Annotated in this window: 56 protein-coding genes (2 of these 56 running past the window's edge); 27 read left to right on the top strand and 29 right to left on the bottom strand. The window is 64.7% G+C overall.

Going from position 1 to position 55661, the window contains the following annotated elements; all coding sequences use genetic code 11:
* On the top strand, positions 1 to 2602 hold the 3' portion of the coding sequence (gene acnA / locus B9A23_RS12280) for an aconitate hydratase AcnA (RefSeq protein WP_084279357.1). 71 nt of this gene lie to the left of the window's left edge; 2602 of the gene's 2673 nt are visible here — the last part of the coding sequence; its start codon lies beyond the left edge, outside the window; its stop codon occupies positions 2600 to 2602.
* A gap of 77 nt (positions 2603 to 2679) precedes the next feature.
* On the opposite strand, the gene B9A23_RS12275 is transcribed toward acnA, so the two are convergent.
* The 7 genes from B9A23_RS12275 to B9A23_RS12245 form a co-directional block, all read right to left on the bottom strand.
* A complete protein-coding gene (locus tag B9A23_RS12275; protein ID WP_084279356.1) occupies positions 2680 to 3447 on the bottom strand; it encodes a HesA/MoeB/ThiF family protein in 768 nt (255 codons plus the stop codon).
* Positions 3448 to 3510: 63 nt separating this feature from the next.
* On the bottom strand, positions 3511 to 4893 hold the full coding sequence (dnaA, locus tag B9A23_RS12270) for a chromosomal replication initiator protein DnaA (protein WP_139797464.1): 1383 nt from the start codon (positions 4891 to 4893) through the stop codon (positions 3511 to 3513).
* Between the two features lie 563 nt (positions 4894 to 5456).
* Positions 5457 to 5717: a 30S ribosomal protein S20 gene (rpsT, locus tag B9A23_RS12265; protein ID WP_084279354.1), complete on the bottom strand. Its 261-nt coding sequence runs from the start codon at positions 5715 to 5717 to the stop codon at positions 5457 to 5459.
* 112 nt (positions 5718 to 5829) lie between these two features.
* Positions 5830 to 7224, bottom strand: a complete 1395-nt coding sequence (locus tag B9A23_RS12260) for a cytochrome P450 (protein ID WP_084279353.1) — start codon at positions 7222 to 7224, stop codon at positions 5830 to 5832.
* A 67-nt stretch (positions 7225 to 7291) separates the two neighbouring features.
* Positions 7292 to 8305, bottom strand: a complete 1014-nt coding sequence (gene hemH, locus B9A23_RS12255) for a ferrochelatase (RefSeq protein WP_084279352.1) — start codon at positions 8303 to 8305, stop codon at positions 7292 to 7294.
* 32 nt (positions 8306 to 8337) lie between these two features.
* Positions 8338 to 10632: a xanthine dehydrogenase family protein molybdopterin-binding subunit gene (locus tag B9A23_RS12250; protein ID WP_084279351.1), complete on the bottom strand. Its 2295-nt coding sequence runs from the start codon at positions 10630 to 10632 to the stop codon at positions 8338 to 8340.
* 5 nt (positions 10633 to 10637) lie between these two features.
* Complete coding sequence (locus tag B9A23_RS12245) at positions 10638 to 11570, bottom strand: Mrp/NBP35 family ATP-binding protein (RefSeq protein WP_303245900.1); 933 nt, start codon at positions 11568 to 11570, stop codon at positions 10638 to 10640.
* A gap of 198 nt (positions 11571 to 11768) precedes the next feature.
* On the opposite strand from B9A23_RS12245, the gene hflK reads away from it, so the two are divergent.
* From hflK to B9A23_RS12230, 3 genes are all read left to right on the top strand, one after another.
* Positions 11769 to 12875, top strand: coding sequence for an FtsH protease activity modulator HflK (hflK, locus tag B9A23_RS12240; RefSeq protein WP_084279562.1), 1107 nt, complete (start codon positions 11769 to 11771; stop codon positions 12873 to 12875).
* 5 nt (positions 12876 to 12880) lie between these two features.
* Positions 12881 to 13723 carry a protease modulator HflC gene (gene hflC, locus B9A23_RS12235; protein WP_084279561.1) on the top strand — a complete coding sequence of 281 codons (843 nt, stop codon included), beginning with the start codon at positions 12881 to 12883 and terminating at the stop codon, positions 13721 to 13723.
* A gap of 139 nt (positions 13724 to 13862) precedes the next feature.
* Positions 13863 to 15407 (top strand): Do family serine endopeptidase, encoded by a 1545-nt coding sequence (locus B9A23_RS12230; RefSeq protein ID WP_176217978.1) that lies wholly within the window; start codon positions 13863 to 13865, stop codon positions 15405 to 15407.
* Between the two features lie 72 nt (positions 15408 to 15479).
* Here B9A23_RS12230 and B9A23_RS12225 read toward each other — a convergent pair whose 3' ends face one another.
* The 5 genes from B9A23_RS12225 to B9A23_RS12205 all read right to left on the bottom strand — a co-directional run bounded on the left by B9A23_RS12225 (position 15480) and on the right by B9A23_RS12205 (position 19779).
* Positions 15480 to 15719, bottom strand: coding sequence for a hypothetical protein (locus B9A23_RS12225; RefSeq protein ID WP_084279349.1), 240 nt, complete (start codon positions 15717 to 15719; stop codon positions 15480 to 15482).
* A gap of 129 nt (positions 15720 to 15848) precedes the next feature.
* On the bottom strand, positions 15849 to 17987 hold the full coding sequence (locus tag B9A23_RS12220) for a transglycosylase domain-containing protein (protein ID WP_084279348.1): 2139 nt from the start codon (positions 17985 to 17987) through the stop codon (positions 15849 to 15851).
* A gap of 155 nt (positions 17988 to 18142) precedes the next feature.
* Entirely contained in the window at positions 18143 to 18541 is a 399-nt protein-coding gene (gene msrB / locus B9A23_RS12215) for a peptide-methionine (R)-S-oxide reductase MsrB (RefSeq protein WP_084279347.1), read from the bottom strand.
* 45 nt (positions 18542 to 18586) lie between these two features.
* Positions 18587 to 19252 (bottom strand): hypothetical protein, encoded by a 666-nt coding sequence (locus tag B9A23_RS12210; protein ID WP_176217977.1) that lies wholly within the window; start codon positions 19250 to 19252, stop codon positions 18587 to 18589.
* Between the two features lie 170 nt (positions 19253 to 19422).
* A complete protein-coding gene (locus tag B9A23_RS12205) occupies positions 19423 to 19779 on the bottom strand; it encodes a CC_3452 family protein (RefSeq protein WP_254895092.1) in 357 nt (118 codons plus the stop codon).
* Between the two features lie 168 nt (positions 19780 to 19947).
* Here B9A23_RS12205 and B9A23_RS12200 point away from each other — a divergent pair, with 168 nt between their 5' ends.
* Complete coding sequence (locus tag B9A23_RS12200) at positions 19948 to 20442, top strand: winged helix-turn-helix transcriptional regulator (protein WP_176217986.1); 495 nt, start codon at positions 19948 to 19950, stop codon at positions 20440 to 20442.
* Between the two features lie 92 nt (positions 20443 to 20534).
* Here the strand turns inward: B9A23_RS12200 and B9A23_RS12195 are convergent, their stop codons facing one another.
* Positions 20535 to 20831: a UrcA family protein gene (locus B9A23_RS12195; RefSeq protein WP_176217976.1), complete on the bottom strand. Its 297-nt coding sequence runs from the start codon at positions 20829 to 20831 to the stop codon at positions 20535 to 20537.
* Positions 20832 to 21105: 274 nt separating this feature from the next.
* Between B9A23_RS12195 and B9A23_RS12190 the strand changes: the two genes are divergently transcribed.
* Genes B9A23_RS12190 through B9A23_RS12180 form a run of 3 tightly spaced genes read left to right on the top strand, consistent with a single transcriptional unit; the run spans position 21106 to position 23156 of the window.
* On the top strand, positions 21106 to 21372 hold the full coding sequence (locus tag B9A23_RS12190) for a hypothetical protein (protein ID WP_084279344.1): 267 nt from the start codon (positions 21106 to 21108) through the stop codon (positions 21370 to 21372).
* A 55-nt stretch (positions 21373 to 21427) separates the two neighbouring features.
* A complete protein-coding gene (locus B9A23_RS12185) occupies positions 21428 to 22273 on the top strand; it encodes a diacylglycerol/lipid kinase family protein (RefSeq protein WP_084279343.1) in 846 nt (281 codons plus the stop codon).
* A gap of 34 nt (positions 22274 to 22307) precedes the next feature.
* Positions 22308 to 23156 (top strand): metallophosphoesterase family protein, encoded by an 849-nt coding sequence (locus tag B9A23_RS12180; protein ID WP_084279342.1) that lies wholly within the window; start codon positions 22308 to 22310, stop codon positions 23154 to 23156.
* Here B9A23_RS12180 and B9A23_RS12175 read toward each other — a convergent pair.
* Together B9A23_RS12175 and panC are read right to left on the bottom strand one after the other, a co-directional pair.
* On the bottom strand, positions 23150 to 23509 hold the full coding sequence (locus B9A23_RS12175) for a DUF2322 family protein (RefSeq protein WP_254895091.1): 360 nt from the start codon (positions 23507 to 23509) through the stop codon (positions 23150 to 23152). The genes B9A23_RS12180 and B9A23_RS12175 overlap by 7 nt on opposite strands.
* Entirely contained in the window at positions 23506 to 24366 is an 861-nt protein-coding gene (panC, locus tag B9A23_RS12170) for a pantoate--beta-alanine ligase (protein WP_084279556.1), read from the bottom strand. The genes B9A23_RS12175 and panC overlap by 4 nt, the downstream gene beginning before the upstream one ends.
* A 98-nt stretch (positions 24367 to 24464) precedes the next feature.
* Here panC and B9A23_RS12165 point away from each other — a divergent pair, with 98 nt between their 5' ends.
* Genes B9A23_RS12165 through pgmG form a run of 3 tightly spaced genes read left to right on the top strand, consistent with a single transcriptional unit; the run spans position 24465 to position 27018 of the window.
* A complete protein-coding gene (locus tag B9A23_RS12165) occupies positions 24465 to 25295 on the top strand; it encodes a division plane positioning ATPase MipZ (protein WP_084279341.1) in 831 nt (276 codons plus the stop codon).
* Complete coding sequence (locus B9A23_RS12160) at positions 25295 to 25591, top strand: J domain-containing protein (protein WP_176217975.1); 297 nt, start codon at positions 25295 to 25297, stop codon at positions 25589 to 25591. Before B9A23_RS12165 ends, B9A23_RS12160 begins: the two co-directional genes overlap by 1 nt.
* A gap of 8 nt (positions 25592 to 25599) precedes the next feature.
* A complete protein-coding gene (gene pgmG, locus B9A23_RS12155) occupies positions 25600 to 27018 on the top strand; it encodes a phosphoglucomutase/phosphomannomutase PgmG (RefSeq protein WP_084279339.1) in 1419 nt (472 codons plus the stop codon).
* Here the strand turns inward: pgmG and B9A23_RS12150 are convergent.
* Complete coding sequence (locus B9A23_RS12150) at positions 27015 to 27977, bottom strand: BON domain-containing protein (protein WP_254895090.1); 963 nt, start codon at positions 27975 to 27977, stop codon at positions 27015 to 27017. The two genes, pgmG and B9A23_RS12150, sit on opposite strands and share 4 nt — an antisense overlap.
* A gap of 161 nt (positions 27978 to 28138) precedes the next feature.
* Between B9A23_RS12150 and B9A23_RS12145 the strand changes: the two genes are divergently transcribed.
* From B9A23_RS12145 to B9A23_RS12135, 3 genes are read left to right on the top strand one after another with little or no spacing between them, the layout of a single operon-like run.
* Complete coding sequence (locus tag B9A23_RS12145) at positions 28139 to 29878, top strand: Hsp70 family protein (RefSeq protein WP_254895089.1); 1740 nt, start codon at positions 28139 to 28141, stop codon at positions 29876 to 29878.
* Between the two features lie 10 nt (positions 29879 to 29888).
* Complete coding sequence (locus B9A23_RS23065) at positions 29889 to 31697, top strand: hypothetical protein (RefSeq protein WP_084279337.1); 1809 nt, start codon at positions 29889 to 29891, stop codon at positions 31695 to 31697.
* A 22-nt stretch (positions 31698 to 31719) separates the two neighbouring features.
* Positions 31720 to 34134, top strand: coding sequence for a ligase-associated DNA damage response DEXH box helicase (locus B9A23_RS12135; protein ID WP_139797444.1), 2415 nt, complete (start codon positions 31720 to 31722; stop codon positions 34132 to 34134).
* Positions 34135 to 34138: 4 nt separating this feature from the next.
* Here the strand turns inward: B9A23_RS12135 and B9A23_RS12130 are convergent, their stop codons facing one another.
* Entirely contained in the window at positions 34139 to 34390 is a 252-nt protein-coding gene (locus tag B9A23_RS12130) for a hypothetical protein (RefSeq protein WP_084279335.1), read from the bottom strand.
* A gap of 55 nt (positions 34391 to 34445) precedes the next feature.
* Positions 34446 to 36950, bottom strand: a complete 2505-nt coding sequence (gene gyrB / locus B9A23_RS12125; protein ID WP_084279554.1) for a DNA topoisomerase (ATP-hydrolyzing) subunit B — start codon at positions 36948 to 36950, stop codon at positions 34446 to 34448.
* A gap of 183 nt (positions 36951 to 37133) precedes the next feature.
* On the opposite strand from gyrB, the gene B9A23_RS12120 reads away from it, so the two are divergent.
* Together B9A23_RS12120 and B9A23_RS12115 are read left to right on the top strand one after the other, a co-directional pair.
* The gene (locus tag B9A23_RS12120; protein WP_084279553.1) at positions 37134 to 38549 is read left to right on the top strand and encodes a M20/M25/M40 family metallo-hydrolase; all 1416 of its coding nucleotides are present in this window, start codon (positions 37134 to 37136) and stop codon (positions 38547 to 38549) included.
* Between the two features lie 244 nt (positions 38550 to 38793).
* On the top strand, positions 38794 to 39351 hold the full coding sequence (locus B9A23_RS12115) for an HNH endonuclease (protein WP_084279552.1): 558 nt from the start codon (positions 38794 to 38796) through the stop codon (positions 39349 to 39351).
* Here the strand turns inward: B9A23_RS12115 and B9A23_RS12110 are convergent.
* Entirely contained in the window at positions 39324 to 40571 is a 1248-nt protein-coding gene (locus B9A23_RS12110; protein WP_084279334.1) for an MFS transporter, read from the bottom strand. The genes B9A23_RS12115 and B9A23_RS12110 overlap by 28 nt on opposite strands.
* A gap of 4 nt (positions 40572 to 40575) precedes the next feature.
* The gene (locus tag B9A23_RS12105) at positions 40576 to 41586 is read right to left on the bottom strand and encodes an NAD(P)H-dependent flavin oxidoreductase (protein ID WP_084279333.1); all 1011 of its coding nucleotides are present in this window, start codon (positions 41584 to 41586) and stop codon (positions 40576 to 40578) included.
* A gap of 305 nt (positions 41587 to 41891) precedes the next feature.
* On the opposite strand from B9A23_RS12105, the gene B9A23_RS12100 reads away from it, so the two are divergent.
* Positions 41892 to 42566 (top strand): pentapeptide repeat-containing protein, encoded by a 675-nt coding sequence (locus B9A23_RS12100; protein WP_084279332.1) that lies wholly within the window; start codon positions 41892 to 41894, stop codon positions 42564 to 42566.
* 27 nt (positions 42567 to 42593) lie between these two features.
* Here the strand turns inward: B9A23_RS12100 and B9A23_RS12095 are convergent, their stop codons facing one another.
* Positions 42594 to 43835, bottom strand: a complete 1242-nt coding sequence (locus B9A23_RS12095) for an aspartate kinase (RefSeq protein WP_176217984.1) — start codon at positions 43833 to 43835, stop codon at positions 42594 to 42596.
* A gap of 99 nt (positions 43836 to 43934) precedes the next feature.
* Here B9A23_RS12095 and ubiG point away from each other — a divergent pair, with 99 nt between their 5' ends.
* Together ubiG and B9A23_RS12085 are read left to right on the top strand one after the other, a co-directional pair.
* Entirely contained in the window at positions 43935 to 44687 is a 753-nt protein-coding gene (gene ubiG, locus B9A23_RS12090) for a bifunctional 2-polyprenyl-6-hydroxyphenol methylase/3-demethylubiquinol 3-O-methyltransferase UbiG (protein ID WP_084279331.1), read from the top strand.
* 3 nt (positions 44688 to 44690) lie between these two features.
* Positions 44691 to 44873, top strand: a complete 183-nt coding sequence (locus tag B9A23_RS12085) for a hypothetical protein (RefSeq protein WP_084279330.1) — start codon at positions 44691 to 44693, stop codon at positions 44871 to 44873.
* 3 nt (positions 44874 to 44876) lie between these two features.
* Here the strand turns inward: B9A23_RS12085 and B9A23_RS12080 are convergent, their stop codons facing one another.
* Both B9A23_RS12080 and B9A23_RS12075 read right to left on the bottom strand, forming a co-directional pair.
* Positions 44877 to 45281, bottom strand: coding sequence for an acyl-CoA thioesterase (locus B9A23_RS12080; RefSeq protein ID WP_176217974.1), 405 nt, complete (start codon positions 45279 to 45281; stop codon positions 44877 to 44879).
* A gap of 70 nt (positions 45282 to 45351) precedes the next feature.
* The gene (locus tag B9A23_RS12075; protein WP_084279549.1) at positions 45352 to 46065 is read right to left on the bottom strand and encodes an NAD-dependent deacylase; all 714 of its coding nucleotides are present in this window, start codon (positions 46063 to 46065) and stop codon (positions 45352 to 45354) included.
* Between the two features lie 35 nt (positions 46066 to 46100).
* On the opposite strand from B9A23_RS12075, the gene dapB reads away from it, so the two are divergent.
* The 3 genes from dapB to B9A23_RS12060 are packed head-to-tail and all read left to right on the top strand — an operon-like array spanning position 46101 to position 47957.
* A complete protein-coding gene (gene dapB / locus B9A23_RS12070) occupies positions 46101 to 46829 on the top strand; it encodes a 4-hydroxy-tetrahydrodipicolinate reductase (RefSeq protein WP_084279329.1) in 729 nt (242 codons plus the stop codon).
* A gap of 16 nt (positions 46830 to 46845) precedes the next feature.
* Positions 46846 to 47556 carry an endonuclease III gene (nth, locus tag B9A23_RS12065; RefSeq protein WP_084279328.1) on the top strand — a complete coding sequence of 237 codons (711 nt, stop codon included), beginning with the start codon at positions 46846 to 46848 and terminating at the stop codon, positions 47554 to 47556.
* Entirely contained in the window at positions 47553 to 47957 is a 405-nt protein-coding gene (locus B9A23_RS12060; RefSeq protein ID WP_084279327.1) for a hypothetical protein, read from the top strand. The genes nth and B9A23_RS12060 overlap by 4 nt, the downstream gene beginning before the upstream one ends.
* Positions 47958 to 47960: 3 nt before the next feature.
* Here the strand turns inward: B9A23_RS12060 and B9A23_RS12055 are convergent, their stop codons facing one another.
* Together B9A23_RS12055 and aroC are read right to left on the bottom strand one after the other, a co-directional pair.
* Positions 47961 to 49280, bottom strand: a complete 1320-nt coding sequence (locus tag B9A23_RS12055) for a dicarboxylate/amino acid:cation symporter (RefSeq protein WP_084279326.1) — start codon at positions 49278 to 49280, stop codon at positions 47961 to 47963.
* 88 nt (positions 49281 to 49368) lie between these two features.
* Complete coding sequence (aroC, locus tag B9A23_RS12050; protein ID WP_084279325.1) at positions 49369 to 50451, bottom strand: chorismate synthase; 1083 nt, start codon at positions 50449 to 50451, stop codon at positions 49369 to 49371.
* A gap of 75 nt (positions 50452 to 50526) precedes the next feature.
* On the opposite strand from aroC, the gene B9A23_RS12045 reads away from it, so the two are divergent.
* Genes B9A23_RS12045 through B9A23_RS12030 form a run of 4 tightly spaced genes read left to right on the top strand, consistent with a single transcriptional unit; the run spans position 50527 to position 52268 of the window.
* Positions 50527 to 50835: an antibiotic biosynthesis monooxygenase family protein gene (locus B9A23_RS12045; protein ID WP_084279324.1), complete on the top strand. Its 309-nt coding sequence runs from the start codon at positions 50527 to 50529 to the stop codon at positions 50833 to 50835.
* A complete protein-coding gene (locus B9A23_RS12040) occupies positions 50835 to 51182 on the top strand; it encodes an arsenate reductase (RefSeq protein ID WP_084279323.1) in 348 nt (115 codons plus the stop codon). The genes B9A23_RS12045 and B9A23_RS12040 overlap by 1 nt, the downstream gene beginning before the upstream one ends.
* A 16-nt stretch (positions 51183 to 51198) precedes the next feature.
* Positions 51199 to 51753, top strand: coding sequence for a nicotinamide riboside transporter PnuC (gene pnuC / locus B9A23_RS12035; protein ID WP_084279322.1), 555 nt, complete (start codon positions 51199 to 51201; stop codon positions 51751 to 51753).
* Positions 51753 to 52268, top strand: coding sequence for an AAA family ATPase (locus B9A23_RS12030; RefSeq protein WP_084279548.1), 516 nt, complete (start codon positions 51753 to 51755; stop codon positions 52266 to 52268). Before pnuC ends, B9A23_RS12030 begins: the two co-directional genes overlap by 1 nt.
* 66 nt (positions 52269 to 52334) lie before the next feature.
* Here B9A23_RS12030 and B9A23_RS12025 read toward each other — a convergent pair whose 3' ends face one another.
* The 4 genes from B9A23_RS12025 to B9A23_RS12010 all read right to left on the bottom strand — a co-directional run bounded on the left by B9A23_RS12025 (position 52335) and on the right by B9A23_RS12010 (position 54971).
* A complete protein-coding gene (locus B9A23_RS12025) occupies positions 52335 to 52775 on the bottom strand; it encodes an ExbD/TolR family protein (RefSeq protein ID WP_084279321.1) in 441 nt (146 codons plus the stop codon).
* 42 nt (positions 52776 to 52817) lie between these two features.
* Complete coding sequence (locus tag B9A23_RS12020; RefSeq protein WP_176217973.1) at positions 52818 to 53348, bottom strand: ExbD/TolR family protein; 531 nt, start codon at positions 53346 to 53348, stop codon at positions 52818 to 52820.
* A gap of 124 nt (positions 53349 to 53472) precedes the next feature.
* Positions 53473 to 54222, bottom strand: coding sequence for a MotA/TolQ/ExbB proton channel family protein (locus B9A23_RS12015; RefSeq protein WP_084279319.1), 750 nt, complete (start codon positions 54220 to 54222; stop codon positions 53473 to 53475).
* 83 nt (positions 54223 to 54305) lie between these two features.
* Positions 54306 to 54971, bottom strand: coding sequence for an energy transducer TonB (locus B9A23_RS12010; RefSeq protein WP_084279318.1), 666 nt, complete (start codon positions 54969 to 54971; stop codon positions 54306 to 54308).
* Positions 54972 to 55316: 345 nt separating this feature from the next.
* On the opposite strand from B9A23_RS12010, the gene B9A23_RS12005 reads away from it, so the two are divergent.
* Positions 55317 to 55661, top strand: partial view of a hypothetical protein gene (locus B9A23_RS12005; protein ID WP_084279547.1) — the start only. 549 nt of this gene lie beyond the right edge of the window; only the first 345 of its 894 coding nucleotides appear in the window; the start codon lies at positions 55317 to 55319; its stop codon lies off the right edge, out of view.

The following is a 55661-nucleotide window of genomic DNA, read 5'->3' as shown; positions in this document are numbered from 1 at the left end:
TTACTCGCTCAAGAAGGCTTCCGAGAAGTTCGGCGACGTTTCGCGCCTGCCCTTCTCGATGAAGGTCCTTCTCGAAAATCTCCTGCGCTTCGAGGACGGCGGCTTCACCGTCTCCGCCGATGACGTGAAGGCGATCGTCGACTGGCAGAAGAGCCCCACCGAATCCAACAGCGAGATCCAGTACCGCCCGGCGCGCGTGCTGCTGCAAGATTTCACCGGCGTGCCCTGCGTGGTCGACCTTGCCGCGATGCGCGATGCCATCGCCACCCTCGGCGGTGACACCAGCAAGATCAATCCGCTGGTCCCCGTGAACCTCGTCATCGACCACTCGGTCATGGTTGACGAGTTCGGCCACCCCAAGGCGGCCGAACAGAACGTGGAAATCGAATACCAGCGCAACATGGAGCGCTACGACTTCCTCAAGTGGGGATCGAAGAGCCTCAACAACTTCTACGCCGTGCCCCCGGGCACCGGCATCTGCCACCAGGTCAACCTCGAGAACATCGCCCAGGCCGTGTGGACCTCGACCGACCAGAACGGCGTCACGGTCGCCTACCCTGACACCTGCGTCGGCACCGACAGCCACACCACCATGGTCAATGGCCTCGGCGTGCTGGGCTGGGGCGTTGGCGGCATCGAGGCTGAAGCCGCGATGCTCGGCCAGCCGGTTTCGATGCTCATCCCCGAAGTCGTCGGTTTCAAGTTCACCGGCGAACTCAAGGAAGGCGTGACCGCCACCGACCTCGTGCTGACCTGCACCAACATGCTGCGCAAGCATGGCGTGGTCGGCCGCTTCGTCGAATACTACGGCCCCGGCCTTGCCGCGCTCAGCCTCGCTGACCGCGCGACGCTCGCCAACATGGCTCCGGAATACGGCGCAACCTGCGGCTTCTTCGGCATCGACGACAAGACGCTCGACTACATGCGCCTGACCGGCCGCGAGGAAGCGCAGATCGCGCTCGTCGAGGCCTACGCCAAGGAGCAGGGCTTCTGGATCGACCCGGCGGTCGAGCCGATCTTCTCCTCGACGCTGGAGCTCGACCTCGGCACTGTCGTGCCCTCGCTCGCCGGCCCCAAGCGCCCGCAGGACCGCGTCTCGCTCCCCGAAGTCGACGACGTGTTCAACGCCGACATGGCCAACACCTACAAGAAGACCCCGGCCCGCGTGCCCGTCGAAGGCAAGGACTTCGACATCGGCGACGGTGACGTGACCATCGCCGCGATCACCTCGTGCACAAACACCTCGAACCCGGGCGTGCTGGTTGCTGCAGGCCTTGTCGCCAAGAAGGCCAACGAACTCGGTCTCAAGCCCAAGCCTTGGGTCAAGACCTCGCTGGCTCCCGGTTCGCAGGTCGTTACCGACTACCTCAACAAGGCCGGGCTGCAGGAGCACCTCGATGCGGTTGGCTTCAACCTCGTCGGCTATGGCTGCACCACCTGCATCGGCAACTCGGGTCCGCTCGCCGAACCGATCAGCAAGGCGATCAACGACAACGGCCTTGTTGCCGCGGCCGTGATCTCGGGCAACCGCAACTTCGAAGGCCGCGTCAGCCCCGATGTGCGCGCGAACTTCCTCGCCTCGCCGCCGCTGGTCGTCGCCTATGCGCTCAAGGGCACCGTGGTCGAAGATTTCACCACCACCCCGATCGGCAAGGGCAACAACGGCCAAGACGTCTACCTCAAGGACATCTGGCCCACGAACAGCGAAGTCGCCACCACCATGGCCGGCTGCATGGATCGCGCCATGTTCCAGGCTCGCTATGCTGACGTCTACAAGGGCGATGCGCACTGGCAGGCGATCAACGTAACCGGTTCGGAAACCTACTCGTGGCGCGCCGGGTCGACCTATGTCGCCAACCCGCCGTACTTCGAAGGCATGTCGATGACGCCGGCTTCGGTCAGCGACATCATCGAAGCCAAGCCGCTGCTTATCCTGGGCGATTCGATCACCACCGACCACATCAGCCCCGCCGGCTCGATCAAGGCTGACAGCCCCGCCGGCCAGTGGCTGATGGAGCACCAGGTCTCGAAGGCGGATTTCAACTCCTACGGCGCGCGCCGTGGTCACCACGAAGTCATGATGCGCGGCACCTTCGCCAACATCCGCATCAAGAACGAGATGGTACCCGGCGTCGAAGGCGGCTTCTCGCGCTTCGGCGACGAGGTCGGCTCGGTCTACGACGTTGCCATGAAGCACAAGGCCGCCGGCACGCCGACGGTCGTGATCGCGGGCAAGGAATACGGCACCGGTTCCTCGCGTGACTGGGCAGCCAAGGGCACCAACCTGCTCGGCGTCCGCGCCGTGATCGTCGAAAGCTTCGAGCGCATCCACCGCTCGAACCTCGTCGGCATGGGCGTGCTGCCGCTGCAGTTCAAGGAAGGCCAGAACCGCCATTCGCTGGCGCTCTCGGGCGACGACACCTTCACGATCAAGGGCGTTGCGAACCTTCAGCCACGCCAGGACGTGGAAGTGGAAGTCACGCGCAAGGACGGCACCAAGCTGACCTTCACCGCACTGTGCCGCATCGATACCGCCAACGAAGTCGAGTACTTCATGAACGGTGGCATCCTGCACTACGTGCTGCGCAAGCTCGCTTCGTAAGGAGCGGCTTCAGGCCAGACAGAAAGGGCGCGAGGACTTCGGTCCCCGCGCCCTTTTCTTTTGCCTCGGGCACGCTCTCAGAGAGTTGGGCCACACCCATTGCACTCGGGGTCACGCGCAATGCGCATCGCACGCAGAGAGGGCTTCAGGCCGTCCAGAACGTGCAACTGGCCCCACTGTGGATCCCCCAGCGTCGAAACGCCTTCCAGCAGCACCCGCATCGCTGCCATCGCCCCGAAAGCCCCGACCATGCCGACCATTGCGCCCAACACGCCAAGATCGGCGCAGGTATCGCAATCCTCGGCATCGAAGGCATCGCCCACGAAGCAGCGGTAACAGGCCTCGCCTTCGCGGTGCCCGGCAAAGTTTGCCACCTGCCCCTGAAACCGCCCCAGCGCTGCGCTGGTCAACGGCACGCCCGCTTTCACGCAGGCGTCAGATACGGCGAGCCGCGTCGCGAAATTGTCGCAACCATCGAGCACGACATCTGCATCGGCGATAAGATCAGCGGCGTTGTCGCGCGCTATGCGGGTAACATGGGCGATGACGGCCAAGGCAGGATCGAAAGCCCGCACCCACGCGGCTGCCGCCTCGGCCTTTGCCTTGCCGATGTCGGCTTCGGTATAGATGGTCTGCCGCTGCAGGTTGCTCGCCTCGACGACGTCGTCGTCGATCAGGGTCAGCCGGCTGACCCCGGCCCCGGCAAGATACTGTAGCGCGGGCGAGCCGATGCCGCCCATGCCGATCAGTACGACGTGCGATGCTGCAAGCCGCGCCTGCCCCATCGCCCCCACTTCGGGCAGGACAATATGGCGAGCGAAACGATCGAGGCGGTCTGGCGTCATGCGACGCAGTTAGGGAAGAAGAAGCAGAAATACGAGGGGCTAACCCCTCGCATCCCTTGCCTCTTAGTCTTCCAGCTGACGCAGCAAGGTGCGAACGTCGCCGTCCATGTCGGCATCGCGCGTGCGCAGTTCCTCGATCAGGCGCACAGCGTGAATCACCGTCGAGTGATCCCGACCGCCAAACTTGCGGCCGATCTCCGGGTAGGAGCGCGGAGTCAGCACCTTGGCGAGGTACATCGCCACCTGACGCGGGCGCACCACGGCGCGGGCGCGACGCTTGGATGCCATTTCGGTGCGGTCGACCCGGTAGAACTGGCATACCGTGCGCTGGATCTCGTCGATCGTGATGCGGCGGCGGTTGGCAGAGAGGATGTCGGTCAGCTGCTCTTCGGCCAGCTGCAGCGAGACCGGCTGGCCGGTCAGCTGCGCATAGGCGATCAGCTTGTTGAGGCCGCCCACCAGCTCGCGCACGTTGCGGTTGATCGTGCGGGCGAGGAACTCGATCACATCAGCCGGCACCTGCGTATTGCCGAAGCGGTTGAGGCGATGCTCGAGGATCTTGCGGCGCAGCTCGATGTCGGCGGGCTGGATGTCGGCGACGAGGCCCATCGACAGTCGCGACAGCAGGCGCTGCTCGACACCGTCCAGCGCCTGCGGCGCGCGGTCAGCAGCGACGACAAGACGCTTGCCTGCGCTCATCAGCGCATCGATCGTGTGAAGGAATTCCTCCTGCGTGCTGGCCTTGCCGATGATGAACTGGATATCGTCGACCAGCAGCATGTCGAAGCCGCGCAGGCGCGCCTTGAACTCGATCATCTCGTTCGAGCGCATGGCCTGGACGAACTCGATCATGAACCGCTCGGCCGAGCAGTAGAAGATGCGCGCGCCAGGCTTGTTGGCGGCAAAGGCATGACCGATGGCGTGGAGCAGGTGCGTCTTGCCCTGGCCGGTCGAGCCCTTGAGATAGAGCGGCGAGAACTGCGGCGTTTCGACAGCAGCCATGCGCTGCGCGGCGTTGACCGCCAGCACATTGGCCGAACCCGACACGAATTCGGCAAAAGTCAGTGAAGGATCGAGGCCCGACAGCGCGGTATCGATCATCGCCGGTGTGGCCGGCGCGCGCACCGGTACTGGCGCTTCGGCGCCAACGCGCAGTTCGGGCATCGAACGGCGGCGTGGGTGCACGGTGATGCGCACCTGGCGCACTTCCGAACGTGCGATCTTCCATGCCAGGCTAAGGCGATCGGCAAAGCGATCGGCCACCCAGTTGGCGGAGAATTCGGTCGGCAGGAACAGGTCGAGCGTTCCGGTTTCCTTGCAGAACGCGCCCAACTGGATCGGCTTGATCCACTGTGCGTGCAACTGCGGCCCCAGATCCTTCTTCAGACCCTGGCTGATGTCGGCCCAGTCTGCTGCCAGATCCAGCGCTTCCTGGTCCTCGATCATCGTGTTGTCGCGTCCCTTCCGGCTTGTTGTGTTGCGATCGAAGTTGATCGCTGCGCTGCCCGCGCTTCCCCCTGCGAAATCGTCAATCTTCACGCTTCGCTGCCCCGACTGTCTAGACCTGCGTACACCCCCGTACGCAGGCACGAATGATCCCTGCCCTGCCTCACCACGTGTGACAGGCCTTGGTCGAAAGATTTCAAGTGACACCGGTTTGCAGTGATTCCCGCTCCCGGTTCGCATTGTCTATTGGCGCAAGGGCCCTTCGCGCAAGCGGGGTAAGGGCAAAAAAACTGAAATAAATGCCCTTGACTCACCCTAACCCGCAGAGATGCATCAAGTATTTGTTTTTCAAGCACTTTTACTTATTCAGCAAGTAAATGCCATGCGAATCGCGTAGATTCCGTGACTTGTTGCGCCTGCACACTGTAACAATGCGGAGAGGGATTTTCCGTATGCGACACAAATGAAAATGGCCGGCGATATTCATCGCCGACCATGTTCTTTATTTGTGCCGTCGGAGCAATCCGATCCGCCGCTATCTGCGGCGAATCGCCTTCACCGAATCAGAGCGCGGCGACACGCTTCGACAGGCGCGACATCTTGCGCGCCACGGTGTTCTTGTGAAGCACGCCACGGGCAACGCCACGCGCCAGCTCGGGCTGGGCTTCCTTGAGCGCCGCAGCAGCAGCCGTCTTGTCGCCACCGGCCAGGGCATTCTCGACCTTCTTCACGAAAGTGCGGATGCGCGAAAGGCGGTTGCCGTTGATTTCGGCGCGACGTTCATTGCGACGGATACGCTTGCGGGCTTGCGGCGTGTTGGCCATGGTTTCCTGTTTCTCGTCCTCTTGCGGGCGCAAGAAGCGGCCGCGTGAATCTCATCAAATGGCGGGAAGTCCCGCCGGAAAGCGCGCCCCTTAACCGTGGGCGCCCGAATCGTCAACAGATTCGGCGCATCTCCACCTTCAACCCGTCGCGCGGCTTCGGAATGGGCCAGGCCTGCCACTGCGGCTCGGCGCCCGGGGCCATGCGCACCTCGAAGCGGGTGAGGATGTGACTGGCCAGCAGCTTGACCTGCATATAGGCGAAATGCAGCCCGAGGCACATGTGCGCGCCCCCGCCGAACGGCACCCAGGCATACTTGTGCCGCGCAGCCACCTTGTCCGCGGTGAATCGCAGCGGGTCGAAGAGTTCGGGCCGCTCCCAATGCGCCGGATCGGCATGGACCGCAGCCGGGCTGATGCCGACCGGGGTGCCGGCCGGAATGTCAAAACCACCGTAGCGGAAGTCGCGCAGCGCCCGGCGCGGCATGTTCGGCACCGGCGGCATGAAGCGCAGGGCTTCCTTGAACGCCATCTCGGTCAGGTCCATGCGGCCCAGGTCTTCATAGGCCAAGGGCAACCCATCACCGCCCGTCACCGCACGCGCCTCGGCCCGCAGCCTGTCCTGCCAGCCGGGATTCTTGGCGAGCTGCCAGAACAGCACTGTCGCCGAAGAGGTTATCGTGTCGTGCGCGGCCATCATCAGGAAGATCATGTGATCGACCACGACGTCCTCGGGCAAGAGCGAGCCATCATCACGCGTGGCAAGCGCGAACTGGCTGAACATGTCCTGCCCGGGATTGGCTCGCCGCTCGCGCACCAGCCGCCCGAAGTATTCGACCATCAGCCGCCGTCCGGCCACGCCCCTGCCCATCTTGGTGAAGGGCAGCGGCTTGCGCACAACGCCGACGGAGGCCTGCACCATATCGACGAAGGCCTTGTTCAGCCGGTCCGCCTCCGGCCCCAGCGGAAGGCCCAGGAAGCTCGAGGCCGCCGTGTCGAGCGTCAGCGCCTTGATCGCATCGTAGAAGCGCATCGAGCCGCCCCACCGCTCCACCGCCGAGGCGATGCCGGTGTTGAGCACGGAGCAATAAGCCCGCATCGGCTCGGGCTTGAACGCGATCGACAAGGCACGCCGGTCAAGCCGGTGCGCCTCGAAGTCCATCAGCATCAGGCCACGCGGAAACAGCAGGTTGAGCACCGGCCCCCAGCCCTGCTCGTTCGAGAACAGCTTGTCGCGGTCGAACAGCACCAGCTCGTTGGCATCCGCCCCGATCAGGTTGACCCCGCGCCGCCCGAAACTGCGCGTGCGAAACACCGGGCCGTAAGTATCGACCATGCGCTTCTGGAAACCCAGCGGATCGGCCAGCTGCATCAGCGTGGTACCGAGAACCGGCCAGCCGTCTTCACCCGGAATGTGATCAAGCTTGTGATCGCCGCCCAGCCGCACCCAGTGCGGATTGGCGCGCTCGGTATGCAGGTAAGCAGCAGCTTCGGGCGCGATGCTGGCCATGGTGTCTCCCGGTATTCTGGTTTAACCGAGCAATTAACACGCCTGTCAGCAGCGGCCAAGAGGCGATTTAGATCCAGCCGGCCAGTTCGCGCCGGGTAATCGTCTCCAGCAGGTCCATGCCCGCCTGCCCCGCATTCAGGCATTCCAGCGCGGCAAAGTGGGTGCCCCCTGCCGCCTCGAAATCCTCCTTGCCGCGGATTGCCAGTTCCTCAAGCGTCTCGAGGCAATCGGCCGAAAAGCCCGGCGCCGCGATCACCACGCGCTTCGTGCCCTTCTCCGCCTCGACGGTCAGCACCGTGTCGGTCGCAGGTTCGAGCCACTTGGCCCGGCCGAAGCGCGACTGGAACGTCGTCACCAGCCGCAGGCCGGGGTGGCTCTGCGCAAAGCGCTCGCCCAGCAGGCGCGAGGTCTTCTGGCAGTGGCAATGATAGGGATCGCCCAGATACAGCGTGCGCTCCGGCATGCCGTGATAGCTCAGCAGCAGCAGTTCCGGCTCGAACGCGAGGCTTGCCATCTGCCGCGTCATGTCGGCGTGGAGCGCGCCGATATAGGCCGCATCGTCATGATAGGGCGGCAGCGTACGCAGTGCCGGCAGGCGGCGGCGTGCCTTGATCCAGTCGGCCACGGCATCGAGCGCTGAAGCCGTCGTTGCACCGGAATAGTGCGGGTAGAGCGGCGCCACCAGAATGCGCTCGCACCCCGCTGCCACCAGCGCGTCCAGCTCCTTGGCCATTGCCGGCGACTGGTAGCGCATCGCGTACCGCACGATTGCGGCATCGCCCAGCCGCTCCTGCAACGCCCGCGCCTGTGCCTTGGTGATCGCGGCCAGCGGCGAGCCGTCCTCGCTCCACACCTGCGAATAGGCATGGGCCGATTTCTTGGGCCGGGTGTTGAGGATATATCCCCGAAGGATCAGCTGCCAGAGCAACTTTGGAATCTCGACCACGCGCGGGTCGGACAGGAACTCCTTGAGGTAGCGCTTGACCGATTCGACATCGGGGGCATCAGGCGTGCCGAGGTTGACGACAAGCACGCCGACCTTGCCGGTAAGCACATTCGGATGATCGGCAGGACGTTCCATTGCAATCCTTGGGATAGGTTCGGACCTTGGCCTCAAAGGCCGTCGGAAATCAGGGGCAGGCGGCGAAAGCGCACGCCCGTGGCGGAGAACAGGGCATTGGCGATGGCCGGAGCCACCGCGACCATGCCAAGCTCGCCGGGGTCGAACGGGTCTTCGTTGCTGTCGGCAAAGGCAATATCAACCTTGGGGCAATCGGCAAGCAGGGGTAGCCCCAATTGCGCAAGTCTGCCCGCCAGTGGCCGGCCCTTGGCATAGCCGCTCGCCCCGCCCACAGCATGGGCCAGGCCGAACATCAGCCCCCCTTCGATCTGCTGGCGGGCCAGGTCCATGTTCACGATGCGGCCGATGTCGACGTAGGCGCTCAACCGATCGACGCGCACCACGCCCGCCTCGCTGCGTGCCGTGGCCACAACCGCGACGAGGCCCTTGCGACTTTTGCCGCTACCGGTTGCCAGTTCCATCTGATGGCAGGCAATGCCCTGCCCCGATGCCTCGATGCCGCCGCCCCACTGCGCCAGCCGTCCGGCGCCTTGCAGGCAGGCCACCAGCCGCGGCTCTCCCTCCAGCATGCCGACGCGGAACGATAGCGGCTCCTTGCCCGCGGCATGGGCCAGCTCGTCGATAAAGCACTCTGTGAAGAAGGCGGTATAGCCGTGCGCCTGGCCCCTGAAGCGCGCCGTCGGCTGGCGCAGCGCCAGTGGCACCTGCTCCACCGCCTTTTCCGGGATGCGATAGAGCGGCATCGCGCCTTCGCAGGCCATCGGATCGACCTGATCCTGCAAGTCGAGCGCCGGCTTTACCCCCCAGCCATCCAGCAACCTTGCACCGGACTCGATCGCCGTCGCCGAAACCGCCAGCCGTGCGCGCCAGCCAAGCACGCGCATCTTGTCCGGGCTCAGCGCACCATCGAGCTGTGCCGAAACCGGCGTGCGCGCAATGCCTGCCAGCGATTCCTGCCAGCGCGACCAGGTCAGCTGTACCGGCTTGCCGATGGTTGTGCAGATGGTCACAACTTCGGCGGCAATACGCACGTCCAGCCGTGCATCGAAGCTGCCGCCTGCGTGCATGGGATAGACGATGACGTCATGGCGCGAGAGGCCCGCCGCCCGCGCCGCTGCCCGACGTGCGCGCTCGGGTGCCTGTGTCGCGATCCACAGCTCGAGCAGGCCGTCGCGCATCCGCGCCGTGGCGCTGGCGGTTTCGAGCGGGGCATGAAAGGCAGGCTCCACGTCATAGCGGGCGCTCAGCGAAGGCTTGGCGAGCAACTCGTCGGGATCGCCCTCGGCCATGATACGCTCAGGTTCGCCCTTGTTCAGCGCCTTGTCGAGCGCGAGCAGCACCTTCTCGGAATCGGCGATCGGGCCATCGGCCCTGAAGCGCGGTTCCATGGCCCGCACCGCCTTGTCCGCCGAATGCCAGTCGCTCGCCACTGCAGCCAGCCAGCGCCTTGCCTTTACCACCGTGATCAGACCGCGCACTCCGGCAGCGGCCTGCTTGTCGTAGCTGGAAAGAACGCTCGCCCCCTGTGGGCCATGGGCAATTGCCGCATGGACCATGCCGGGCAGGCGCACGTCGCCGGCAAACGTGAAGCTGCCATCGACCTTGGCCGGCAGGTCCAGCCGGGGATGGCGCGCGGGGGAGCTTTCGGGAAACTGGCCCGGCCGCTCGCGCTGCGGCTCGGCGCGCAGCACCGGCACGTCGGGGGGATCGAAGTCGACCGCAGCATCGAGCAACTCGGCAAAGGAAGCGCGCTTCTTGCCGTGCGTCACGAAGCTGTTTGCCGCTTCGCACTCCTCCCAGCCCACGCCCCACTTGTCCGCCGCGGCCTGCGCCATCATTGCCCGCAGCGCCGCGCCCGCTTCGCGCAAGGGCGCCTCAAATGCGGCCAGCGCCGTGCCATCGGCCGTGATCATCATCGGCCCGCGTTCGGCGTGGAGCCGCGCGAGCATGCCGTCAGCGTCATCGCCCAGCGAGGCACAGGCCGGCATCCACAGCGGCGCCCACTTCGCCGAAAGCACGGCATCGGCATAGGCAGGGCTGATCGGCGCGGCTTCCACCGCCACCTTGCGCCAGTCTGCTCCGGCCTCGTCAGCCACGATCTGCGCGACCAGCGTCGTGATTCCCTGCCCCATCTCGCACAGGGGCACGGCCACAGTCAGGATGCAGTCTTTCCCGGCCCGCCCCACTTTCAGGAAAGCGTCGACGATATGCTCGCCCTTGCCCGCCGTCAGCGGCACGGGATGGCGGCGCGGCAGCAGCGGGAACGCGATCAGCAGGGCGCCGCCTGCCCCTCCCCCCACCAGCAGCCCCCGCCGCGTCAGCCGCATCTGGGTCAGCGCTTCCCGTCGAGCCAGGCGAGCACGCCGCGCGCGATCGACAGGAACGCCTCGGCCTGCGGTCCGTCCCCCGCCGCCGGTGGGTTGCCGGCATCGCTCTCGCGCCGGATGGTCATGTCGAGCGGCACGCGGCCGAGGAAAGGCAGGCCCATCGTCTTGGCAGCAGCCTCCGCCCCGCCAACGCCGAACGGATCGCTTTCTTCCCCGCAATGCGGGCAGACATAGCCCGCCATGTTCTCGACCATGCCGATCAGCGGCACCTTGCCCTGCTCGAACAGGCCGATGGCGCGGGTCGCGTCCATCAGCGCGAGATCCTGCGGGGTCGATACGATCACCGCGCCGGCCGGCTTGTGCTTGGAAAGCATTGTCAGCTGCACATCGCCGGTGCCGGGCGGCAGATCTACCACGATGATTTCCGTCTCGCCCCAATGCGCATCGATCAACTGGCCCAGCGCATTGCCGGCCATCGGTCCGCGCCAGGCAATCGCCTGTCCCGGCTGCACCAGATGCCCCATCGACAGCATCGGAATGCCCCACGGGCTCTGCACCGGATGGATCTTGTTGTCATCGGCCTCGGGCTTGCGACCTTCGGTCAGGAGCAGGCGTGGCTGCGAGGGACCATAGATATCGGCATCGACCAGCCCGACCTTGCGCCCGAGCCGGTGCATCGCCACGGCCAGATTGGCCGAAAGCGTCGACTTGCCGACGCCGCCCTTGCCCGATCCGACGGCGATTATCACCCTCGACTTGCGCTCTGCCGTCATGCCCAGCCGCAGGTCATTGACGCCAGCCTTTCTTGCCGCGTCGCGCACCGCCATTTCCAGCTTGTCACGGTCGAGCCGCTCCAGCCCGCCCACCTCGAGCATCACGGTCGCCGTGTCTCCGGCAACTTTCACCGCCTGCAACCGGTCCCCGGCAACTGCCCCCAGCGCATCGCGCAATGCCTGTTCTTCTATTGCCACTTCGTTTCCCGCAAAGGTTGGCCGACATCCGGCACCGTTTCCCTGCCCCTAGCAGATGAATTTTCGGGAATGGACACTGTTTTTCGCCGCAAGCCTTCCTATAACGAAGACATGACAGACTTGGGCGGATTGATCGCGCGTTTTGGCCGGGAACGGGGCCTTTTCATGACAGGCAAGAAAAGCCCGTGGGGCTCTGGGGGTGGCAACGATGCTTCGCCCCCCTCTGGCGAGGCACCGCCATCGCCGCCTGCCGGCAGCGATGGCCCGCGCAACCCTTGGCTGCCTCCTCAGTCGGGCGATGCGTCCAAGGACGGCTCCAAAGACACCGGGCGCCGCGCGCCGAACATCGAGGACATCTTCCGCAATCGCAAGGGTGGCGGCAATGGGGGCGGCCCGCGTGGACCCAACATTCCCCGCCTGCCGCAGCGCCCCGATGGCAAGTCGTGGGCACCGCTCGGCATCGGACTGGTCGTCGCGCTGTGGCTTGGAACATCGATGGTCCACCTGATCGCCCCGCAGGAAAAGGGCGTGGTCACCACGTTCGGATCCTATTCGCGCACGATTGATTCGGGCACCGCGCTCACGCTTCCCTGGCCGATCCAGTCGGTCAAGGTCGAGGACGTGACCTCGATCCGCCGCGAATCCATTCCCGAGGGCGATGGCGAGAAGCTGATGCTGACCGCCGACCAGAACCTCGTCGACCTTACCTACCTGGTCCGTTGGAACATCAAGGACCTCAAGCTCTACATGTTCCAGCTTGCCGATCCAGACCAGACCGTACGCGAAGTCGCCGAAGCCGCGATGCGCCAGTCCATTGCCGAGGTGAACCTCAACGATGCGATGGGCGCCGGTCGCCAGCAGATCGAACTGAACGTGCGCGAACGCATGCAGAAGGTGCTCGATGCCTATCGCTCGGGCGTGATGATCCAGGGTGTCGACATCAAGAAGACCGATCCGCCGGCCAAGGTCGTCGATGCCTTCAAGGAAGTGCTCGCCGCCCAGCAGGACGCACAGAGCGCGATCAACCGCGCCCAAGCCCAGGCCCAGCAGCTGACTGCAGGAGCTCAGGGCGAAGCCGCCGCGTTCGACAAGGTCTACGAGCAGTACAAGCTCGCCCCCGAGGTGACCCGCCGCCGCATGTACTATGAAACCATGGAACGCGTGCTGAGCAAGACCGACAAGGTGATCCTCGAATCACCCAACACCCAGGCGTATCTGCCACTGCCCGAAATGAAGCGGACGCAACGCAGCACCGAGGAGACCCAGCCGTGAGCGCGCTGCAGAACCTGTGGGCCGTTCACAAGGCCTCGATCATCGCGATCGGCGTGGCGATCGTCGCGGCGGCAAGCTGCGTGAAAGTGGTCGACGAAACCACCCAGGCCGTCGTCATCCGGCTTGGCCAGCCCGAACGCGTCGTCAACCGCTTCAAGCCCAAGGCCGATTTCGGGCAGACCGGTGCCGGCCTCGTCTGGCGCATCCCCTTTGTCGAGCAGGTGATCGAGGTCGACAAGCGCATCCTCGATCTCGACATGGAGCGCCAGCAGGTGCTGTCGGCCGATCAGCGCCGTCTCGAGGTCGACGCCTTTGCCCGCTTCCGTATCATCGATCCGGTGCGCATGGTGCAGACCGCCGGGACGACCGAACGCGTTGCCGAGCAGCTCCAGCCGATCCTCAACTCCGCGCTGCGCCAGGAGCTGGGCAAGCGCACCTTTGGCTCGCTGCTGACCGCAGATCGTGGCCGGGCAATGGAGCAGATCCGCGAAGGGCTTGACCGTGAAGCGCGCGAATACGGCGCGCAGGTCATCGACGTGCGCATCAAGCGGGCCGACCTTCCCGAAGGCACCCCGCTCGAATCCGCTTTCACCCGCATGGCCACAGCGCGCCAGCAGGAAGCCGCCACGATCCGCGCGCAGGGCCAGAAGCAGGCGCAGATCATTCGCGCCACAGCCGAGGCCGATGCCGCGAGGACCTATGCCGAAGCCTTCAACAAGGACGCCGGCTTCTACGACTTCTACCGCGCCATGCGCAGCTACGATGCCGTGTTCGGTCAGCAGGAGTCGAGCACATCGATCGTGCTGTCGCCCGACAACGAGTATCTCAAGCAGTTCAAGGGCAAATAGGTCGCAATCAACACGCGTTTCCTGAATGATGCGGAACATCGTCATTCAAAGTCCGTTCATCGCAAGGCGCGTGAATCGACAACGCTAGACGTCAGCCGCGCCGCCCCCGGCGCATGATAGACAAAGAGGACCAGGCCACGTGCGATACGCTTATGGTGTGACTTCGGCGCTGCTGCTTGCAGGCAGCGCACTGACCCTGGTGACAGGCTTCCCGGCAGGGGCTCAGGTCGCCCAGAATGACCAGTCCGAGATGCGGACCGTAGTGCCGCGCGCCGGTGCGCCCTCCAGCTTCGCCGACCTTACGCAGCAGCTGCAGCCGGCGGTGGTGAACATCTCCACCCGCCAGCGCGTCAAGGTTCAGCAAAACAACCCCTTCGCGGGCACCCCGTTCGGTGACCTGTTCGGCGGCGGCCAGGGCGGTGGCACCCCGCAGACGCGCGAAGCGCAGTCGCTGGGCTCGGGCTTCATCATCTCGGCCGATGGGTATGTGGTGACCAACAATCACGTCATCACCGCCGACGGTCAGGGCGAGGTCGAATCGATCACCGTCACCACGCCCGATGGCACCGAATACCCGGCCAAGCTGATCGGCAAGGACGCCGCATCGGACCTTGCCGTTCTGAAGATCAGCCGACCCACCGCTTTCCCGTTCGTGAAGTTCGGCGATTCGCGCAAGGCACGCGTGGGTGACTGGGTCATCGCCATCGGCAATCCCTTCGGCCTTGGCGGCACCGTCACGCAGGGCATCATCTCGGCGGTCTATCGCAACACCGGTTCGGGCTCTGCCTACGACCGCTACCTGCAGACCGACGCGTCGATCAACCGCGGCAACTCGGGCGGCCCGATGTTCGACATGGCCGGCAACGTCATCGGCATCAACAACGCCATCTTCTCACCCACCGGCGGCAGTGTCGGCATCGGCTTTGCAATTCCCGCAGAGATCGCCTCGCCAATCGTCGAAAAGCTTCGCGCCGGCCAGGCGATCGAACGTGGCTACCTTGGCGTGCGCATCCAGCCCTTGTCGGAAGACCTTGCCGCCTCGCTTGGCCTGCCCAAGAATCGCGGCGAATTCCTTCAGGCCGTGGAACCGGGTCAGGCCGCGGCCAAGGCCGGGCTCCAGGCGGGCGACGTCGTGGTCAAGGTCGATGGCAAGGATGTCACGCCCGACCAGACGCTGTCGTTCCTCGTGGCCAACACCTCACCGGGCAAGCGCATTCCCGTCGAAGTCCTGCGCAACGGCCAGCGCCTGACCGTGCAGACCGTCGTCGGCAAGCGCCCGAGCGAGGAAGAACTCGCCCAACAGAGCTTCGACCCCGAAGCGAGTGACGACAACCCGTTCGGCGGCAACAGCCAGCAGCAGCAACAGCCCCAGACCGGCAACGTGCTGCAAGGCTCGCTCGGTATCGCCGCGATCCCGCTGACCCCGCAGATCGCGCGCCAGCTCGGCGCGGGTGAAGATGCCAAGGGTGTGGTCATCACCGCAGTCGATGGCTCGTCCGATGCGGGCGCCAAGGGCTTGCAGCGCGGCGACATCGTGCTCTCGGCCAACTACGTCAACGTGACCTCGATTGCCGATCTCGAACGCATCGTGCGTCAGGCCAAGACCGAAAAGCGTGAGGCAGTACTTCTGCGCATCCAGCGTCGTGGCCAGCCTGCCCAGTACGTGCCCGTCCGCGTTCGCTGACCCGGCAACCAACCAAACAAAAAGGGCCGCCCCAGCGATGGAGCGGCCCTTTTCCTGTTCAGGCGGGATAGCTCAGTACGTTGCCGGCGGATCGCTGGCCGGGAAGCTCTCGTCCGAAGCCTGGTCGACATTGTCCCAGCCCTTGGGGTCGGAACGCATGCCCTCGGTCCCGGCCGAACGCACCTTGGCAAAGTTCCCGCCGGCGTCCTCGCCATCGGCAAAGGCCACGGGGCCGGTTTCGTTCTTCTTCTGGACAGCGCGGTAGATCGCGTACCCGGCCGCTCCTGCGACGGCCCATTGCAGCAGGCTCATTGATCGTCTCCTAACGGGAAGGCGCACGGCCTTCGTCATCAGGGCCAACGATCAAATGCCCAAAAGGTTCAGGCCCTTGGCAGATTCACGCGCCCGCTTTTGACAGGGCGGCGCCCTTGCCCGCAGCCATCAATAGTTCGGCACCGGTCTTGGCGGGTTGGTCGGCCGCGGGCGAGGCGGCGGACCATAACCTGCATCATTGTCGCGCCGTCCTGTCGCGCGATTGAGGAAATCGTCGTTCGCAGCCTGCGGCACGTCCGGTGGGACGCCTTCGGGTGGCGCGTCAGGATCGAACGCCGGTTCCTCTGGCTGCCGCGAGCGTCGCGAGGGATCCACCAGGTTGCCCTGCTCGTCGACATAGAAGTAGTCGTCCGGATTGCCCTGCATCGCCTCGTCGTCGGGCTCGAGCTGCCATTGCGGCAACTTCAGTTCCGTGTCGAACTGCTCGACCGGGCGCTTGCGCGTGGCAACCTTCATGTAAGCGGCAAAGGCGCGGGCCGGCGCAGCGCCGCCCTGCAGCCCGGGTACGGCCTTGGCATCGTCGCGGCCCATCCACACGCCGGTGGTGATGCCGCTCGAAAAGCCCAGGAACCAGCCGTCCTTGTTCGATGATGTCGTGCCGGTCTTGCCCGCGACAGGCCGACCGATCTGCGCAGCGCGGCCCGTACCGATGTTGACCGCCGTCTGCATGAGGTCGGTCATGGCGGCGGCGACGTAGGGTGGCACAAGCTGCTGCGCGGCTTCCTCGCGATGACGGTAGAGCACCTCGCCGTCGGTCGTCGTAACCTTGCGAATGCCATAGGGCGTGACCGACATGCCCTTGGTCTGCACCGACGCGAAAGCGCGAACCATGTCGATCACGCGCGTTTCCGAAGACCCAAGCACCATCGAAGGCAGCGTGTTGATCGGCGTGGTGATGCCGAAGCGGCGCGCCATGTTGGCCACCGTGCCAAAGCCCACCTCATTGCCAAGCTGTGCCGCGACGGTGTTCTTGGAATAGGCAAAGGCGGTGCGCAGGTCGATCTCGCCGGCATAGCGGTTGCCATCGTTGCGCGGCGTCCAGCCGTCGATCGTTACCGGCTCGTCGACCACGCGGTCGTCAGGGGTGTAGCCCGCCTCGAGCGCGGAGAGATAGACGAACAGTTTCCATGCCGAACCCGGCTGGCGCACGGCATTGACCGCGCGGTTGTAGTTCGAGGTGACGTAATCGGTACCACCCACCATCGCCAGCACCGCACCATCGCGGTCAAGCGATACCAGCGCACCTTGGGCGCCCTTCGGCGCGAACCCGGCAATCGCGCTCGTGGCGGCCTTCTGCGCCACGGGGTCGAGCGTCGTCCAGACCTCGATCGGCTTGTCGTTCTCGGGCAGGATCAGGTCCAGCTGGGGAAGCGCCCAGTCGGTGAAATACCGCGCCGAATTCTGGCTCTCGCGATCCTCGACCATCTTCACGGTCTTGAAGTCGATGGCCTGCGCTTCCTGCGCGGTCAGCACGCCGTTCGACTGCATGGTCTGCACCACGACGGCAGCGCGATTGACCGCAGCGTCGGCATCGGCGGTCGGCGAATAGCGCGAAGGCGCCTTGACCAGTCCGGCGATGATCGCTGCTTCGGGCAGGTCGATCTCTTCGCCCGAATGGCCGAAGAACTTGCGCGCAGCGCTATCGATGCCATAGGCCCCGCCGCCGAAGTAGACCTTGTTCAGATAGAGCTCGAGGATCTGGTCCTTGGAGAACTTCTGCTCCAGCGCCAGAGCCAGCACCCATTCGCGCGCCTTGCGGGCGAAAGTCTTGGTGTTGTTCAGGAAGATGTTGCGCGCCAGCTGCTGCGTGATCGTCGATCCGCCCTGCTTCCAGCTCCCGGCTTCAACGCGGACCATCAGCGAGCGCACGATGCCGATGGGATCGACGCCCCAGTGGCTGCGGAACCTCCGATCCTCGACCGAGACCATTGCATCCTTCATCGGCTGCGGAATGCGCTCGTAGGGGATCCACTTGCCATAGCTTGGTCCGAGGGTGACGATTTCCGAGCCATCGGCGGCGCGGACCACGATCATCTGCCCGGTCTGGCTGGATTTGAGCTCCTGGTAGCCCGGCAGCGATCGCGTGGTCACGGCCACCGCAACCGCCAGCGCAATCGCGCCGAGCAGCGCAAAGCCGACGCCCCAGATCGCAAGGCGCCGTATCCAGCGTCCAAATCCTGAACCACGTGAAGGTTGCGGCTCCGACCGGCCGCCTTCGGGGCGGCGGGGGAAATCCCGTCTGGCCATCAGTCTTGTACCGCTTCCCTCATTCCAGCCCTGCTCCGGCAACTCGCAACAGGGCCGCTGCGCAAATCAGCGGCCCCATGCATAGGACATTCGTAACGCAGGGTTAACCGCTAATCGGCGAGCCGCCAACGGAGTTCGCCAAGGGGCAGTCCTGTTCAGTCCTTCGGCGTGAAGTCGAGCGAGGCACTGTTCATGCAATAGCGCAGCCCGGTGGGGTTCGGGCCATCAGGGAAGACATGGCCAAGGTGCCCGTCGCAGCGTGCGCAGCGCACTTCGGTACGAACCATGCCGTGCGACCGGTCGACAATCTCCTCGACCGCCTCGCCCTCGACCGGAGCATAGAAGCTTGGCCAGCCCGATCCGCTGTCGTACTTGGTGTCCGACGAAAACAGCGGCGCACCGCAGCCGGCACAATGGTATTCGCCGCTTGCCTTGTTCTTCTCGTATGCACCGGTGAAGGCGCGTTCGGTGCCGCCTTGGCGCAGGATCTGGTACTGTTCGGGCGAAAGACGCTCACGCCACTCGGCGTCGGTCAGGTTCATCTTGTCGGTCATGGGGGATCTCCTTTGCCGCCAATATGGGAAGCCCGGAGCGCGCGCTCAATAGTGCGATTTTTCCTGCGGTTTGGCCAGTTCATAGCAGTGGGCAATCTCGTACTTGTCGACCCCGCCCTGCTCGTCTGCGGCTTCGGCGCGGATCGCCTCGCGCGCATCGGAAAGCACACGGTCGGCCTCGTCGCCGCTCTTGCCCATCGCGATCAGCGCCTCGCGCTCACGTGATGCCAGCACCGAGGCCAGCGTCTTCAGATCGCGGGCCGGGCCGCTCATCCCCTCGCGCGCGTGGACTTCTTCGTAAGCCAGTTCGAGGATCGCAGCGCATTGCTTGAGGTCGGGCGTGACCAGCGGCGACACGGTGGCGTCCAGCCGGGCGGTACACGGCTTGGCCAGCGCCGCCAGTGCGCCGTCCGGGTCGGGAGCCGCCTGCAGCGCTCGCACTTCGGTGGCGATGATGTCGCGCACCTGTTCGCGGCTCCTGCCGCCCTCCTTCATCGCCCGCTCGCCCGCATCGGCAAAGAAGCGCTTTCCGCGCTGCGCAAGCGGTGGCCAGCCGGACGGCCCCTGCCCATCCGATTGTTCGAGCGCGACGATGGCGAAGGCGGCTGCACAGCGCAGGTCTTCGCTTGTCTGCGCCGGCAATGTGGCTGCCTGCGCGAAGGCTGGTCCAGGCTGCATCAGCAGCAGAAGAGGTGCCGCGAGGTGAAGCACAGGTCTGGCAAGGTCGAGGGCAGGTTGGCCATAGGTCCGCATAGGGCGGGCATAGCGTAAAAAGAGGCCGCGAACAGCTTTCGCGTTCGCGGCCCGATGGACCTTTACGGTCAGGGATTGCACGCCCGGCAGGGTATCTTCCGGGAGCGCGCTGGAGAACTGTGTAGGACTTAGCCGGCAGCCGCCTCGTTGCAGCGCGCCAGATCCTCTGCCGCCAGTTCGCCTTGCGGCGTGGCGAAGCGGGATACCGGACCGACCTTCTGGGCAAGGCGGGCGCAAACGATGGCGGGACGCGAGGTATCGCGCGGCGCGGTGCATTCGGCGCCTTCGCACTTCCACAGGACGCCCTTCTGGATCACCTTCTGCGTGCCATCCATCGGACGGCTGAGCGTGGCGGAATAGAACGGGCCGTTGGCTGCAGCGCGAGCGGGTGCGGCGGTCATGGCGAAGCTGGCGGCGGTTCCGGCAAGTGCCAGGACGGCCGGGAGGAGCTGGCGCATCGCGCCATCGGACTTGGCAAACAACATTGGTCTTCCCCTTGAAACCTTGGTCTGGACAACCATTGGCAGCTTCGGAAATTGCGGGGTTCTGGAGAGGATGCTATTTCCGTTGCGAATCGCTACCTATCAGGATAGGTTTTAGGTTGCAACTAGAAACTTAAATAGGCGCGCCAGATGGGTTATGAGCAGGACGACATGGACAAACTCCGCGAACCCTTGGGCGACATCGCCCAGTGCGGCCTGCCACTTGCCCTTGAAGCCATGGGCGAACGCTGGTCATTCATGATCCTGCGCGCCGCGTTCAACGGCATCCGTCACTTCGAGGATTTCCTCGAAGCACTCGGCATCGCCCGCAACATCCTTTCCAATCGCCTGTCAAGGCTGGTCGAGGCCGGCATTCTCAAGCGCGAACACTGCGCCGACGATCGCCGCCGCATCGAATACCGCCTGACGCCAAAGGGGCTGGACCTGCTGCCCGCGATGCTCGCACTACGCCAATGGGGTGAAAAGTGGGAACTGGGCGTGCCGGCCAATCCTGTGCTGTGCGACGCGCGCGATGGTCACCCGATCGCGCCGATCGGCATCTTCTCGCACGATGGCCGCGCACTTTCCGCCGAAGACCTGACCTGGCGCGATCTTTCGGAGATCGAAACCGCGCCTGCGGCCCTGGCGCTCCGCAAACTGCCCTGATACCAGGAAAATTGGGCCGCCCCGGCAAGGGAGCGACCCTGAAGTTTGACCCGGTGGGGGACTGGATCCGCCGGGTTTGATCGCTTCCCGAGTCAGCGGGCAGCAAGAGCGGTGTTGCGGACTTCGGCCTTGGCCTTGCGGGCATCGGCATAGGACTTCACGAAGCACTGGCGGGCCGATTCCCATTCGTGTGCAGGCAAGTCGGGCTTGCTCATGCCGCAGACGTCCTTTGCGGCCTTGCGCAGGCGGCTGTCGAGCTGGGCCTGGCCATCCTTCGTGGTGAGATCGAGATCCTGGTACCCGACCAGCTTGGTGCCGGCGAAGGCGGGCTGGCTGGCGGAAAGGGCAAGGCCGAGGAGGCCGGCGGCGAACAGGGTCTTGTTGAGCATGGCAACTTCCTTCGACGAGTGCCGGAGGCTGTCCGGCTGGGGGGGCTTGCGGTAACCGACCGGCTTTCGGCGGGGGTGTTCGGGGTCTGGCCTGAGGGGCCGCTCGGTCACCGCATGCATTCTCGATAGGCGCGACCGACGCCCGAAGCGCGCTCGTCTCGACCAGCTTTCCGCTATGTCCGACAAGTGCTTAGGCGGTCCGACGAAACGCCATTGCCGATCCACGAACTGCAAGTGTGACAATCGTGCGCGGCTTTTCTAAGCTGGAGGACGCATGGCGATTCTGATCACCTTCCTGCTCGGCATCGGAAATTTCGCGCTGCACCGCGCCGTGCTCGACAGCGGGCACCCTTTGCTCGCCCATATCCCGGGCCTTGCCGGCACGCGCGAGGGGCGCGTTCTTTTCGCGGTAGAGTTCCTCCTGCTCGTAGCGGCGCTGGCATTCGCGATGGAGGGCAGCTTTGGCGGACCGATCGCCTATGTCGTCTACTCGGTGCTCAACAGCTTTTCGGCATGGCTGATCCTGTCAAACCGGGTCTAGGATCAGGGAGCCGTCCTTCAGGGAACCAGCCGCTCGCTGGCCGGTTTGGCGAGGCATGACGATCACCCCCCTCTGGCTTCTCACCAACTCGGCAAGCGGCAGCAATACTGATGCAGCCGTGGACGACCTCGTTGCCTCACTGCGCGCAGCAGGCAACGAGGTTGCGCGTGTCATCCGCTTCCCCGACGAAGACCTGCCGACCCGCGCCGATCTGGAACAAGCCGGCGTCGCCACGCTGGCCATTTTCACTGGCGATGGCACGATAAACGCAGCCGCAACCGCACTGGAAGGATGGGGCGGCGCACTGCTCGTCCTGCCCGGTGGCACCCAGAACCTGCTGTCGAAGGCCCTGCACAGCGACGTCCCTGCCGAGACGATCACGGGAGCGCTGGCCAGCGCGCAGCGCGTCCGCCGCCATGTCGTGCGCAGCGATCACGGCGTTGCGCTGATCGAACTGCTGGCGGGGCCCGGCGCGATGTGGGCCGACGTTCGCGAGAGCGTACGCGATCTCGATCTTTCGGCAGTTGCCGAAACCTTCAGCCTTGCCTTGCGCGAAACGCGCGAAGGCCCGCCGATCCGTCTGGTCGAGCCGGATGCCGGCAAGCCGGAAGGCTATCGTGCCGTCCTGGTTGCCGGCGGCCAGCCCCAGCTCGAGGTCGAAGGGTACGACTTCGCCGATCTTGGCGAATTTGCCGCGCAAGGGTTTGCGATGCTGGTCAAGCGCAACTTCCGCGAAGGCCCACACGACGACATTGGCTGCTATGACAAGGTCACCGTCGAGAGCGAGGCGCCGATTGCCTTGATGATCGACGGCGAACGCCGCGAGGGGACGCAGCGGGAGACGTTCAGTTCCGAAGAGTTCGCGCTGGACTTCCTCTCGACCCGCGCGTCGGGGGCTTGACCGGCGCACGGCCAGCGTCGATCACGCCCGCGACATGACCCGCCTGTTCCACATCAGCGATATTCATTTCGGCCTTGAAGATCGCCGTGCCCTCGATTGGGTGGCGCAGTGCATTGCCCGTGAAAAGCCTGACGCGGTGGCAATCACCGGTGACCTGACGATGCGCGCCCGCCATCGCGAGTTTGCCGCTGCCTGCCATTGGATCAAGGCGCTGGACGTGCCGGTGACGGTGGAAGTGGGCAATCACGACTTGCCCTATTTCAACCTGATCGAGCGCTTCACCGACCCTTATCGCCGATTCCGCTCGATCGAAGGCGTACTCGAAAGGGAGCTGCCGATCCCCGGCGCAAAGATCGTGCCGTTAAAGACCACGGCCCGCGCGCAGTTTCGCCTGAACTGGTCGAAAGGCACCGTTGGAAATGCGGCGCTTGCGCAGACACTGGCGGCGATTGATGCCCTGCCTGCGGGCACCCGTGCGATCGTTGCCTGCCATCACCCGCTGGTGGAAGCGGGCACGCGGGGCAAGGCGCTGACCCGTGGCGGCAATCGCGCACTGGCAGAACTGGCGCGCCGCGGCGTTCTCGCCGTGCTTTCAGGCCACGTGCACGACCCCTTTGACCTGATCCATCCCACACCGAACGGCCCGGTGCGCATGATCGGCGCAGGGACGCTGAGCCAGCGGGTGCGTTCGACCCCGCCGAGCTTCAACGAGCTGACCATCGAGGGCGAGCGGATCGAGGTGCGCGTGCGCAATCTCGAACAGGTGCCGACCCGCGACATGCTGATCGAGGACGTGCCCGAGAACGCCCTGCCCCCACGCGCCGATGGCGAACCGGTGGCGCCGGTGGCGGCCGTGCCCCCGGTCGATCCGCCGGTTCACTGAGCGACGGCAGCAATCTCCAGCGCGGGTGCGCCGCCGACAATTTCAAACAGCCTGTCGATGTTGGGGTGCGCGCCGGGACGCGCCTTTGCATCGGGCGTATATTCGGCGAACAGATCAAGAGCGTGGACGGCTGCACCCGCATCCAGCCTGCCAAAGCACAGGCGAAGGTAGTTGTAGACCTTGAGCGAGCCCTGTTTGCCAGGTTCGTTTGGAACGCTTGCAACCACACGGCCTTCGGCATCGAGCAGATCGAGGCGGGCGATGCCATCGATCGCGGGCAGAAGGGCGAGATTGCCCGCGAACGAGGGGCCAGGTTCGATCGGGGCCATCGCCGGATCGCTTGCCAGTGTCATTGCGGGCCAACTCCCATGTTGTCGATAAGCCGCGCTGCGCCAATCCGCGCGGCGACGAGAAGGCGGGCGCTCTGACCCGAGAACTTGTCGATCGCTTCAAGCGTCGCGGCATCGCGCAAATCGGCATAATCGACGGTAGTGAAGCCGCTGGCGAGGATCTCGGCCTGCAGCGTGGCCAAGGCTGGAGCGACCGCGCCGCCACCCTCGATGACGGCGATGGCACGGCGCATCGCGGCACTGAGGCCTGCAGCCTGTTCGCGCTCATCGACGGTGAGGTACTGGTTGCGACTGCTGAGCGCGAGGCCATTTGGTTCGCGCACGGTTTCGACGCCAATGATGTTGGTGACATGCGGCTGGTTGAGGTCAAGATCGCGGGCCATGCGGCGAATGATGGCAAGCTGCTGCCAGTCCTTTTCGCCGAACAGTGCGAGATCGGGCCGAACCTGGTTGAACAACTTGCAGACTACCGTGGCAACGCCATCGAAGTGGCCGGGGCGCGCTGCGCCACACGCCACCTCGCTTACGCCCGAGACGCTGATGTTGGTGGCGTAGCCTTGCGGGTACATCTGGTCCACCGTTGGTGCCCACAGCACGGCGACGCCTTCAGCTTCGAGCAGGGCCGCATCGGCGGCGAGGCGGCGCGGATAGGCATCGAGATCCTCGTTCGGGCCAAACTGACGCGGATTGACGAAGATCGAGGCAACGACGTGGCTGGCGCGAGCGCGTGCCTCTCGCACCAGCGTGAGGTGACCTTCATGCAGCGCCCCCATGGTGGGCACGAACGCGACGGTTTTTCCCCCGATTTTGAGCGCATCGACCGCATTGCGCAGGTCTTCGAGCCGGTTGATCGTTTGCACCTTGGCAGCCACTCCCCTAAGTCGGACAGGACGGGCGATAGGAGCCGTGAACGGCTGCCGCAAGCCCGGCGCACTGCAACTGACCAGAGAGAACAGCCTTGTCGATCGCCTCTGCCCCTGGCCCCCATCGCATTGTCTTCGCCAACGAAAAGGGCGGAACCGGCAAGTCCACCACGGCGGTCCACGTGGCCGTGGCGCTGGCCTATCAGGGCGCCCGCGTGGCGACGGTCGATCTCGACCATCGCCAGCGCACGATGCACCGCTATTTCGAGAACCGCGCCGAAACGATGAAGCGGCGCGGCATCCAGCTGCCGACTGCAAGCTTCGGCGTCTATCCGCACGACAGCGCGGCGGGGCTTGACGATCTGACCGAGCAACTGGCGCAGAACCACGATTTCATCGTGTTCGATACGCCGGGGCGCGACGATCCGCTGGCGCGGCACGTGGCCACGCAGGCCGATACGCTGGTGACGCCGCTGAACGACAGCTTTGTCGACTTCGATCTTATCGGGCAGGTGGATGCCGAGACCTTCAAGGTGCGCCGCCTGTCCTTCTACGCCGAACTGATCTGGGAAGCGCGCAAGAAGCGGGCGATGGCGACGATCAAGGACGCGCGCCGGGAGATGGACTGGGTCGTCGTGCGCAACCGCACCGGCTATACCGAAGCGCGCAACCAGCGCCGTATCGACCAGGCCCTGACCGAGCTTTCGAAGCGCGTCGGCTTCCGCGTGGCGAGCGGCCTGTCGGAGCGCGTGATCTATCGCGAACTGTTCCCGAGCGGGCTGACCCTGCTCGACAAGGGGCACTTGGGCGAACTGGGCACCAGCCATCTGGTCGCGCGGCAGGAACTGCGCACGCTGGTGGCCGGGCTCAACCTGCCGATGCCCGAGAAGCCTGCCGTTGCGCCGACCCTGGAAAGCGCCGCCTGATGATCAAGCTGATCACGCTGGCGATCCTGGCGAGCGTTGCCTGCAAGCTGCTCGCCGGGCGCTGGCCGTGGGAGCTGCTGCAAGCCGATCCGCGCAGCCGTAGCGAAGCGCGAGCACGCAATCTGCTCGGCCTGGCCCAGAGCGCCACCTATGACGAAGTGATCGACGCGCACCGGCGGCTGATCCAGAAGGTGCATCCCGACCGGGGCGGCAGCAACGAGGCCGTGCATGAAGCCAACGCCGCGCGCGATCTTCTGCTGGCGCGGCTGCGCGACCACCGGGGCGAGCGATCCTGAGCGGTACAATGCCGGCCACGGGTCATGTCTTCGACCCATCGATCCTGCGCGAGTACGATATTCGCGGCGTTGTCGGGCGGACCTTGCACGAGGCCGATGCGCGTGCCGTGGGCCGGGCGTTCGGGACGATCGTTCGGCGCAGGACAGGCGGTACCGGTCCGTGGCGCGTATCCGTGGGGCGCGACGGGCGGCTGTCTTCGCCCATGCTGGAACAGGCGCTGGTCGAAGGGCTTGTGCAATGCGGCGTGGATGTCGTCCGGATCGGCCTGGGGCCAAGCCCGATGCTCTACTTTGCGGCAACGCCGGCGGCGAGCGCGCTATCCCCAGAGGTGCAGGGCGGCGTTCACGTAACCGGCAGCCACAATCCCGCCGATCACAATGGCTTCAAGATGGTACTTGGCGGGGCCCCGTTCTTTGGGACCGACATAGTCGATCTCGGGCGCATCGCCGCTGAAGGAGCGTTCGACAGTGGCGCCGGCGGGATTGACGATGCGGATATCTGCGCCGTCTATGTCGAGCGGCTGCTTCAGGACCTCGGCGCTTTCGACGGTGCGGGCCTGAGCATCGCCTGGGACGCCGGCAACGGGGCGGCTGGCCCCGTGATCGAAGCCCTGACCGCGCGCATGCCCGGCAACCATGTCCTTCTTCATACGAGCGTGGACGGCCATTTTCCCAACCATCATCCTGATCCGACAGTGGAATCCAACCTCTCCGATCTTCGCACCGCTGTCGCGTCCGGAAGCCTCGACTTCGGACTGGCCTTCGACGGTGATGGCGACCGGATTGGTGCAATCGATGGCAAGGGACGGGTTGTCTGGGCGGACCAGCTCCTTGCGATCTACGCCGAGGAGGTCCTGCGCGAATGGCCGAAATCCACGATTATCGCGGATGTGAAAGCCGGCTCATACCTTTTCGCCCGCATCGCGGAGTTGGGCGGTGTGCCGCTGATGTGGAAGACCGGGCACTCTCCGATCAAATCCAAAATGAAGGAGACAAGTGCCCCGCTGGCCGGCGAGATGAGCGGACACATCTTCTTTGCCGACAAGTATTTCGGTTTTGACGATGCTCTCTACGCCGCCGTGCGGCTGATCGGGGTGCTGGCGCGACTCAGGCGGTCGCTGTCGGAACTGCGCGATGCGATGCCACAGACTGTGGCGACGCCCGAACTGCGCTTTGCGGTTGATCGGCAACGCAAGGCAGCAGCCGTGTGCGAGGTGCAGGAGATGCTTGCTGCCGATGGATGCTGCTTCAGCGACGTCGACGGGGTGCGTGTCGACACGACGGACGGCTGGTGGCTGCTGCGCGCGTCGAACACCGAAGACATGCTGGTGGTTCGCGCCGAGGCAAAGGACGAAGGCGGGCTCGCCCGGCTCATGGCCGAAGTCGATGCCCGCCTTGCTGCAGTCGGAATTGTCCGGGAGAATTAGGCCTCCGGCGTTACCGACTTGTCGCCGCCACCCCAGCCGAGCGTGCCGCCCTGACCTTCAAGGCTGCTGCCCGTCTTCACGCGCAGGTTGTTCTGCACATGCTTCACGCCGCTGATCGCCTCGACGCAGTCTTCGGCACGGCGCTTGTCCATGCGGTTGTTCACCGTGCCTGACAGCGTCACTTCGCCATCGGTCACCATCACCGAGATCGAACGCGCATCAACGCGGGGATTTTCGGTCAGGCGATCGTTCGCATCTTCGCGGATGCGTTCGTCCGAGCGGGTGTAGTCGCTGGGGCCACGGCCGCGATGATCTTCCTCGCGCCGGCGCTGCGCATCATCATCGCCGAACCAGCTGCGCACTTCGTCGATCGCGCGATCGGCAAACCCGCGCGGATCGCTGTTGCCATACGAGCCACCCCCGCTGTAGCCGCCGTAGGACGGATAGTTGCCGCTGCCTGCGCCCCATGCGCGCTGGCCATCACCGTAATCGTCGCCGGTGAAGTAGTCAGGCGAACGCGTCCCGCCGACCGGGTAGCTGGAACGATAGCCTTCGCCGAACTGCGAGCCGGACTGGCCCGAATACTGCGACTGTTGCCCGTAGGACTGACCATAAGACTGGCCCGAGCTCTGGCCAAAGTTCTGGCCGGGGTTCTGGCCGTACTGCTGACGGGTGTAGTTGCGGTCGCCCACTTCCCAGTCGTGTGTGCGGCGGTCACCGCGCATGTCGCGATTGCGATCGCTGTTGCGGTCCCAGTCGCGACCGATGGCGCTGTGCATGGTGCTGTTGCCGCGGGGCGTTGCGGCGCCGGTCGATCCGGAACGGCTCCACTGGTCGCGGGCGAATTCGGGCGCGAACTCGCCCGAGTAGTCGCTGTTGCGGCCATGGTCTCGACGCTCGCTGTCCTGCCAGCGATCGCGCGACGTCCAGTCGGTGCGCCCGTCATTGCGATCATTCATCGTCGCTCTCCTAAAGTCTTGATGTGATTGGATGATCCCTGAACGGACGGAAGGCGGGGATGGCCCCGACGCCCGTCGCACGCTACAGGCGCCCCGTCGCGCCAGAAGCTTTGCGCTTGCCAAGGCGCGGGGGCCTGACGCATCACGCCAAGGCGCGTGGCATGGGGAGAAGAATGCTCATCGGGATCGATCTGGGGACCACCAACAGCGCGGTGGCCCTGTGGCATTCTGCCGAGGGGGCAAATGGCGAAGCCGGCGCAAGGCTGGTGCCCAATGCGCTGGGCGCAGTGCTTACCCCTTCGGCTGTTTCGGTCCTGCCCGATGGCACGACGCTGGTCGGTGCGGCGGCGCTTGAGCGCATGAGCCTCAAGGATGGCGCAACGGCTACCAGCTTCAAACGGCTCATGGGCACCGACCGCAAGGTCCGTCTTGGCAGGAAGGACTTCTCGGCAGAGGAGCTATCCGCGCTGGTGCTGATGGCACTGCGCGATGACGTCGAGGCACACACCGGCATGCGCCCGACCGAGGCCGTGATCACCGTGCCGGCCTATTTCAACGATCGCCAGCGCAAGGCGACCCGCCGGGCGGGAGAACTGGCCGGCCTCACCGTGCGCCGCCTGATCAACGAGCCGACCGCGGCGGCACTGGCCTTCGGCTTGCAGGACAAGGCCGAGCGCGAGCCGTTCCTGGTATTCGACCTTGGCGGCGGTACCTTCGACGTTTCGATCGTGGAGATGTTCGAAGGCATCGTCGAGGTGCGCGCCTCGGCCGGCGACAACCGTCTGGGTGGCGACGATTTCAACACCGCGCTGGTCCTGGCAGCGCGTGGGCGGCTGGATCCTGAAGGCCTGCTCGGCAAGGTGGAGGATCGCCGGTCACAGGCGCTGCTGGCGCAGGCCGCAGAACGCACCAAGCGCGCGCTGAGCGAAGGACAGGAAGCCGAATTTGCCGTGACAGTGGATGGCACCCGCCTTTCCACCACGATCACCACGACCGAATTCGAGTCACAGGCCGATGGGCTAGTCCGCCGGCTACGCGACCCGGTGGTCCGCGCCCTGCGCGACAGCCAGATCGATGCCGCTTCGCTCAGCGAGATCGTGCTGGTTGGCGGCGCCACCCGCATGCCGATCGTGCGCAAGGCAATCACCCGGCTGTTCGGGCGCTTTCCCAACTCTTCGGTCCACCCCGATCATGCCGTGGCGCTGGGTGCGGCGATTCAGGGCGGCCTGATCGCACGTAACGGCGGCCTTGAGGAAATCCGCATCACCGATGTCTGCCCGTTCACGCTGGGCATCGAGACGGCGGAGCGTACCGCGCGCGGCGGCATCCAGAGCGGGCTGTTTTCCCCGATCATCGAGCGCAACACCCCGGTCCCGGTCAGCCGCATGGGATCGTTCAGCACGATGGCCGACAACCAGAAGCAGATCGACGTGACGATCTACCAGGGCGAGGCGCGCGAGGTTTCGGGCAATGTCCTGCTGGGAACGCTGAAGGTGCCGGTTCCGCCAAAGCCCGAGGGCGAAGTCGGCATCGACGTGCGCTTTTCCTACGACAGTTCGGGCCTGCTCGAGGTCGACGTGGAAGTGCCGCTCACCGGGGCGATGCACAATCTGGTGATCATCGACGAAGAGGACCGCAAGGCAGCTTCGGACCTTGCGGCAAGACGCAAGGCTCTGGCAGCGCTGAAGCATCACCCGCGCGAGGAAGCAGCCAACCAGTTGCTGCTGGCGCGTGCCGAGCGAGCCTACGAGGAGTTCCTTGGCGACATTCGGGCAGTGGTGGGAGACCGCACCCGCCTGTTCGTCGCCGCGCTCGATACGCAGGACCCACGCCGCATCGCCGACGCTGCGGCAGCGCTGGCAGAGCTGCTCGACCTGCTGGAAGCGAACCCGCCTCTATGATCGGCGCGCGATGATCCTGACGCAGGCCTGGACGGTTCTTGGCATGACGAAGACGCCCGACGCCGGCGCGATCCGCCGCGCCTATGCCGAGCGCCTGAAGGCCATGGACGTCGATCGCGATGTCGACGGCTATGCCCGCCTGCGCGAGGCACGCGATGCGGCGCTGCGCTGGGCAAGGATGCAGGCCGAGCGGGCGGAGCAAGTCCGGGATGCCGAGGCACATCCCCGCGACGTTGCGTCGGTCGACGTACCGCCCGATTATGCACCGGCCGGACCCGCGCCATCGCCGGGTGAAAGCTCGAACTGGCTCTATGCTGCGCCAGCGGCAAAGGGTGAAGGCGATCCGAGCCTGACCACACGGCTTGGCACGGCCGATGCTGCGGGCAAGCGCGATGTCGCCAGCGGCTTCGCGCCGGCTCAGGCACCGGCAACGCAAGCCATCGCCGTGGCGCAGGATCCCTTTGCGCGGCCTGTCCTGCTTGGACTTGAGCCGACGGCGGATGCCGTGATGCCCGCATGGGCGCACGAGGAGGCCCTGCACCGGCTGCTCGAAGCCGAGGTGGGCGATGCCGAAGATGGCCTGCCCCCGCTCGAAGGGTGGGAAGAGGCCATGGCCCTGGGCCATCTCAAGGCCATCCTGCGCAACGCCGAAAGTTCGAGCGTGACCGCGTTCGATGCCGCCGACAACTGGCTGGCGCGAACCCTTGCCGATGCCTGGCCGCGGTCGGCCCCGCTGCTCGAGCCGGCTGCCGCGGTCTTCGGCTGGGAGAGCGAGCGCGGGCAGGTTTCAGAACGCGGTGCGGTGGCGTTTCTCAATGCGCGGCTGCGCAGCATGCGCTTCCGCGAGAAGGTGCAGGACCCCCGGCATCCCCTGCACAAGGCGTGGGTGGAACTGACCACTCCGGCGCAGCAGGGCAGCCGCAAGGGCTGGCTCGTCAAGCGCGCCGATGTCGAGAAGCTGCTGGAGGGAGTACGCAAGAACTTTCCGGAACTCGAACACCACTTCGATGCCTGGCGCGTGTCGCTGTGGGAAAAGCCGAGTGGCCTGCAGGTCGGCCAGGGCTGGTGGAGCAATACCCGGCTGATCATCTTCGCCATCATCCTGCTGGTACAGGTGCTGCGCTTTGCCTTTGATGACCGCACCCCGTCGTCCGCTCCCGAACTGGCAAGGACCGAACTGTCGGCAGCACAGACCGCGCAGGAACAGCAGATCGTGGCGCGCACGATTTCGCGGGTTTTCGGGAGTGAGATCAGCTTCGAAGGGCTGCAATCGCTGCAGCCGGACCTTGCCGCGCTGCTTGCCGCGAACCGCACCATTGCCCGCAGCCAGGGTGAAAGCGAAGAGGCCTACGCCGCCAAGGTCCACGATCTGGTGCGCGAGCGGATGTACGCCACGGCTCTGGGTGACAAGGGCCAGCTGCTTGCCGAGGTGCAGGCGGTGCGCGCCGGATTGCTGCGTGCCGCGCAGAAGCGCAGCCCCGCAGCCTGCATGGCCTTCCTGCGCACGCGCCGCATGGACACGAACGTGATCGTGCCGGCAGCCGTGCTGGAGGCCGAACGCAAGATCGCGGTCAGGCTGCTCGACGTGCGCAAGCTGGGCCCGCCGGCGCGGATCGCACCGGGATCGGCCAGCGTACCCGGCCTGCTGATCGAGCAGGTCATGGACAGGACCGGCTTGCCGGGAGACCGCGTCCGTCGGGCGATCGGTGGCAAGGGGTCGGATGCGGATCAATGCGCGGTGACGATTGCCCTGATCGACGCGACGCTATCATGGAAGGGACCACCCAAGGACCGCGAGGCGATCCTTTCGGTTCTTTGATCTCGTGCCTATCTTGGGCGGGATGACACTGGCGCCCTCCATAACCGGCTGGTTTGAAGCACGCCGCTGGCGCGTGCGCCGGCACCAGACCGGGATGCTGGAAGCGGCGCAGGCGGGCGACCATGCGCTGCTGGTGGCCGATACCGGCGCGGGCAAGACCTTGGCGGGCTTCCTGCCGACCTTGCAGGACTTCGCGGGAGGCACCCCGCCGGGCGATGGGTTGCATACGCTCTATGTCTCGCCGCTGAAGGCTCTGGCGCATGACGTGCAGCGCAATCTGCTGACGCCGATCGAGGAGATCGGCCTGCCGATACGGGTCGAGACGCGCAGCGGCGATACGCCCTCGGACCGCAAGGCTCGCCAACGCGCCAAGCCGCCCCACGTGCTGCTGACGACGCCGGAATCGCTGTCGCTGCTGCTCAGCTATCCCGAAGCGGCAACAATGTTTGCGGGGCTGAAGCGCGTGATCGTCGATGAGGTCCATGCCTTTGCCACGGGCAAGCGCGGCGATCTGCTTGCGCTTTCGCTGGCGCGGCTGCAGGCGCTGGCCCCCGACATGCGGCGCGCGGCGCTTTCGGCGACGGTGGCCGATCCGCAGGATTTCTGCGCGTGGCTTGCCCCCGATGGCGATGCCGCATCGGTGCGTCTGGTCGAAGGCGAGGAAGGCGCCAAGCCCGAGCTGGCGATCATGAACCCCGAGGACGAGCGCGTGCCTTGGGGCGGGCATGCTGCTGCCTGGGCGGTGCCGCAGCTCTATGACGAGATCAAGCGCAACCAGACGACGCTGATCTTCACGAACACGCGCTTCCTGGCCGAATACATCTTCCAACTGCTGTGGGACATCAACGACGACAAGCTGCCGATCGGCATTCACCATGGCTCGCTGTCCAAGGAAGCGCGGCGCAAGGTGGAAGGGGCGATGGCGCGGGGCGAGCTGCGCGCGCTGGTGTGCACCGCCAGCCTCGATCTCGGCGTTGACTGGGGCGATGTGGATCTGGTCGTGCAGATGGGCGCGCCCAAGGGTTCCTCGCGCCTGCTGCAGCGCATCGGTCGCGCCAACCACCGGCTCGACTGTCCGAGCCGCGCACTGCTAGCGCCTGGCAATCGCTTCGAATTTCTGGAAGCTTTCGCTGCGCAGGAAGCAGTCCACGAGGGGCGGCGCGATGGCGAGGACTTCCGCCCGGGCGGGCTCGACGTGCTGGCGCAGCATGTCATGGCTTGCGCCTGTGCGGGGCCGTTCGATGAGGCATCGCTCCTGGCCGAGGTGCAGTCGGCCCATCCCTATCGCTGGATCGATGCGGAGCACTGGCAGCGCGTGCTCGAATTCGTGGCAACGGGCGGTTACGCGCTGCGCGCCTACGACCGCTTCAAGCGCATCGTGCGCGACAGGCACGGCACGTGGCGGCTGACGCATCCCGAACATGCTGCACGGCACCGGCTCAACGCAGGCATCATCATCGATTCCGAGATGCTCGACGTGCGCTTCCGCAACGGCCGCTCGCTGGGCAAGGTGGAGGAAGGGTTCGGCGCTTCGCTGTCGCCGGGGGATACGATCCGCTTCGCCGGAATGGACCTCGAGGTCGAGGGTGTGCGCGATCTTGAGCTGATCGTTCGCGCGGCCAAGAAGCCGGGACAGATCCCAAGCTACATGGGCGCGCGCCTGCCCTTGACCACACATCTGTCCGACCGCGTGCGGGGGCTGATGGTCGACCGTGCGGGCTGGTCACGCTTTCCCGACGACGTGCGCGAATGGCTGGAAATGCAGGACTGGCGGAGCCGGTTGCCGGGGCCCGGCATGCTGCTGGCCGAAAGCTTTCCGCATCAGAACAAGCACTATACGGTCTACTACACCTTCGAAGGCTGGAACGCGAACCAGTCCCTGGGGATGCTGATCACGCGGCGCATGAACGAGCTGGGGCTGGTGCCACTGGGCTTCGTTGCCAACGATTATTCGCTGGCGGTGTGGGGGGCGCGGCCAGTGCGCGATCCTGCGCCGCTATTGTCGCCCGACATTCTGGCGCACGAGTTCGTCGAATGGGTTCAGGAATCGCACCTCCTGCGCCGCGCCTTCCGCGAGGTGGCCGTGATCTCGGGGCTGGTCGAGCGCCAGCATCCGGGCAAGCGCAAGACCGGCAAGCAGGTCACCTTCTCGACCGACCTGATCTACGACGTTTTGCGCAAGTACGAGCCGGACCACCTGCTGATCCAGGCAGCCTGGGCCGATGCCCGGGCACGGATGACCGACGTGGGGCGGCTAGGCGACCTGCTCGATCGCGCGGCTGGCCAGCTTGTTCACGTCGAGCTTGATCGCGTCAGCCCGCTGGCCGTGCCGGTGCTGGTGATGATCGGCCGTGAAACCACGCCGGCAGGCGCGGCAGACGATGAGCTGCTGGTGGAGGCGGAGACCCTCGCAGCAGCGGCAATGCGGGCGGACTGAACGGCTAGTTCGTCTCGCGCGCCAGCCGGTCGGCCAATTCGGCGATTTCCGACGGGTCGAGCAGCCAGGTGCGGGTTTGCCGCCCCTCACGATGGATCGGCTTGGTCAGGAGCACGCGAGCGTTGTCACGCGCGTGGGGCTTGTAGAGGCCATAATGCAGCGCGCAGTCACGGATAGTGCCAATGATCGGCGCGCGGCCTTCGAGGTCGATCATCGTGGCGGGCTGGTCCCACGGAATGTCGTCGGTGAAAGCCATGTGAGTCCCTTATCTGCGGCAACGGCCCGCAGAAGCGGGCCAGCGCCGTCTTGCATCAAACGTCCAGGTTCGCCACGTTGAGCGCGTTTTCCTGAATGAAATCGCGGCGGGGTTCGACGATATCGCCCATCAGGCGGGTGAAAATCTCGTCGGTCACATCGGCGTCCTCGACCTTGACCTGCAACAGCGAACGGTTGTCGGGATCGAGCGTGGTTTCCCAGAGCTGCTCGGCGTTCATTTCGCCAAGACCCTTGTAGCGCTGGATCGACAGACCCTTGCGGCCGCCGGCAAACACGGCGTCGAGCAGTTCGGACGGGCGCGTGATGGCATCCTTGATCTTGGCAGTGGGTGCCGCCGGTGCTTCGTCGTCCCCTTCGACCGCGGCAGCCGCGGCCTCGGCATCGGCGGCCGTGGCGCGGACCAGTCGTGCCATGCCCGCATAGACTTCGGCGTTCTCGGCTGCGAGCTTCGCCAGCTTGCGCGCTTCGGCGCTGACGAGGAAGCCGGCTTCGATCATGTGGTGATCGGTCACCCCGCGCCACAGGCGCTGGACGTGGTAGCCGCCATCTTCAGTGACGACGACGCTCCAGCGCGCCTCGGTATCGCCGCGGTTGAGCCAGTCTGCCGACCTGGCAAGAGCGGCATCGCGCTGCTCAGCCGACATTTCAGGCTCGAGCGCCCCCGACAGCGCCAGCGCCTCGATGATCGAGGAATTGTAGCGGCGTGGCACGAAGCCCATCAGGTTGCGCATGCGCAGGGCATGCTCGACCAGCGCTTCCAGATCTGGCCCGCTGCGCGCCCCGCCCGTGGTTTCGAGCACGCGGCCCGAAAGCCCGGCTTCCACCAGATAGCGGTCCATCGCGGCGTTGTCCTTGAGATAGACTTCGCTGCGCCCCTTGGCGACCTTGTAGAGCGGCGGCTGAGCGATGAAGAGGTGCCCCGCCTTGATGATCTCGGGCATCTGGCGGTGGAAGAAGGTGAGCAGCAGGGTGCGGATATGCGCGCCGTCGACGTCGGCGTCGGTCATGATCACGATCTTGTGGTAGCGCAGCTTTTCAAGGTTGAATTCATCGCGCAAGCCGGTGCCCATGGCCTGGATCAGCGTGCCGACTTCCTTGGACGAGATGATGCGATCGAACCGCGCGCGTTCGACATTGAGAATCTTGCCCTTGAGCGGCAGGATCGCCTGGGTCTTGCGATCGCGGCCCTGCTTGGCGCTGCCGCCTGCCGAGTCACCCTCGACCAGGAACAGTTCGCACTTGGCGGGATCGCGCTCCTGGCAATCGGCCAGCTTGCCCGGAAGCGAAGCGATGTCCATCGCGCCCTTGCGGCGGGTCAGTTCACGGGCGCGCTTGGCCGCTTCGCGAGCGGCGGCGGCATCGATCACCTTCTGGACGATGGCCTTGGCGTGGCCGGGATTTTCCTCGAGCCACTCGACCATCTTGTCTGCCATCAGGCTTTCCAGCGGCTGACGCACTTCCGACGAGACCAGCTTGTCCTTGGTCTGCGAAGAGAACTTCGGGTCCGGCAGCTTGACCGAAACAATGGCGGTGAGGCCTTCGCGCATGTCATCGCCGGTGAGGCTGACCTTCTCCTTCTTGAGCAGGCCTGAACGCTCGGCATAGCCATTGAGCGTGCGCGTAAGCGCTGCGCGAAACGCTGCAAGGTGCGTGCCGCCATCGCGCTGCGGGATGTTGTTGGTGAAGCACAACACGTTTTCGTAGTAGCTGTCGTTCCATTCGAGCGCGACGTCGATGCCGATGCCGTCACGGTTGGCCGAGATCGCCACCGGTTCGGGCATCAGTGGCTGCTTGTTGCGATCGAGATACTTCACGAAGGCCGCGATGCCGCCTTCGTAATAGAGATCGTGCTCCTTCACTTCCTCGTGCCGGCGGTCGCGCAGCAGTATCCGCACGCCCGAGTTGAGGAACGCGAGTTCGCGATAGCGGTGCTCAAGCTTGTCGAAATCGAACTCGAGCACGTTCTTGAAGGTTTCATGGCTGGCCGAGAAGGTCACGCGGGTACCCTTCTTGCCTTCCGGCGCAGGCCCCTTGACCACCAGCGGACCTTCGGCATCGCCATTGGCAAAGCGCATCCAGTGCTCCTTGCCATCGCGCCAGATCGTAAGCTCAAGCCATTCTGAAAGGGCGTTTACCACCGAGACGCCGACACCGTGAAGACCGCCCGAGACCTTGTAGGCGTTGTCGTCCGAGGTGTTCTCGAACTTTCCGCCGGCGTGAAGCTGGGTCATGATGACCTCGGCCGCCGAGACGCCCTCTTCGGCGTGAATGTCGGTGGGAATACCGCGCCCATTGTCCTCGACGGAAACCGAGCCATCGGGGTTCAGTTCGATCAGCACGAGATCGCAATGCCCGGCCAGCGCCTCGTCGATCGCGTTGTCGGAAACCTCGAACACCATGTGGTGCAGGCCCGAGCCATCGTCGGTATCGCCGATGTACATGCCGGGACGTTTGCGCACGGCATCGAGGCCCTTGAGGACCTTGATGGAATCGGCGCCATAGCTGTTGGTGTTCGGTGCGTTTTCGTTCGTGCTGGCCATGGTTTGCACATAGGCACGAAAGGGCAAAATCCCAAGCGAATCCGGCCTGTTTTGCACAGGAGCGGGCGCAAAAACGTCCATTCCCGGCGCGTGGAAAATCCGCCCCCTGTTCAAGGCCTTGGAACTCTGCTGAATTGCCTGCCGATAACGGCAACCATGCTGCCGGATCAGGGGACCTGCACCATGCAAAAACTGCTTCTCTCGGCGCTCGCGGCATCGCAGATCGCGATGGCGGCTCACGCCGCTGACGCACCGCTCGCGCCCGATGTCGCCGCGTTTCGCGACCTTTACCGCGAACTGGTCGAGACCAATACCACGGTGAACAATGGCAGTTGCACCGAAGCTGCGGCCAAGATGGCAGCACGCCTCAAGGCGGCAGGCCTGCCCGAGAGCCAGATCGTGCCGTTCGCAACGCCCGAGCATCCGAAGGACGGCGGCCTTGTGGCGATGATCCCCGGCACCGCAAAGGGTCTCAAGCCGATGCTGCTGATCGCGCACATCGATGTGGTCGAGGCCAAGCGGGAAGACTGGACCCGCGATCCTTTCAAGCTGATCGAGGAGGACGGGTACTTCTACGGGCGCGGCACGGTGGACGACAAGGCGCAGGCAGCGATCTGGACCGACATCTTCGTGCGCTTCGCCCGCCAGGGCTACAAGCCCAAGCGCACGATCAAGCTCGCCCTGACCTGCGGCGAGGAAACATCGGGCGCGTTCAACGGGGCGGAGTGGCTTGCAAAGAACCGCCCCGACCTGATCGACGCCGCATTTGCCCTGAACGAAGGTGGCGGCGGGCGCACCAATGGCACGCCAATCTCGAAGGGTGGCAAGCTGGAAGTGCAGACGCTTCAGGTGGGCGAGAAGGCCTATCAGGACTTCACCCTGACAGCGACCAATCCTGGCGGGCACAGCTCTCAACCCGTGCGGCAGAACGCGATCTATGACCTCTCGCAGGCTCTGCTGAAGATCCGCGACTACGAATTTCCGGTCGAGTTCAACGATACCACGCGCGCCTTCTTCACCAAGGTCGGGATGGCGCGCGGTGGCGAGGCGGGCAAGGCGATGCTGGCAATCGTCGCCAACCCGGCTGACAGCGCCGCGCTGGCAGTGCTGCAGCAGGACAAGATGCTCAACTCGATGCTGCACACCAGCTGCGTCGCTACGCTGGTCGATGCCGGCCATGCGCAGAACGCCCTCCCCCAGCGCGCAACGGCGAACATCAATTGCCGAATGTTCCCAGGCCGCACCACTGCCGAAACGCAGGCCATGCTGGAGAAGGTGATCGCCGATCCCTCGTTGAAGCTGCAGCCCAAGGTGCTGGACAAGCCGATGGCTGTCGTGCCGCCGATGAACCCGGCAATCGTCGGTCCGATCGAGCAGCTTGCCGCCAAGCACTATCCCGGCGTTCCGCTGCTGCCGACGATGCTGACAGGCGCAACCGATGCGGTCTACCTCAAGGGCATTCCCACCTATGGCGTGCCGGGCGTGTGGCTCGATCCGGATGGCAATGGCATCCACGGGTTGAACGAGCGCGTCGAGGTGCAATCGCTCTACAAGGCGCGCGAATACCTGACCGATCTGGTCCGGACGCTGGCGGGATAGGCGATGCGGCAAAGGAGGCAGGCTGTGGAAAGGACGCGCCGCCCCCTCTTGACGTCGGACTCGGGCGGGTGTCTGTTGTGGCCATGCGTAACACTGCGGTCACGAGGCTCAGCCATGACTGCCCCTGCGGAGGCGAGTATGCCTTTGCCTGCAGGGAAGCGATCCGGACGTGCTCCATAAGGCGCTGATCGATCGGGCGGCTTCGGCCAGGCCCCACAGCGGTGATACCGCATTCAACGACGTTTTGCACAATGACCGGCATCTGGCGAACTGTCCCGCGCTGGTCCTCAATGCCGATTACACGCCGCTCAGCTATTACCCCTTGAGCCTCTGGCCGTGGCAGACCGCGATCAAGGCCGTATTCCTCGAGCGCGTCGATATCATCGAGACCTATGACCGCGAGGTGCACAGCGCCAGTTTCGGCATGAAGCTGCCCTCGGTCATCGCGCTGCGCCAATACGTGAGGCCGAGCGAGTACCCTGCCTTCACCCGCTTCAACCTGTTCCTGCGCGATCGCTTCCAGTGTCAGTACTGCGGCAGCCCCGATCTCTTGACCTTCGACCATATCGTGCCGCGCCGTCTGGGCGGACGGACATCGTGGGAAAACGTCGCTGCGGCCTGCTCGCCTTGCAACCTCAGGAAGGGCGGGCGTACGCCGGAACAGGCACACATGCGGCTGATGAACCGGGCGATCCGCCCGACCACCTGGCAATTGCAGGAACGCGGACGCGCCTTCCCGCCCAATTACCTGCACGAAACCTGGCGCGACTGGCTTTACTGGGACGTCGAGCTGGAAAGCTGACCTTTGCCTTCGAGCTGGGCTGCACCCTTCAGGAACAGCGCCAGCGTAATCAGCGAGATCGCCGCCGCCAGCAGGATTGGCATCCCGGGCAGGTGGTAGAGCGCGTCCGGCCCGCTGAACTTCTCAAGCGTCTGCGTGTACATCGGCGGGCCGATAATCGCCGCAATCGAGCCGATCGACTGCACCGCCCCCTGCAACTCGCCCTGGCTGCGTGCGTCGACCGCGCGGCTGTTGAAAGCCGAGATCGGTGACTGCACGAAGCCCTGCAAGGCGCCCACGGCAATCGCGACATAGACCTGCCATGGCTCGCGCGCGAGCGTGTAGAGCACCGCCGAAATGCACAAGCCCGCGACGCCGAGGATCACCGCGCGTCTTTCGCCGAGCACCGGCAGGAACAGGCGCAGGCCCAGCCCCTGCACCAGCGCGCTGCTGAAGCCGACCAGCGCCAGCGCCACGCCAACCTGGCCCACGGTGAAGCCATAGGCGGCAATGGCGAAATAGGACCACGCTGCCGGATAGACGATGTGCGCAAGCTGCCATGTGCCGAGCGCGGCCACGAACCACAGCACTGTCGGGCTCTGTCCCTTCAGCGCCTGCAGCGAAGCCATCGCATTGGCGCGCCGCCAGTCGAACGGACGCCGGTTTTCAGGCAGCAGCGATTCCTTGAGGAAGAAGAACCCGAACACGGCATTGGCCAGCGCCAGCGCGGCGGCGGTGTAGAACGGCAGGCGCGGGTTGATCGAGCCAAGCAGCCCCCCCATCGCCGGGCCCACGACAAAGCCGATACCGAAGGCCAGCCCCATCAGCCCGAAGTTTGCTGCACGTTTTTCGGGCGGCGTAACATCGGCGATGTAGGCATAGGCAGGCGAGAAGCTGGCGCCCGTGACGCCTGCGATAAGGCGCCCGGCAATCAGCCAGCCGAAGTTCGGCGCCATCGCCTGCAGCAGGTAATCCAGCCCGAGCATGAGCACGGCGGCCAGCAGCACCGGGCGTCGGCCAAAGCGATCGGAAAGGTTGCCGAGGACCGGCGCGAACACGAACTGCATCGCCGCATAGCCTGCGCCAAGCCACCCGGCGTAACCCGACGCCGTGCCGATATCGACATGCTTGAGATCCATGATCAGGCCCGGCAGCACCGGCGTCACCACGCCGAAGCCGAGCATGTCGATCAGGACGATTGCAAAGACGATGCCGAACGAGGCGCGGTGTCCTGCAGCCATGCGATCAGCGCCGCGAGAGCGCTTCCTCGCTCTCGGCCATGAGTTGGGCGATGATCTCGGCCACCGGCTCTTCCTTGTTCACCATGCCTACCGACTGGCCTGCCATGATCGAACCGCGTTCGACATCGCCGTCGATCACCGCACGGCGCAGCGCGCCTGCCCAGAAGTGCTCGATCTCAAGCTGCGCGGCGGCCATGTCGAGCTTGCCCTCGTCGAGCAGCTTGGCGACTTCGACCTGCTTGGCGGTGAATTCCTCGGTGCCCTTGTTCTTGAGCGCCCGGACCGGAATTACCGGCAGGCGCGGATCGACCTGTACCGAAGCGACAGCATCGCGCGCATTGCCACGGAAGAACGCTGCCTTGAATGCGGGATGCGCAATCGATTCGGTCGCACAGGCAAAGCGCGTGCCGAGTTGGACGCCGCTTGCACCCATCTCGAGGTAGCTGGCGATCATCTCGCCCCGCCCGATGCCCCCGGCCACGAAAACCACGTGCTCGTCAGCCAGCGCAGGCAGGAATTCCTGCGCGAGCACCGAGGTGGAGACCGGGCCGATGTGACCGCCCGCTTCGGAACCTTCGATCACCAGTGCATCAGCGCCCGAACGCAGCAGCTTCTTGGCGAGCGCGAGGGTCGGCGCGAAAACCAGCACCTTGGCGCCGAATTCCTTGATCGCCTCAACGCTGCCCTTGGGCGGAATGCCGCCGGCGAGCACGACATGGCCGACCTTGTGCTTGGCGCAAACCGCAATCAGGTCGCACAGCGCGGGGTGCATGGTGATCAGGTTCACGCCGAAGGGCTTGTCCGTCAGCGCCTTGGTGGCTGAAATTTCCTTGTCCAGCAGTTCGGGCGTCATCGCGCCGCAGGCAATCACCCCGAAGCCGCCGGCGTTGCTGATCGCCGAGACGAGATTGCGCTCCGAGACCCAGCTCATCGCCCCGCACAGGATCGCGTGCTCGGTGCCGAGAAAATCGGCGCCACGGCGCATCATGGCAGTTGTCTTGGGTGTTGCAGTCATGCGTGGAGAATCCCGTCCGAAAGTCCGGCGCGCGCTTTACGGCGGGTTTGGGGCGGCAACAAGGCCGGACTTTTGCCTGTCAGTGGCAAAAGCGATAACTCTGGGCACTTTAACCCGTTTTACCGATCATGCCTCTGCCTGTAGAAAGGCTGCATCAAGTGGGCTCCCCCTCGCCCACCGAGCCCGAGAGCCGTCTTCTCAATCTCCAGACTGGCCCGGGTCGCACCCCGCCCTTTGGCTCCGGATCGGGCCAAAGGGCGGGGTTTCCTTTTGGTGCTGCCGCCGCTTTGCCCTAAGAGCGCTGCATGACTGAAATCCTCACGGGCCAGACAATCGGTCGCGCCGACATCACCGGGCTCATGTCCAAGGCCCCGTTCCATCTCGAGGGTTGCGACCTCGACGAGGCGGACCTTTCGAAGCTCGACCTTTCCGGCTGGACCTTCGAGCGCTGCTCGATGCGCCACACCGACCTTTCCGGAACGAGGCTGGCGCGCACCGTCTGGCGCTCGACCAAGGCACCCTTCGCCAACCTGACCGGCGCTGACCTTGAGGAAGCGCATGTTCAGGGCTGCGATCTCAACAACGCCTCTCTGCGCCGCGCAAACATCGGCTCGGCCAAGTTCGTCTCCACGCGCATGACCGGCGCTGACCTGCACATGGCCAAGGGGATGGGCTTCACCTTCGAGGAAGTGCTGCTGGTCGGCGCACGCCTGCCGGGCCTGTCGTTCCGCAAGGAAAAGCTCCTGCGGCTCGACATGGCGCAGGCCGATCTCTCCAAGGCCGACTTTCGTGGCGCGGTGCTGGAAGGGAGCTCGTTGCGCGAGGCCAATCTGGATGGCGCGCAGTTTGCCGGGGCAGACCTGCGCGGCGCGGATCTCGGCGGGCTGAAACTGGAAGACGCACGCGTCTTCCGCGGCGCGGTCATCTCGCGCGAGCAGGCCGAGCAACTGCTGTCCGGCTGGGGCCTGCTGATCCGATAGGGCGGGCCGAAGCCCGCCCCGGAAGGTTTATTCCGCGTCCATCTCGTAGGCGGTGTGCAGTACGCGGACGGCGAGTTCGGTCTCGTCCTCGTCGATCAGCACCGAGACCTTGATCTCGCTGGTGGTGATCGCCTGGATGTTGATGCCGCGATCAGCGAGAGCGCGGAACATCGTGGCGGCTACGCCTGCATGGCTGCGCATGCCGACACCGACGACGCTGATCTTCGCCACCTTGCTGTTGGCCAGCATGCGGTAGTAGCCGATCGTGTCCTTGCGCTCTTCCAGCAGCGCTTGGGCGCGGGCGAGGTCGGCCAGCGGAACCGTGAAGGTCACGTCGGTCTCGCCCTTGTCCTTGGCGATGTTCTGGATGATCATGTCGACGTTGATGTTGGCAGCGGCCAGCGGACCGAAGATCGCGGCTACCGCGCCCGGACGGTCGGAAATGCGCGTCAGGGTGATCTTGGCTTCGTTCTTATCGGCAGCGATGCCGGTGATCAGCTGGCGTTCCATATCCAATCCTTCAAGCTCTTCGTCAGAGACAATCATCGTTCCCGGAATCGTGTCGGCAGCGGGCGCATCGTCATCGATGAACGAGGACAGCACCTGCACGCGCACACCCTCCTTCATGGCAAGGCTGACCGAACGGGTCTGCAGCACCTTCGATCCGACCGAGGCCAGTTCGAGCATTTCCTCGTACGTCACGTTCTTCAGCTTGCGCGCCTTGGCGACGATGCGCGGGTCGGTCGTGTAGACCCCGTCGACGTCGGTGTAGATGTCGCAGCGATCGGCCTTGACCGCCGCCGCCACGGCTACCGCCGAGGTATCCGATCCCCCACGCCCCAGCGTGGTGACGCGGCCCTTGTCGGACACGCCTTGGAAACCGGGGATGACGGCAATCTCGCCCGAGGCCATCGAGGCCAGCACGGCTTCCGAATCGATGCCTTCGATGCGTGCCTTGGAATGGGCATCGTCGGTGTGGATCGGCAACTGCCAGCCGAGCCACGAGCGCGCCTTGCAGCCCAGTGCCTGCAGGTGCATCGCCAGAAGGCCGGACGTCACCTGCTCGCCGCTCGCCACGACCACGTCGTATTCGGCCGGATCGTACAGCGGGTTTGCCTCACGGCAGAAGTTGACGAGGCGGTCAGTCTCTCCCGCCATGGCCGAGACGACCACCGCAACCTCGTGCCCCGCAGCCTGCTGGCGCTGCACGATGCGCGCCACGCGGCGGATGCGCTCGGTTCCGGCCATCGACGTGCCGCCGAATTTCATCACGATGCGGGCCAAGGGCATGCTCCTGAAGTCTTGCGCGTAAGAATCTTGCCCGCAAGGCCGGTAGACCTTGCAGCGCGGGCGCTTTAGGGACGGCTTATGAGCAATGCAACCTCTGCCAGCACCATTAGTCCCGTCACCATCAGGGAATCGGAAGCCGCCCACTTCGGCAAGCTGGCCGCAGACTGGTGGAACCCCAAGGGCTCCTCGGCCATGCTGCACAAGCTCAACCCGGTCCGGCTGGCCTTCATCCGCGATTCCATCGACGCGCATTTCGGCGGCGATTCGCGCGCCGCGAGACCGCTGTCGGGGCGCAAGGCGCTCGATGTCGGGTGCGGTGCGGGCCTGCTGTGCGAGCCGCTGGCCCGGCTCGGCGCAAGCGTCACGGGCGTGGACGCCGCTGAGGAAAACATCGCCGCGGCAAGCCTGCACGCGCAAGGATCGGACCTTGCCATCGATTACCGCTGCGGTGACGTTGGCCAGCTTGGCTTGGCGGGATACGATCTGGTTACCTCGATGGAAGTGATCGAACATGTGGCAGACAAGGCCGCGTTCATCGCCGCGCTGGAAACGGCGCTTGCCCCCGGCGGCCTGATGATCCTCTCCACCCCCAACCGCACCGCACGGTCGCGCCTGCTGCTGGTGGAAGGGGCCGAAGCGATCGGCATGGTTCCCAGGGGCACGCACCACTGGGACGATTTCATCACGCCGGTCGAACTCCACGACCTGCTCGATTCCGCAGGCCTCAGGATGGGCAACCCGATGGGCATTGCCTGGAGCGTTTCGCGCGGACTGCACCTGTCCGATGACCTCGCTCTGAACTACATCGCCACCGTGAACCGGAAGGACTGACTAATGGCTGCCGAACGCTTCGAACGCCACAAGCAGGCATGGACCGCGGACGAGATCCAGAAGCTGCACACGCTGGCCAAGAAGGGCATGGCCCTCAAAGCCATTGCCAAGGCCCTTACCCGCAGTGAGGAATCGGTGAAGCAGCGCGCCAAGAACGATGGGCTCTCCATCGCCAAGCTGCGCTGATCATCACTTCTCGGAGGGCAGGAACTTCTCGACCAGTTCGCGCGCCAGACGTGCCGGGCGGAGCGTTTCGGCATCGAGGCAGCACCAGCTGGACTTGACCTCGGCCAGAACTTCCTCGCCGCGCTTGATGATGGTCTCGTAGAATGCGCGCGCGCCCTGCACCTTTTCCAGAATCACGTGGGCAATCACGGGATCGTCGAGGAAGGTCGGGCGGCGGTAGGTGATCTCGTGCTTGAGCGCGACCCACAGGTGCGCAGCCACAGCCTCCGCCGGTGCAAGCGCGCGCCAATGGTCGATCACCGCGTCCTGCACCCAGGTCAGGTAGGAGGCATTGTTGACGTGCCCCATGAAGTCGATGTCATCGGGTTTGACGGCGATGGGGACGAGATGGGGGCTCACGCTGCTCACATTGATGTAGGTAACATGATTCGCTCGGCATTTACAGGTGGGACATCACCCTTTGCACGCCAGCAACACTTTAAATTGACAGCAGCTCCTCGACCCATGCGGGGACGATCTCGCTTGCCGGGCCAAGGCGCGTTTCGTGGAACCATGCCGAACCCTTGCTGCGTTCAAGATTGAGCTCCAGCGTCTGCACGCCAAGGTCCCGCGCCGTCCGGACAAGCCCCGCAGCTGGATAGACAGCGCCGGATGTGCCGATCGACACGAACAGGTCGGCTTCTGAAACGGCGCGATAGATCTCGTCCATCCGGTAAGGCACCTCGCCGAACCATACGATGTCCGGGCGCAACGCGGCCATGCCGCAAGTCGGGCAACCCGGACGGTCGACGAGCGGCCCGGTCCAACGGTGCCGACGATCACAATGCGTGCACCATGCGTTGAGATGTTCGCCATGCATGTGCAGGACGTTCAATGCGCCGCCGCGCTCGTGCAAGTCGTCGACGTTCTGCGTGACGATCAGAACTTCGCCGCCTGCCTTCTTCGGCCATTCCCGGTCCAAGCGGGCGAGAGCATGGTGCGCGTCGTTCGGCGCCTTCGTCTGGATCGCCTCGCGACGCATGTCGTAGAAGCGCAGGACGAGATCGGGATCACGGGCGAAGGCTTCGGGCGTGGCCACGTCCTCGACGCGATGCTGCTCCCACAGCCCCCCACCGCCGCGAAAAGTGTCGATGCCGCTTTCGGCGGAAATTCCGGCTCCGGTAAGAATGACGATATTGCGCGGGGTGCTCATCGCGACCATGAAGCACGCGACGTGAAGGATAGGCAATGACCAGAATCGGAATCATCGGCAGCGCTGGACGAATGGGCAATGCGCTGCAGGCAGCAATCACGGCAGCAGGCCATGAATTCGCCGGTGGCATCGACAAGGGCGGCGATCCTCTTGCTCTTGCGCAGGCAAGCGATGTGCTGGTCGATTTCTCGGCGCCCGGCGCGCTCGAATTCAATCTCGATGCGGCGATCCATGCGGGTGTGCCCATCGTGATCGGCACCACCGGCCTTGAGGAACGCCACCACTGGCTGGTCGATTCCGCCGCCGTCAGCATACCCGTCTTGCAGACCGGAAACACCTCACTGGGCATCACCTTGCTCAGCCATCTCGTGCAGGAAGCTGCTTCGCGCCTTGGCGAGGACTGGGACATAGAGATCGTCGAGACCCACCATCGCATGAAGGTCGATGCGCCTTCGGGCACGGCCCTGCTGCTGGGCGAAGCGGCGGCCAAGGGGCGCGGCGTGCATCTGGCCGACGAAGCCGTGCGCGGCCGAGATGGCATCACCGGTGCGCGCAAGGCCGGCACCATCGGCTTTGCGGCCCTGCGCGGCGGATCGGTGGCGGGAGACCATTCTGTGCACTTCCTTGCTGACAACGAACGCCTGACCTTCTCGCACCTTGCCGAAAACCGCGGCATCTTCGCCAAGGGCGCAATCCGGGCGGCAGAGTGGCTGATCGGCAAGGCTCCGGGCCGATACACCATGCCTGAAGTGCTGGGCTTGTAACGATTGGGGCGCTGCCATGAAGACGGCGGACATCTTCGAATTCTTCCGCCGCCTCGCCGAGGCCAATCCCTCGCCCGAGACCGAGCTGGAATACGGTAACGTCTACCAGTTGCTGGTGGCAGTGACGCTTTCGGCACAGTCGACCGACGTCGGCGTCAACAAGGCAACGCGCAAGCTGTTCGCCATGGTCAAGACGCCGCACGACATGCTCGACCTTGGCGAAGAGGGCCTGAAGCAGCACATCAAGACCATCGGCCTGTTCAATTCCAAGGCCAGGAACGTGATGGCGATGGCCGAAATCCTCGTGCGTGAACACGGCGGCGAGGTACCGGCAGACCGTGATCTCCTCACCGCACTCCCCGGCGTCGGCCGCAAGACGGCCAACGTCGTCATGAACTGCGCGTTCGGTGCGGAAACCTTTGCGGTCGACACGCATATCTTCCGCGTCGGCAACCGCACCGGCCTTGCGAAGGGAAAGACGCCGCTCGCCGTTGAGAAGGGGTTGGAGAAAAAGGTCCCCCAGCCGTTCCGCGTCGGCGCCCACCACTGGCTGATCCTGCACGGACGCTACGTGTGCAAGGCGCGGACGCCGGAGTGCTGGCACTGTGGGGTGGTTGATCTTTGCAGCTTCAAGGGCAAGGTTCTGGAGAAAGGGGCCAAGCCGCCGGAAGCGAAGAAGGCAAAGCCTCAGCCAGGTCGCAAGGCAAGGAAGGAGAGCAAGGCATGAAGCGCATGACTCCGTTTCTGATCGCAGGGCTGGCAGTCGCCGTGGCCGGCTGCACCGCCGACGCCAAGCAAGGCAATGACGGCCATCGCGCCGACATTCCCAAGGCCAGGATCGTGGGCAAGCCGGTCAACTGCATTGCGCTCCAGACCATCCGCGAAAGCCAGGTGCGCGATGACTGGACCATCGATTTCCGCACCAACGGCAACCAGTGGTATCGCAACACCCTGCCCAACCGCTGCTTCAGCCTCGGCTTCGAACGGGCGTTTGCCTATGGCACGTCGCTGAGCCAGTTGTGCAACGTTGATATCATCACAGTCATCGCCAACACCGGAGGCCCCGGCCCGATCAACCGGGGCGCCTGCGGGTTGGGCGAATTCACCCCGGTCGAACTGGAGAAGTAAGGCCTACTGCTCGTAGTTGGCAGGATCGAGGTTCAGGCCTGCGCGTCCGTCGGCTGCGGTATGCGCTGGTGCATGGGGCGGCTCGGCATCAGGGTCCATGGGCGGCTGCAGCATGCCTTCCCATTTGGTGATGACCGAAGTTGCCACCGCATTGCCGACGACGTTGGTGGCAGTGCGTCCCATGTCGAGGAAGGTGTCGACGCCGAGCAGCAGCGCGATACCTTCAAGCGGCAGGCCGAACTGCGTCAGCGTCGCCGCAATCACCACGAGGCTGGCACGCGGCACCCCGGCAATGCCCTTCGACGTTACCATCAGCGTCAGCAGCATGGCGATCTGCTGCCCCACAGATAGCTCGATGTTGTAGGCCTGTGCGATGAACATCGTCGCAAAACTGGTGTACATCATCGAACCATCTAGGTTGAAGCTGTAGCCCAGCGGCAGGACGAAGCCCGAGATGCGGCGTGGCACCCCAAAGCGGTCGAGTTGCTCGAACAGCTTGGGCAGCGCGCTTTCCGAACTCGCGGTCGAGAACGCCAGCAGCAGTGGCTCGCGGATGTAGCGCGCCAGCGTGATAACCCGGCCCTTGAGGAAGATACCGCCAAGGCCGAGCAGGATGATCCAGAGCAGCAGCAGGCCGAAATAGAACTCGGACACGAACACGCCATAGGTCACGACGATGCCGAGGCCCTTGGTGGCGATCACCGAAGCCAGAGCCCCGAACACCGCGAGCGGCGCCATGCGCATCACGTAGTCGGTGATCTGCAGCATCAGGTGCGCCAAGGCCTCGCACCCGCGCACGATCGGCGCGCCGGTCTCGCCAATGGCAGAGAGCGCAACGCCGGCAAAGATCGAGAATACGAGGATCTGCAGCACGTTGTTCTTGGCCATCGCATCCAATGCGCTGGTGGGGAATATCTCGAGCACGAAGTGACGCAGCGTGAAGTCTGCCGTGGCAAGGTCACCCACAGGTCCGGTCGAGGTGAAGGCCAGGCCGACGCCAGGTTTGAACAGGTTGACCAGAAGCAGGCCCAGGCCGATCGAGAGGAGGCTGGCGGTGATGAACCACGCGAGCGCACGGCCCCCGATGCGACCCAGCGCCGCGCTGTCGCCCATGCCGGCAATGCCGGTAACGAGCGTCGCCAGGATCAGCGGCGCGATGATCATCTTGATCAGGTGCAGGAAGATGTCGGGCAGCAGCTTCAGCGTATCGGCAATCTGCGCCAGCGTCGCATCCCCTGAAGCATAGCTGGTGTTGAGAACGTACCCGACAAGAATGCCGAGCACCATGCCGATCACGATGTAGAGGGTCAGGCGCTTGGCCAAGAAACATGCTCCCGCAATTTTGTTGCAGGGGAGACTAACGGCGTTTCAGCTCCGGCTCAACCGCCCCCCGCGCTTTAACGCCCTGCTATCAGCCAATCTGGCCGCGATGCAGAAGCTTCTGGTCTGCCAGGACCAGCGCCATCATCGCCTCGACGACCGGTACGCCACGAATTCCGACGCAAGGGTCATGGCGGCCCTTGGTCAGCAGTTCAGTGGCCTCGCCCTCACGGGTGATTGTCGGCATCGGCGTGAGGATGGACGAGGTCGGCTTGAAGGCGACGCGCACCGTCACCGGCTGGCCGGTGGAAATGCCGCCAGCGATGCCGCCGGCGTGGTTGGCCAGAAATTCGGGCGCATCAGTCCCCGGCCGCATCGGATCGGCATTGCCTTCACCGGTGTTGCGCGCCGCTTCGAAACCATCGCCGATCTCCACGCCCTTGACCGCGTTGATCCCCATCATAGCGTGGGCAAGTTCGGCATCGAGCTTGGCATAGAGCGGCGCGCCCCAGCCCGCGGGAACGCCTGTCGCCACGCATTCGACAACCGCGCCAAGCGACGAGCCGGATTTGCGCGCATCATCGACCAGCTTTTCCCAGCGCGCCGCCGCCCAGGAATCCGGGCAGAAGAACGGATTGCGGCCGATCTCGTCGGGATCGAAGTGATCCATGTCGATCCGGTCGCCACCGATTTCGCTGACCCAGGCGAGAATCTTCACCTCGGGGATGACCAGACGCGCTACCGCGCCCGCCGCCACGCGCGACGCGGTTTCGCGCGCCGAGGAACGCCCGCCGCCGCGATAGTCGCGAAACCCGTACTTGGCGTCATAGGCATAATCTGCATGGCCGGGGCGATAGGCCTTGGCCACGTCGCCATAGTCCTTCGAGCGCTGGTCGACGTTCTCGATCATCAGGCTGATCGGCGTACCGGTCGTCCGCCTGATTCCATCGTGGCCTTCGAATACGCCCGACAGGATGCGGACCTGATCGGGCTCCTGCCTTTGCGTGGTAAAGCGCGACTGGCCGGGGCGGCGCGCGTCGAGGAAGGGCTGGATCTGCGCCTCGCTGATGGCAAGGCCCGGAGGGCAACCGTCAACCACCGCGCCAATCGCGGGCCCGTGGCTTTCGCCCCAGGTGGTGAAACGGAAGAGGTGACCGAAGCTGTTGAGGCTCATGGGCGACGCCTTTGCCGGGGATGCGCAGAAAAGTCCACCTTTCGGCGCGCTGGCCATCGCGCTATCGCAGTCTTCATGTTTCTGGTCGTCTTCCGCAATCGCAAGCGCGCCGACGTCGATAGTGCAGCCTATTCTCGCGATGCCGAGGCGATGGAGCACTTGGCGGCGCGGCAACCCGGCTATCTCAGCTTCAAGAGCTATACCGCCGATGATGGCGAGGTGATCGCCCTTTCGGAATGGGAAGACGAGGCCGCGGCGCTGGCTTGGCGCCGCGTAGCCCACCATGCCGAGATGCAGGGCAAGGGCCGCGCCGAATACTACGAAAGCTACACCCTTTTCGCAGGCACGCCCACGCGCGTGCACCACTTCGACAGGCAGGCATGATGAGCATTACACTCTACGGCATTCCCAATTGCGACACTGTCAAAAAGGCGCGGAACTGGCTCGATGCCAAGGGGCTGGACTATACCTTTCACGACTACAAGAAGCAGGGCGCGGATCCGGCGCGGATTGACGACTGGATCGCGACTGCAGGACGCGAGAGAATTGTGAACAAGGCCGGGACGACCTATCGCAAGCTGGATGAAGCGCAGAAGACGGCGCTTGGCGGCGATGCGGCTGCAGGAGTGCTGTGCGACAACACATCGGTGATCAAGCGCCCCATCGTCGAACATCCCGGCGGATTGCTGGTCGGCTTCAAGGAAGCCGAGTGGGCGGCAGCGCTCGGCTGATTTCGGCAAGACCCGCGTGAATCCTGTCGAACTTGCCGCGAGCCTGCTTGGTCTTGCCAACATCGCCCTGCTGGTGCGGCGCTCGGTGTGGAACTTCCCGTTCGCCCTGGCGTCCGTCACCTGCACCGGCATCGTGCTTTGGGACGCCCGGCTCTATGCTGAAACGGGTCTGCAGGCGTTCTTCTTCGCCACCAATCTTTGGGGATGGTGGCTATGGGCGCAGGCGCGTGAGAACGAACAGGGCGTCCCGGTCAACTGGATGAGTGCTCGCGCCCGAATCTCCTGGGGCGCCGTCACCGTGGCGCTCAGCCTGTCGCTGGGCTGGCTGCTTCATCGCTTTACCAACGCCGCCCTTCCGTTTGCGGACTCGGCGGTGACCGGAGCCAGCATCGCCGCACAGATCCTCCTTTCGCTGCGCCGGATCGAGAACTGGGTGCTTTGGGTGCTGATAGATGTCGCCGCGATCGGTCTGTACCTGACACGCGGGCTGCCACTGCTGGCATTGCTCTATGCCGCATTTCTGGTGATGTCGCTGATCGGCCTGCGCCAGTGGATGCAGGCGGCTCGCTGATGCTGACTGTATGTTTCCATGGCGCCGAGAGCACCGGCAAGTCGGTCATGGCGGCCCATCTGTTCGAGCGTTTTGGCTGGCCGTGCGTTCCCGAGTACGGCCGCGAATACTGTGAGACCCACGGCACCGACCTGACAATGGACGACCTGATCGCCATAGCCGAAGGTCACGCCGCTGCGACCAGAGCAATGGCGGCAGAACGCCCTGAGGTCTTGCTACTCGATACCGATCCCTTGATGACCGCAGCGTGGGCGCGAATGCTCTTTGGCGCAGTGCCAGACACACTGCTGGCGTTTCCGAAGGCTGACCTTTATCTACTGTTCGAGGCCGATGTCCCCTGGATCGCCGATGGCACCCGCTTCTTTGGACGAGATGAGGAGCGGGCGCGATTTGCGGCGATCGCCCAGCATATCCTCACCGAGACAGGAGTGGACTGGCAGCGCATCCACGGATCATGGCAAGCGCGCGAAGCGGCGGTTGTCGCCGCCATCACCAGCGCCCTGCGACGTAGCTGAACATAACGAAAAAGGGAGCGGATCGCTCCGCTCCCTCTTCGTGTCCGTTGCCTTGTGGCGAGAGACTTACTGGCCAGCCTTCTGGAAGGTGGCGAAGTTCTCGTTGCCGACGAAGCCAAACTTGGTGACCTTCGCGTCCGTGATGATCTTCATCAGACGGTTCGCGATTTCGTAGCTGGCGAACTCCTCGGGCTGGAACTGCAGTTCCGGCTCGGGATCGATGCCCTTGGTCGACGCGATGATCGAGACAAGCTGGCCTTCGTTTACCGAAGTGCCATTCCAGAGGATCTGGTTGGTGGCAGTCAGCACCAGCTTGTTCTTGATCGGATCGATCGTGACGTTGTTCGGGATGTTCGTCGGCTGCGGGAGGTCGATGTTTACCGCGTGGGTAGCCACGGGGATGGTGATGATGAACATGATGAGGAGAACGAGCATGACGTCGATCAACGGCGTCGTGTTCATTTCCATCATCGGCTGGCCATCATCTTTGCCGGCGCTCATTGCCATCGTAGGTACTCCTGTTCGCTCTCTGGCGCGGTCGGAAGCGGCTTAGCCGTTCGGATCGACCGGGGTCGAGATGAAGCCGACCTTCGGATAGCCAGCCGACTGGACGTTGTAGATCGCGCCGGCAATGCACTTCCAGGGGACGTTCACGTCGCCGCGGATGTGCACTTCGGGGATCTTTTCCGGATCCATGTTGGCGGCGCCGCCCTCACGCTTCACGATCGCATCGAGGCGATTGAAAGCCTGCTGGTACAGCTCCTGGTTGTCGACCGGGGTCGTATTGTTGAAATAGACGCGGCACTGGCCAGTGCGCGAGGAACCGGTGTAACCGGGTTCCTTCGGGCTGCGGCCGGCATCGTCGGTGGTGACCACCGAGAGCATCAGGTTTTCGACCTTGTCCTGCGATTCCTCGCTGGGAAGGACGGGCACCTTGAGCTTTTCGACAGTCTGGATCGCGACGGGTACCGCGATGAGGAAGATGATGAGAAGCACCAGCATCACGTCGACGAGCGGCGTGGTGTTGATGTCCGACATCGGGCGTTCTTCTCCGCCAGCCCCGCCTACAGACATTGCCATGGGTTACATCCTATCCGTTCTGAGCCGCGAGAGGGGCCGGAGATGTCCGGAGGAAGACTCCGGCCCTGGACTCGCGTTTCCGGAAAGGGGCCGGTGGCGATAAGACCGCCGGCCCGGTTCTAGCTTACTTCTTGACCGGAGCGGCCGGGGTTGCCGGAGCTGCCACGACGACAGGCTTCACGGTACCCTTGGAGTTGATGTTCGCCAGAACGTCGGTCGAGAAGCCCGAAAGCAGCTCGGCGATCTTCTTGTTGCGAGCCTGCAGCCAGTTGTAGGCAAGCACGGCCGGAACGGCGACGAGCAGACCAAGCGCGGTCATGATCAGAGCTTCACCAACCGGACCTGCGACCTTGTCGATCGAGGCCGAACCGGCGAGACCGATGTTGATCAGAGCGCGGTAGATGCCGACCACGGTGCCGAACAGACCGATGAACGGCGAGGTAGCACCAACGGTTGCGAGGAAAGGCAGGCCGCCGGCGAGACGCGAGTTGATCGCGGCTTCCGAGCGAGCGAGCGAACCGTGCAGCCAGTCGTGGGCTTCAAGGGCGTCGGTCATCTTCGAGTGCTGGTCTTCAGCGGCGATGCCGTCGTCGACGAGCTGGCGCCATGCCGAGTTCTTGTCGAGCTTCGCAGCGCCTTCACGGAGGGTCGGAGCCTTCCAGAAGGTCGAACGGACGGTCTTGTACTGGCCGAGGATCTTGTTCTGTTCAAAGAACTTCGTGAACAGGATGAAAAACGAGCCGAACGACATGATGCCGAGGATCACGACGGTTGCGTAGGCGATGAAACCGCCCTGCTGAAGCGCTTCGGCGAAACCGAACTTGTTCTGCGGCGCGGCGGCACCAGCGGCAGCGGCCAGAGTGTAGATGGACATTGCGAGTCTTCCTCTTCAAATCAAATCAAAGTGCGTGAAAGCCAGCCTGGCGGTCTGGCGCTGGCGAGCAGCGCCTGCCGGAATCAATCCTTCGGAATGACCCAGCGAACCGCGTTGGAATACGAGCCCGTGGTCGGATTGCCCTCACCATCGGTCGCAGGCGCAAAGCGCGCACGGCGGCGGATGTTGGTGCAAGCTGCCTCGTCAAGGTCGGGGCTGCCCGAAGACCTGGTGATCTGGCAGTCCGTTACCTTGCCGTCAGCACCGATCGTTACACGGAAGCCCGTGGTCCCTTCACGCTCTTCACGAAGCGCACGCGAGGGATAGTCGTTCGGCGTTGCCCAGCTACCGGGGTTACCCTTGGGCACGGCGGCCTTGGGGGTGAAACGCGGCGGCGGAGGCGCGGCAGGCGGTGCCGGAAGAGCAACGACCGGTGCCGGCGGAGCCGGGATCGGCGGTGCTTCATTGACCGTCTGGACCTGTGGTGCCGGCGCGTTGAAGCTGATCGGCGGCGGAGGCGCGACGATCGGCGGCGGCGGCGTGTTTTCCTTCGGAGGCGGCGGCGGCGGCGGCTCCTCCGGCGGCTTCTCTTCCTCGATGTTGACCGCCGAGGTTACCTCCTTGACCTTCTTGATCGCCTCGTACGCAAGTCCAGTGACAAGCGCGTAGCCGACGGCGACATGAAGAATCGCAACGATGACGAGCGCGGTGATCTTGTTACCGCTCATCTGTTGGTCAGCGTATGCCATTCAGCTCCAATACTCCTGATCGCCCACCCGGACCTGGAGCACGTGAAACGGCTCTGGCCAAGGTGGTGCCGACGCGCAGGATCACCGTCCTGCCCGTAAGCCAATCCAGCTAATTTCAATCCACCCTGCCGGCAACCCGGTCCGCCGACATCGGACGCAGGCGTCCAGCGGCGGCAAGCGTCGGGCTGCTTGTTTTTGGATTGCCCGAACGGGCGCATCTTTAACGGCGAAGCCAAAGGCGCGCAAATGCTTTATCCGTTAACGGGTGATTCAGGGTTCCACTGCCTGAAATCAGCCAGAAACGAACGGGTCACGGCCAGCCAGAACCCGACGGAGACAGAAGAAATGCCAAGGTTCCCCCACCCCTCGATCGCTTCGGCGGCCATCGCGACACTTCTCGCCAGCAGTTTTCAGGTCACTGCCGAATCTGCGCAAGCGCAAGCGATTCGGGGCATTGACAACGGTAACATCGCGGCGACGACACGCGATTTGTCGTACGCGGATATCGCGTCAATGGCAGATGCCGCCGAAGTGGTCATGCGGGCGCAGGTTCGCAAGGTTTCCCGCCTCAAGCCCGAGCAGGCTCCCGGCCTTGCCCCCGGCATGGCCCGTGTCGTGGTGGAGGCGCGGACCCAGACCGTCCTTGCCGGACCGGCGCTTGGCGAGAGCGTTCGCTATCTGGCCGACATT

Origin of the sequence: Novosphingobium sp. B1, from assembly GCF_900176395.1 — a bacterium.
Classification (GTDB): domain Bacteria; phylum Pseudomonadota; class Alphaproteobacteria; order Sphingomonadales; family Sphingomonadaceae; genus Novosphingobium.
The sequence above is the reverse complement of the archived record's forward strand: the minus strand, read 5'-3'. Positions and strand labels throughout refer to the sequence as shown.

Bases quoted from the DNA above. Each gene is read 5' to 3' on its own strand.
- B9A23_RS12030 (WP_084279548.1), top strand. From the start codon at position 51,753: ATGCTGACTGTATGTTTCCATGGCGCCGAGAGCACCGGCAAGTCGGTC.
- B9A23_RS12010 (WP_084279318.1), bottom strand. From the start codon at position 54,971: ATGGCATACGCTGACCAACAGATGAGCGGTAACAAGATCACCGCGCTC.
- B9A23_RS12220 (WP_084279348.1), bottom strand. From the start codon at position 17,987: ATGGCCAGACGGGATTTCCCCCGCCGCCCCGAAGGCGGCCGGTCGGAG.
- B9A23_RS12120 (WP_084279553.1), top strand. From the start codon at position 37,134: ATGCAAAAACTGCTTCTCTCGGCGCTCGCGGCATCGCAGATCGCGATG.
- ubiG (WP_084279331.1), top strand. From the start codon at position 43,935: ATGAGCAATGCAACCTCTGCCAGCACCATTAGTCCCGTCACCATCAGG.
- pgmG (WP_084279339.1), top strand. From the start codon at position 25,600: ATGCCGGCCACGGGTCATGTCTTCGACCCATCGATCCTGCGCGAGTAC.
- dapB (WP_084279329.1), top strand. From the start codon at position 46,101: ATGACCAGAATCGGAATCATCGGCAGCGCTGGACGAATGGGCAATGCG.
- B9A23_RS12040 (WP_084279323.1), top strand. From the start codon at position 50,835: ATGAGCATTACACTCTACGGCATTCCCAATTGCGACACTGTCAAAAAG.
- B9A23_RS12145 (WP_254895089.1), top strand. From the start codon at position 28,139: ATGGGGAGAAGAATGCTCATCGGGATCGATCTGGGGACCACCAACAGC.
- msrB (WP_084279347.1), bottom strand. From the start codon at position 18,541: ATGACCGACAAGATGAACCTGACCGACGCCGAGTGGCGTGAGCGTCTT.
- B9A23_RS12060 (WP_084279327.1), top strand. From the start codon at position 47,553: ATGAAGCGCATGACTCCGTTTCTGATCGCAGGGCTGGCAGTCGCCGTG.
- B9A23_RS12160 (WP_176217975.1), top strand. From the start codon at position 25,295: ATGATCAAGCTGATCACGCTGGCGATCCTGGCGAGCGTTGCCTGCAAG.
- B9A23_RS12190 (WP_084279344.1), top strand. From the start codon at position 21,106: ATGGCGATTCTGATCACCTTCCTGCTCGGCATCGGAAATTTCGCGCTG.
- B9A23_RS12110 (WP_084279334.1), bottom strand. From the start codon at position 40,571: ATGGCTGCAGGACACCGCGCCTCGTTCGGCATCGTCTTTGCAATCGTC.
- B9A23_RS12045 (WP_084279324.1), top strand. From the start codon at position 50,527: ATGTTTCTGGTCGTCTTCCGCAATCGCAAGCGCGCCGACGTCGATAGT.
- B9A23_RS12075 (WP_084279549.1), bottom strand. From the start codon at position 46,065: ATGAGCACCCCGCGCAATATCGTCATTCTTACCGGAGCCGGAATTTCC.
- B9A23_RS12150 (WP_254895090.1), bottom strand. From the start codon at position 27,977: ATGAATGATCGCAATGACGGGCGCACCGACTGGACGTCGCGCGATCGC.
- B9A23_RS12175 (WP_254895091.1), bottom strand. From the start codon at position 23,509: ATGACACTGGCAAGCGATCCGGCGATGGCCCCGATCGAACCTGGCCCC.
- B9A23_RS12135 (WP_139797444.1), top strand. From the start codon at position 31,720: ATGACACTGGCGCCCTCCATAACCGGCTGGTTTGAAGCACGCCGCTGG.
- B9A23_RS12205 (WP_254895092.1), bottom strand. From the start codon at position 19,779: ATGTTGTTTGCCAAGTCCGATGGCGCGATGCGCCAGCTCCTCCCGGCC.
- B9A23_RS12195 (WP_176217976.1), bottom strand. From the start codon at position 20,831: ATGCTCAACAAGACCCTGTTCGCCGCCGGCCTCCTCGGCCTTGCCCTT.
- B9A23_RS12130 (WP_084279335.1), bottom strand. From the start codon at position 34,390: ATGGCTTTCACCGACGACATTCCGTGGGACCAGCCCGCCACGATGATC.
- B9A23_RS12200 (WP_176217986.1), top strand. From the start codon at position 19,948: ATGGACAAACTCCGCGAACCCTTGGGCGACATCGCCCAGTGCGGCCTG.
- B9A23_RS12015 (WP_084279319.1), bottom strand. From the start codon at position 54,222: ATGTCCATCTACACTCTGGCCGCTGCCGCTGGTGCCGCCGCGCCGCAG.
- nth (WP_084279328.1), top strand. From the start codon at position 46,846: ATGAAGACGGCGGACATCTTCGAATTCTTCCGCCGCCTCGCCGAGGCC.
- B9A23_RS23065 (WP_084279337.1), top strand. From the start codon at position 29,889: ATGATCCTGACGCAGGCCTGGACGGTTCTTGGCATGACGAAGACGCCC.
- B9A23_RS12105 (WP_084279333.1), bottom strand. From the start codon at position 41,586: ATGACTGCAACACCCAAGACAACTGCCATGATGCGCCGTGGCGCCGAT.
- hflK (WP_084279562.1), top strand. From the start codon at position 11,769: ATGACAGGCAAGAAAAGCCCGTGGGGCTCTGGGGGTGGCAACGATGCT.
- B9A23_RS12260 (WP_084279353.1), bottom strand. From the start codon at position 7,224: ATGGCCAGCATCGCGCCCGAAGCTGCTGCTTACCTGCATACCGAGCGC.
- hemH (WP_084279352.1), bottom strand. From the start codon at position 8,305: ATGGAACGTCCTGCCGATCATCCGAATGTGCTTACCGGCAAGGTCGGC.
- B9A23_RS12185 (WP_084279343.1), top strand. From the start codon at position 21,428: ATGACGATCACCCCCCTCTGGCTTCTCACCAACTCGGCAAGCGGCAGC.
- B9A23_RS12085 (WP_084279330.1), top strand. From the start codon at position 44,691: ATGGCTGCCGAACGCTTCGAACGCCACAAGCAGGCATGGACCGCGGAC.
- B9A23_RS12275 (WP_084279356.1), bottom strand. From the start codon at position 3,447: ATGACGCCAGACCGCCTCGATCGTTTCGCTCGCCATATTGTCCTGCCC.
- B9A23_RS12095 (WP_176217984.1), bottom strand. From the start codon at position 43,835: ATGAAATTCGGCGGCACGTCGATGGCCGGAACCGAGCGCATCCGCCGC.
- gyrB (WP_084279554.1), bottom strand. From the start codon at position 36,950: ATGGCCAGCACGAACGAAAACGCACCGAACACCAACAGCTATGGCGCC.
- B9A23_RS12180 (WP_084279342.1), top strand. From the start codon at position 22,308: ATGACCCGCCTGTTCCACATCAGCGATATTCATTTCGGCCTTGAAGAT.
- B9A23_RS12025 (WP_084279321.1), bottom strand. From the start codon at position 52,775: ATGGCAATGAGCGCCGGCAAAGATGATGGCCAGCCGATGATGGAAATG.
- B9A23_RS12225 (WP_084279349.1), bottom strand. From the start codon at position 15,719: ATGAGCCTGCTGCAATGGGCCGTCGCAGGAGCGGCCGGGTACGCGATC.
- B9A23_RS12020 (WP_176217973.1), bottom strand. From the start codon at position 53,348: ATGGCAATGTCTGTAGGCGGGGCTGGCGGAGAAGAACGCCCGATGTCG.
- rpsT (WP_084279354.1), bottom strand. From the start codon at position 5,717: ATGGCCAACACGCCGCAAGCCCGCAAGCGTATCCGTCGCAATGAACGT.
- aroC (WP_084279325.1), bottom strand. From the start codon at position 50,451: ATGAGCCTCAACAGCTTCGGTCACCTCTTCCGTTTCACCACCTGGGGC.
- dnaA (WP_139797464.1), bottom strand. From the start codon at position 4,893: ATGATCGAGGACCAGGAAGCGCTGGATCTGGCAGCAGACTGGGCCGAC.
- B9A23_RS12250 (WP_084279351.1), bottom strand. From the start codon at position 10,632: ATGCGGCTGACGCGGCGGGGGCTGCTGGTGGGGGGAGGGGCAGGCGGC.
- B9A23_RS12100 (WP_084279332.1), top strand. From the start codon at position 41,892: ATGACTGAAATCCTCACGGGCCAGACAATCGGTCGCGCCGACATCACC.